The organism is Candidatus Pelagibacter ubique HIMB140 (genome assembly GCF_025558165.1).
Taxonomy (GTDB): Bacteria; Pseudomonadota; Alphaproteobacteria; order Pelagibacterales; family Pelagibacteraceae; genus Pelagibacter; species Pelagibacter ubique_T.
Genome location: NZ_LAMZ01000001.1, coordinates 977,670 through 1,035,340, shown reverse-complemented (window position 1 = coordinate 1,035,340; position 57,671 = coordinate 977,670). Strand labels below are relative to the sequence as shown.

At 29.0% G+C, this 57,671-nt stretch carries 50 protein-coding genes and 3 tRNA genes (2 of these 53 cut by a window edge); 20 read left to right on the top strand and 33 right to left on the bottom strand.

The window, feature by feature from the left end; genetic code table 11:
- The 4 genes in view from dapD to VP90_RS05560 are tightly spaced (at most 31 nt apart) and all read left to right on the top strand, a layout consistent with a single transcriptional unit that may run on beyond the window.
- Window positions 1-659, top strand: the 3' portion of a protein-coding gene (gene dapD, locus VP90_RS05575) for a 2,3,4,5-tetrahydropyridine-2,6-dicarboxylate N-succinyltransferase (RefSeq protein ID WP_262590136.1). 169 nt of this gene lie to the left of the window's left edge; only the last 659 of its 828 coding nucleotides appear in the window; its start codon lies beyond the left edge, outside the window; its stop codon occupies window positions 657-659.
- A 1-nt stretch (window position 660) separates the two neighbouring features.
- Window positions 661-1,818 (top strand): succinyl-diaminopimelate desuccinylase, encoded by a 1,158-nt coding sequence (gene dapE, locus VP90_RS05570; protein ID WP_262590135.1) that lies wholly within the window; start codon window positions 661-663, stop codon window positions 1,816-1,818.
- Window positions 1,815-2,744 carry a histone deacetylase family protein gene (locus VP90_RS05565; RefSeq protein ID WP_262590134.1) on the top strand — a complete coding sequence of 310 codons (930 nt, stop codon included), beginning with the start codon at window positions 1,815-1,817 and terminating at the stop codon, window positions 2,742-2,744. The genes dapE and VP90_RS05565 overlap by 4 nt, the downstream gene beginning before the upstream one ends.
- A 31-nt stretch (window positions 2,745-2,775) precedes the next feature.
- The gene (locus tag VP90_RS05560) at window positions 2,776-3,267 is read left to right on the top strand and encodes an SET domain-containing protein (RefSeq protein WP_262590133.1); all 492 of its coding nucleotides are present in this window, start codon (window positions 2,776-2,778) and stop codon (window positions 3,265-3,267) included.
- On the opposite strand, the gene truA is transcribed toward VP90_RS05560, so the two are convergent.
- The 5 genes from truA to VP90_RS05535 are packed head-to-tail and all read right to left on the bottom strand — an operon-like array spanning window position 3,247 to window position 7,368.
- Window positions 3,247-3,987, bottom strand: coding sequence for a tRNA pseudouridine(38-40) synthase TruA (gene truA, locus VP90_RS05555; protein WP_262590132.1), 741 nt, complete (start codon window positions 3,985-3,987; stop codon window positions 3,247-3,249). The genes VP90_RS05560 and truA overlap by 21 nt on opposite strands.
- Window positions 3,988-4,908 (bottom strand): methionyl-tRNA formyltransferase, encoded by a 921-nt coding sequence (gene fmt / locus VP90_RS05550; RefSeq protein WP_262590131.1) that lies wholly within the window; start codon window positions 4,906-4,908, stop codon window positions 3,988-3,990. It abuts the gene before it with no gap.
- Between the two features lie 2 nt (window positions 4,909-4,910).
- Window positions 4,911-5,429, bottom strand: coding sequence for a peptide deformylase (gene def / locus VP90_RS05545; RefSeq protein WP_262590130.1), 519 nt, complete (start codon window positions 5,427-5,429; stop codon window positions 4,911-4,913).
- Window positions 5,430-5,453: 24 nt separating this feature from the next.
- A complete protein-coding gene (locus VP90_RS05540) occupies window positions 5,454-7,211 on the bottom strand; it encodes a hypothetical protein (protein ID WP_262590129.1) in 1,758 nt (585 codons plus the stop codon).
- Window positions 7,186-7,368, bottom strand: coding sequence for a hypothetical protein (locus tag VP90_RS05535; RefSeq protein ID WP_262590128.1), 183 nt, complete (start codon window positions 7,366-7,368; stop codon window positions 7,186-7,188). Before VP90_RS05535 ends, VP90_RS05540 begins: the two co-directional genes overlap by 26 nt.
- A 57-nt stretch (window positions 7,369-7,425) precedes the next feature.
- On the opposite strand from VP90_RS05535, the gene VP90_RS05530 reads away from it, so the two are divergent.
- Both VP90_RS05530 and aroB read left to right on the top strand, forming a co-directional pair.
- Window positions 7,426-7,938, top strand: a complete 513-nt coding sequence (locus VP90_RS05530; RefSeq protein WP_262590127.1) for a shikimate kinase — start codon at window positions 7,426-7,428, stop codon at window positions 7,936-7,938.
- A complete protein-coding gene (aroB, locus tag VP90_RS05525) occupies window positions 7,925-9,028 on the top strand; it encodes a 3-dehydroquinate synthase (protein ID WP_262590126.1) in 1,104 nt (367 codons plus the stop codon). The genes VP90_RS05530 and aroB overlap by 14 nt, the downstream gene beginning before the upstream one ends.
- On the opposite strand, the gene VP90_RS05520 is transcribed toward aroB, so the two are convergent.
- Window positions 9,020-9,280 (bottom strand): BolA family protein, encoded by a 261-nt coding sequence (locus VP90_RS05520; RefSeq protein WP_262590125.1) that lies wholly within the window; start codon window positions 9,278-9,280, stop codon window positions 9,020-9,022. The two genes, aroB and VP90_RS05520, sit on opposite strands and share 9 nt — an antisense overlap.
- Window positions 9,281-9,297: 17 nt before the next feature.
- Between VP90_RS05520 and VP90_RS05515 the strand changes: the two genes are divergently transcribed.
- Genes VP90_RS05515 through VP90_RS05505 form a run of 3 tightly spaced genes read left to right on the top strand, consistent with a single transcriptional unit; the run spans window position 9,298 to window position 12,589 of the window.
- Window positions 9,298-9,831, top strand: a complete 534-nt coding sequence (locus VP90_RS05515; RefSeq protein ID WP_262590124.1) for a J domain-containing protein — start codon at window positions 9,298-9,300, stop codon at window positions 9,829-9,831.
- On the top strand, window positions 9,815-10,789 hold the full coding sequence (cobS, locus tag VP90_RS05510; protein ID WP_262590123.1) for a cobaltochelatase subunit CobS: 975 nt from the start codon (window positions 9,815-9,817) through the stop codon (window positions 10,787-10,789). The genes VP90_RS05515 and cobS overlap by 17 nt, the downstream gene beginning before the upstream one ends.
- The gene (locus tag VP90_RS05505) at window positions 10,790-12,589 is read left to right on the top strand and encodes a cobaltochelatase CobT-related protein (protein WP_262590122.1); all 1,800 of its coding nucleotides are present in this window, start codon (window positions 10,790-10,792) and stop codon (window positions 12,587-12,589) included. It abuts the gene before it with no gap.
- Here VP90_RS05505 and VP90_RS05500 read toward each other — a convergent pair.
- The 14 genes from VP90_RS05500 to VP90_RS05435 all read right to left on the bottom strand — a co-directional run bounded on the left by VP90_RS05500 (window position 12,586) and on the right by VP90_RS05435 (window position 28,258).
- Entirely contained in the window at window positions 12,586-13,866 is a 1,281-nt protein-coding gene (locus VP90_RS05500) for an ActS/PrrB/RegB family redox-sensitive histidine kinase (RefSeq protein WP_262590121.1), read from the bottom strand. The two genes, VP90_RS05505 and VP90_RS05500, sit on opposite strands and share 4 nt — an antisense overlap.
- 2 nt (window positions 13,867-13,868) lie before the next feature.
- Complete coding sequence (locus tag VP90_RS05495) at window positions 13,869-15,932, bottom strand: DNA gyrase subunit B (RefSeq protein ID WP_075505929.1); 2,064 nt, start codon at window positions 15,930-15,932, stop codon at window positions 13,869-13,871.
- 114 nt (window positions 15,933-16,046) lie between these two features.
- Window positions 16,047-16,136, bottom strand: a tRNA-Ser gene (locus VP90_RS05490).
- A 6-nt stretch (window positions 16,137-16,142) separates the two neighbouring features.
- Window positions 16,143-16,919 carry an FkbM family methyltransferase gene (locus VP90_RS05485; RefSeq protein ID WP_262590120.1) on the bottom strand — a complete coding sequence of 259 codons (777 nt, stop codon included), beginning with the start codon at window positions 16,917-16,919 and terminating at the stop codon, window positions 16,143-16,145.
- Between the two features lies 1 nt (window position 16,920).
- Window positions 16,921-17,847 (bottom strand): glycosyltransferase, encoded by a 927-nt coding sequence (locus tag VP90_RS05480; protein WP_262590119.1) that lies wholly within the window; start codon window positions 17,845-17,847, stop codon window positions 16,921-16,923.
- Window positions 17,834-18,685, bottom strand: a complete 852-nt coding sequence (locus tag VP90_RS05475) for an NAD-dependent epimerase/dehydratase family protein (RefSeq protein ID WP_262590118.1) — start codon at window positions 18,683-18,685, stop codon at window positions 17,834-17,836. Before VP90_RS05475 ends, VP90_RS05480 begins: the two co-directional genes overlap by 14 nt.
- A gap of 9 nt (window positions 18,686-18,694) precedes the next feature.
- Window positions 18,695-20,503: a translation elongation factor 4 gene (gene lepA, locus VP90_RS05470; RefSeq protein WP_425321969.1), complete on the bottom strand. Its 1,809-nt coding sequence runs from the start codon at window positions 20,501-20,503 to the stop codon at window positions 18,695-18,697.
- A 5-nt stretch (window positions 20,504-20,508) separates the two neighbouring features.
- Window positions 20,509-22,917 (bottom strand): phenylalanine--tRNA ligase subunit beta, encoded by a 2,409-nt coding sequence (pheT, locus tag VP90_RS05465; RefSeq protein WP_262590117.1) that lies wholly within the window; start codon window positions 22,915-22,917, stop codon window positions 20,509-20,511.
- Window positions 22,914-23,981 (bottom strand): phenylalanine--tRNA ligase subunit alpha, encoded by a 1,068-nt coding sequence (gene pheS / locus VP90_RS05460; protein ID WP_262590116.1) that lies wholly within the window; start codon window positions 23,979-23,981, stop codon window positions 22,914-22,916. The genes pheT and pheS overlap by 4 nt, the downstream gene beginning before the upstream one ends.
- Before the next feature lie 40 nt (window positions 23,982-24,021).
- Complete coding sequence (gene rplT / locus VP90_RS05455; protein ID WP_262590115.1) at window positions 24,022-24,378, bottom strand: 50S ribosomal protein L20; 357 nt, start codon at window positions 24,376-24,378, stop codon at window positions 24,022-24,024.
- Window positions 24,379-24,380: 2 nt separating this feature from the next.
- Window positions 24,381-24,587, bottom strand: a complete 207-nt coding sequence (rpmI, locus tag VP90_RS05450; RefSeq protein ID WP_023854436.1) for a 50S ribosomal protein L35 — start codon at window positions 24,585-24,587, stop codon at window positions 24,381-24,383.
- A gap of 53 nt (window positions 24,588-24,640) precedes the next feature.
- Window positions 24,641-25,186, bottom strand: a complete 546-nt coding sequence (gene infC, locus VP90_RS05445) for a translation initiation factor IF-3 (RefSeq protein ID WP_075505925.1) — start codon at window positions 25,184-25,186, stop codon at window positions 24,641-24,643.
- On the bottom strand, window positions 25,187-27,103 hold the full coding sequence (thrS, locus tag VP90_RS05440; protein ID WP_262590114.1) for a threonine--tRNA ligase: 1,917 nt from the start codon (window positions 27,101-27,103) through the stop codon (window positions 25,187-25,189). It lies immediately after the preceding gene.
- Window positions 27,104-28,258, bottom strand: a complete 1,155-nt coding sequence (locus VP90_RS05435; RefSeq protein ID WP_262590113.1) for a glycosyltransferase family 4 protein — start codon at window positions 28,256-28,258, stop codon at window positions 27,104-27,106.
- A gap of 42 nt (window positions 28,259-28,300) precedes the next feature.
- Between VP90_RS05435 and VP90_RS05430 the strand changes: the two genes are divergently transcribed.
- Window positions 28,301-29,047, top strand: a complete 747-nt coding sequence (locus VP90_RS05430) for an alpha/beta hydrolase (protein WP_262590112.1) — start codon at window positions 28,301-28,303, stop codon at window positions 29,045-29,047.
- On the opposite strand, the gene gltB is transcribed toward VP90_RS05430, so the two are convergent.
- Window positions 29,040-33,545, bottom strand: coding sequence for a glutamate synthase large subunit (gltB, locus tag VP90_RS05425; RefSeq protein ID WP_262590111.1), 4,506 nt, complete (start codon window positions 33,543-33,545; stop codon window positions 29,040-29,042). The two genes, VP90_RS05430 and gltB, sit on opposite strands and share 8 nt — an antisense overlap.
- Window positions 33,545-34,984 (bottom strand): NAD(P)-dependent oxidoreductase, encoded by a 1,440-nt coding sequence (locus tag VP90_RS05420; RefSeq protein ID WP_075506061.1) that lies wholly within the window; start codon window positions 34,982-34,984, stop codon window positions 33,545-33,547. Before VP90_RS05420 ends, gltB begins: the two co-directional genes overlap by 1 nt.
- Window positions 34,985-35,166: 182 nt before the next feature.
- On the opposite strand from VP90_RS05420, the gene VP90_RS05415 reads away from it, so the two are divergent.
- A complete protein-coding gene (locus VP90_RS05415; protein WP_262590110.1) occupies window positions 35,167-35,931 on the top strand; it encodes an undecaprenyl-diphosphate phosphatase in 765 nt (254 codons plus the stop codon).
- On the opposite strand, the gene VP90_RS05410 is transcribed toward VP90_RS05415, so the two are convergent.
- Genes VP90_RS05410 through aceE form a run of 3 tightly spaced genes read right to left on the bottom strand, consistent with a single transcriptional unit; the run spans window position 35,928 to window position 41,131 of the window.
- Window positions 35,928-36,821, bottom strand: coding sequence for a DMT family transporter (locus tag VP90_RS05410; protein WP_262590109.1), 894 nt, complete (start codon window positions 36,819-36,821; stop codon window positions 35,928-35,930). The two genes, VP90_RS05415 and VP90_RS05410, sit on opposite strands and share 4 nt — an antisense overlap.
- A gap of 6 nt (window positions 36,822-36,827) precedes the next feature.
- On the bottom strand, window positions 36,828-38,090 hold the full coding sequence (locus tag VP90_RS05405; protein WP_262590108.1) for a 2-oxo acid dehydrogenase subunit E2: 1,263 nt from the start codon (window positions 38,088-38,090) through the stop codon (window positions 36,828-36,830).
- Window positions 38,090-41,131, bottom strand: a complete 3,042-nt coding sequence (gene aceE, locus VP90_RS05400; RefSeq protein ID WP_262590107.1) for a pyruvate dehydrogenase (acetyl-transferring), homodimeric type — start codon at window positions 41,129-41,131, stop codon at window positions 38,090-38,092. Before aceE ends, VP90_RS05405 begins: the two co-directional genes overlap by 1 nt.
- 147 nt (window positions 41,132-41,278) lie before the next feature.
- Between aceE and VP90_RS05395 the strand changes: the two genes are divergently transcribed.
- Window positions 41,279-41,355: transfer RNA gene (locus VP90_RS05395), tRNA-Arg, on the top strand.
- A gap of 116 nt (window positions 41,356-41,471) precedes the next feature.
- Window positions 41,472-41,897, top strand: coding sequence for a PaaI family thioesterase (locus VP90_RS05390; protein WP_262590106.1), 426 nt, complete (start codon window positions 41,472-41,474; stop codon window positions 41,895-41,897).
- 1 nt (window position 41,898) lies between these two features.
- Here VP90_RS05390 and VP90_RS05385 read toward each other — a convergent pair whose 3' ends face one another.
- The 4 genes from VP90_RS05385 to VP90_RS05370 form a co-directional block, all read right to left on the bottom strand.
- The gene (locus tag VP90_RS05385; RefSeq protein WP_262590105.1) at window positions 41,899-44,220 is read right to left on the bottom strand and encodes a TRAP transporter permease; all 2,322 of its coding nucleotides are present in this window, start codon (window positions 44,218-44,220) and stop codon (window positions 41,899-41,901) included.
- Between the two features lie 72 nt (window positions 44,221-44,292).
- Complete coding sequence (locus tag VP90_RS05380; RefSeq protein ID WP_262590104.1) at window positions 44,293-45,297, bottom strand: TAXI family TRAP transporter solute-binding subunit; 1,005 nt, start codon at window positions 45,295-45,297, stop codon at window positions 44,293-44,295.
- 84 nt (window positions 45,298-45,381) lie between these two features.
- Window positions 45,382-46,608 (bottom strand): pyridoxal phosphate-dependent aminotransferase, encoded by a 1,227-nt coding sequence (locus tag VP90_RS05375; protein ID WP_262590103.1) that lies wholly within the window; start codon window positions 46,606-46,608, stop codon window positions 45,382-45,384.
- Window positions 46,609-48,570: an acetoacetate--CoA ligase gene (locus tag VP90_RS05370; protein WP_262590102.1), complete on the bottom strand. Its 1,962-nt coding sequence runs from the start codon at window positions 48,568-48,570 to the stop codon at window positions 46,609-46,611.
- A 174-nt stretch (window positions 48,571-48,744) separates the two neighbouring features.
- Here VP90_RS05370 and VP90_RS05365 point away from each other — a divergent pair, with 174 nt between their 5' ends.
- Genes VP90_RS05365 through VP90_RS05350 form a run of 4 tightly spaced genes read left to right on the top strand, consistent with a single transcriptional unit; the run spans window position 48,745 to window position 52,828 of the window.
- Window positions 48,745-51,222, top strand: coding sequence for a helicase-related protein (locus tag VP90_RS05365; RefSeq protein ID WP_262590101.1), 2,478 nt, complete (start codon window positions 48,745-48,747; stop codon window positions 51,220-51,222).
- A gap of 4 nt (window positions 51,223-51,226) precedes the next feature.
- A complete protein-coding gene (locus VP90_RS05360; RefSeq protein WP_262590100.1) occupies window positions 51,227-51,643 on the top strand; it encodes a TerB family tellurite resistance protein in 417 nt (138 codons plus the stop codon).
- Window positions 51,640-51,966: a ferredoxin FdxA gene (gene fdxA, locus VP90_RS05355; RefSeq protein WP_075484280.1), complete on the top strand. Its 327-nt coding sequence runs from the start codon at window positions 51,640-51,642 to the stop codon at window positions 51,964-51,966. The genes VP90_RS05360 and fdxA overlap by 4 nt, the downstream gene beginning before the upstream one ends.
- A complete protein-coding gene (locus VP90_RS05350; protein ID WP_262590099.1) occupies window positions 51,908-52,828 on the top strand; it encodes a CarD family transcriptional regulator in 921 nt (306 codons plus the stop codon). Before fdxA ends, VP90_RS05350 begins: the two co-directional genes overlap by 59 nt.
- Before the next feature lie 359 nt (window positions 52,829-53,187).
- On the opposite strand, the gene VP90_RS05345 is transcribed toward VP90_RS05350, so the two are convergent.
- The gene (locus VP90_RS05345) at window positions 53,188-54,885 is read right to left on the bottom strand and encodes an AMP-dependent synthetase/ligase (protein WP_262590098.1); all 1,698 of its coding nucleotides are present in this window, start codon (window positions 54,883-54,885) and stop codon (window positions 53,188-53,190) included.
- A gap of 6 nt (window positions 54,886-54,891) precedes the next feature.
- Window positions 54,892-54,976 (bottom strand) — tRNA-Leu (locus VP90_RS05340).
- Window positions 54,977-55,033: 57 nt separating this feature from the next.
- Here VP90_RS05340 and VP90_RS05335 point away from each other — a divergent pair.
- Genes VP90_RS05335 through VP90_RS05325 form a run of 3 tightly spaced genes read left to right on the top strand, consistent with a single transcriptional unit; the run spans window position 55,034 to window position 56,631 of the window.
- Window positions 55,034-55,639 (top strand): YqaA family protein, encoded by a 606-nt coding sequence (locus VP90_RS05335; RefSeq protein ID WP_262590097.1) that lies wholly within the window; start codon window positions 55,034-55,036, stop codon window positions 55,637-55,639.
- Window positions 55,632-56,114 carry a disulfide bond formation protein B gene (locus tag VP90_RS05330; protein ID WP_262590096.1) on the top strand — a complete coding sequence of 161 codons (483 nt, stop codon included), beginning with the start codon at window positions 55,632-55,634 and terminating at the stop codon, window positions 56,112-56,114. The genes VP90_RS05335 and VP90_RS05330 overlap by 8 nt, the downstream gene beginning before the upstream one ends.
- Window positions 56,098-56,631 carry a demethoxyubiquinone hydroxylase family protein gene (locus VP90_RS05325; protein WP_262590095.1) on the top strand — a complete coding sequence of 178 codons (534 nt, stop codon included), beginning with the start codon at window positions 56,098-56,100 and terminating at the stop codon, window positions 56,629-56,631. Before VP90_RS05330 ends, VP90_RS05325 begins: the two co-directional genes overlap by 17 nt.
- Here the strand turns inward: VP90_RS05325 and VP90_RS05320 are convergent.
- Both VP90_RS05320 and VP90_RS05315 read right to left on the bottom strand, forming a co-directional pair.
- Window positions 56,628-57,197 carry an HNH endonuclease gene (locus tag VP90_RS05320; protein WP_262590094.1) on the bottom strand — a complete coding sequence of 190 codons (570 nt, stop codon included), beginning with the start codon at window positions 57,195-57,197 and terminating at the stop codon, window positions 56,628-56,630. The two genes, VP90_RS05325 and VP90_RS05320, sit on opposite strands and share 4 nt — an antisense overlap.
- 47 nt (window positions 57,198-57,244) lie before the next feature.
- Window positions 57,245-57,671 carry the 3' portion of an alpha/beta hydrolase gene (locus VP90_RS05315; RefSeq protein WP_262590093.1) on the bottom strand. Its footprint extends 224 nt past the window's final position, so only the last 427 of its 651 coding nucleotides appear in the window; its start codon lies off the right edge, out of view; its stop codon occupies window positions 57,245-57,247.

Genomic DNA, 57,671 nt, shown 5'->3' with positions numbered 1-57,671 from the left:
TTAAAAAAGCAATTATGCTAAGTTTTAGAATTCATGGAATGGAAACTTTAGATGGTCCCTACTCAGCTTGGAGAGATAAAGCTCATTTGTTAAAAGGAAAAACAGCCGGATGGTCAAACGCTGATTTTGAAAAAGCAGGTTTTAGAATGGTACCAAATACTGCAATGAGAAAAGGATCATATGTTGCTAAAAATGTTGTTCTAATGCCAAGTTATGTAAATATTGGTGCTTACATAGATGAAGGAACAATGATGGATACATTTAGTCGTGCAGGTAGTTGCTGTCAGATTGGAAAAAATTGTCATATTTCAGCAGGAACTGGTATTGGTGGAGTTTTAGAACCAGCACAAGCGCTTCCGACTATTATTGAAAATAATGTTTTTGTAGGTGCTATGTCAGAAGTTGTGGAAGGGGTAATAGTTGGTGAAGGTTCAGTATTAAGTATGGGTATGTATATTGGCCAATCAACTAAAATCGTTAATAGAAAAACTGGTGAAGTAACTCACGGTAAAATACCTCCTTACTCAGTTGTTGTTCCTGGATCATTACCAGACAAAAATAATCCTGCTGCACCCTCGTTATATTGTGCAGTAATCATCAAACAAGTTGATGAAAAAACAAGATCTAAAACATCAGTAAACGATCTTTTAAGAGATTAAAATGCAAACCATTAATGAAATACAATTAGCCAAAGAGCTAATTCGTTACCCATCTATAACACCAATAGATGCTGGAGTAATGAAATTCTTAGAAAAACAATTAAGAAAACTTGGTTTCAAAACTAAAATATTAGAGTTTAAAGAAAAAAACACTAAACCAGTAAAAAATCTTTATGCAAGACTTGGAACCAAAGGTCCAAATTTTTGCTACGCTGGTCACTTAGATGTTGTACCTGCTGGAAACTTAAAAGATTGGACAGTAAATCCTTTCAGACCCTCAATTCAAAAAGGACATTTAATTGGAAGAGGAGCAAATGATATGAAAAGCTCTATTGCAGCCTTTGTTTCTGCTGTCAGTATTTTTGTTAAAAATAATAAAAAATTTGATGGATCTATAAGCTTACTAATTACAGGTGATGAAGAAGGAATTGCTATTAACGGTACAAAAAAAGTTGTTGAATACTTAAAAAAAAGAAAAGAGAAAATTAATTTTTGTTTAGTTGGAGAACCAACTAATCCAAATAAATTGGGAGAAATGATTAAAATTGGTCGAAGGGGAAGTATGACCGGCAGACTTTCAGTCATAGGTGTTCAAGGTCATGTTGCTTATCCTCATAGAGCTAACAATCCATCAACTACTCTTGTTCAAATATTGAAAGAATTGAAGGAAATTAAATTTGATAAAGGAACAAAAGATTTTCAGCCAACAAACCTAGAAGTTACAAAAATAAATATTGATAATACTGCTGATAACGTAATTCCAGGTTTAGCTAATGCAACTTTTAACATTAGGTTTAACAACAAACATTCATCGAATTCAATTAAAAAAAAAATAAATAAAATATTGAAGAAAATTTGTAATAAAAATAAGTCAAATTACAAAATTGAATATAGTGTATCTGGTGAAGCTTTTTTAACTAAACCAAATCAAACTACATATATGATACAAGATATAATTAAAAAGATTACTAAAATTAAGCCTGAACTCTCAACAACAGGAGGCACATCTGATGCAAGATTTATTAAAAAAATTGCTCCCTGTTTAGAATTTGGTTTGGTTGGAAAAACAATGCATAAAGTAGATGAGGCAGTTTCTTTAGGTGATTTAAAAAAATTAACTTTAATTTATTCAAATATTTTAAAGAATTATTTTAAGTGAAAACAGCTTTAATTACTTCTGATACATACAAAAATCATAATACTGGAGATGGACATCCTGAAAAAATAGATAGGGTTACAGCTGTTATTGATAACTTTAAAAAATTAGATAACAAAAATTTAAAATGGAAAAAGCCTTCAAAATTTGAAAAATCAATATTAATAAAAACTCATTCTTCTGAATATATTGACCATGTCGATCGATCATACCCTCAAAATGGATTTAATTTTTTAGATGGAGATACAGTTGTCTCCCCTGGTAGCAAAGAAGCAACAATGGACGCTGTTGGATCAATTATAACAGCGATTGATGGTGTGGAGGAAAAAGAATTTAAAAATGCTTTTTGCGCAGTAAGACCACCAGGTCATCACGCAGAAAAAGAGAAAGCAATGGGCTTTTGTATTTACAACAATGTTGCGGTTGGAGCTAATTATTTAATTGAAAAATATGGTTATAAAAAAATAGCTATAATTGATTTTGATGTCCATCATGGAAATGGGACACAAGATATTTTTTTCAACAATGAAAAAGTTTTATATATTTCCACTCATCAATTTCCATATTATCCAGGTTCAGGTTCGGAAAAAGAGATTGGAAAATTTAATAATATTTTAAATATTCCACTTGAAGCTGGAACAAGTGCTAGAGAATATTTAAATGCATATGAACTAGTATTAAAAAAATTAAAAGAATTTAAACCAGAATTTCTATTGTTTTCTGCAGGTTTTGATGCACATATTGATGATCCTTTAGCACAATTAAAACTTAATGCTGAAGATTATTATACAATTACAAAAAGAACTTTAGAAATTTCAAAATCATTTTGTAGAGGTAATGTAGTATCTATACTAGAAGGTGGATATGACTTAAAAGCACTACAAGATAGTACTCAAAGACATGTTGATGCTTTAATAGAATTTAATTGATAATTCCCAATAAAAAACTAAATAAAACTCAATGAAATTATATAAAATTAAAAAATCTGATATCGATAAAAAAGGTAGAGGACTTTATGCTACTAAAGATATCAAAGAAGGTACAAAGATAATCGATTACGTTGGTAAACTAATTACAAAAAAACAAACTGAAGAGTCTGATAAATATGACAATAGTAAACCAATCTATTTATTTACTATCAATAAAAGATATGACCTTGATGGAGATTTTCCATGGAATACTGCAGGATTAATTAATCATTCTTGTGACAATAATTGTGATTATGATGGTAAAGGTTTAAAAATTTGGGTTAAAGCTATTAAAGATATCAAAAAAGGTGAAGAATTTACCTGTGATTATGGTTTTGGTTATGATGAAAATTACAAACAATTTCCATGTAAGTGTAAGTCAAAAAATTGTTGTGGGTACATTGTAAGAGCAGAGTCTAGATGGCGAATAAATAAAAAATTTGCCATGAGTAATAAAAAAAATCTAATAAAAAACTCTAGATAAAAACAATCCTGTAGGTGGTGCTGGAGGAGCACACAGTGACCTTTTTTTAGACTTTAGAGCTTTGTCAAATTTTTTTAAATCCCATTTCTTTTCACCTAAATATTTTAAACAACCAACCATAGATCGTACTTGTTGTTGAAGAAAAGATTGAGATTTAAACTGAATTTCTATTTTATCATTTAAAGATTTTAATTTTACAAAATCCATCGTTCTAATTGGACTCTTAGCGTTGCAACTTGAAGCCCTAAATGTTGAGAAATCTTTAGTACCAACTAATTTTTTTGCCCCTAATTTCATCAAATCTAAATCTAATTTTTTTCTTACATGCCAAACTTGATTTTTTTCAATCACAGGTGAACTTGTTCTATTTAAAATGAAATATTTATAAACTCTCTTTTTTGCAGAAAATCTTGAATGAAAGTTACTAGTTCTTTTTCTTATTTTAAGAATTGTAATATTTTCATTTTTTAAAAAGTGATTAATTGAGTTAATAAATTTATCTAAGTTCAATAATTTATTTTTTAAATCAAAATGTGATGACTGCTCGATAGCATGAACACCAGCATCTGTCCTACCCGATCCGACTATAGTAATATTTTCTTTTAATAACTTTCTAATTTTGTCTTGAAGTATTCCTTGAATGGTTTTATTTTTTTTTTGAATTTGCCAACCTTTGTAATTTGTGCCTAAATATTCTATCAAAAGCTGATATCTAAACATTTATATATTTGAACCTTTTTTTATCTGTGAACCTTGAATAAATTCACCAATATTTTGAGGTCTTTTCCCTTGCCTCTGAATTTCCTTAATAATTATCGATTGATTATTACCACAAGCAATTTCAAGATTATCACTCAATACTAATCCTGGATTTCCTTGAGCTCTTCCAATTTGAGCTTTTAAGATTTTATATCTTTCTCCATTAAACATAAAAAATGCTCCTGGTGATGGATATAAACCGTTTATCTTACCAATAATTTTTTCAGCATTTTCATCCCAATTAATTTGACCTTCGGTTTTTTGAATTTTAGATGCATAGGTTGCATTCGAATGATCTTGTTCAATAAAATTTGCTTTACCATCTAAAATATCATCTACGTTATCTAAAATTTTTTCTGCTGCTAAGTTAGAAAGCTTTTCGCTAATTTCTAACGCATTCAAATTTTCATTAAGTTGAATTTTATAATTATTACAAACTGGTCCTGTATCTAATTTTTCAGCAATCCTCATTATACTTATTCCAGTTTCTTGATCTAAATTCATAATTGATCTTTGAATTGGTGCGGCACCTCTCCATTTAGGCAGTAATGATGCATGTATATTTATAAAACCTATTTTAGTTAAACTTAGAAATTTTTTAGGAATAATTTGTCCATAAGCAACAACTATTGCTAAGTCAGCATCTAAAGAGTTTAAAAAATTATACTCCTCTTCATTATTTAAAACTGGTGGCGTTCTATATTCTAAATTTAAAGTTTCAGAAATACCTTGTATTGGAGACTTATTAATTTTTTGTCCTCTTTTTGATTTTTGAGGTGGCTGTGTATACACACAAGAAATATTATATCCATTTTGATATAGAGATTTTAAAATTGGTACAGCGAACATGGGCGTACCCATAAAAACTAACTTTTTTGACATTTTTAAACTTCAGCAGTATTTGATTTTAATTTTGAAAGTTTCTTTATGATCATTGATTTTTTTAGTTTTGAAAGATAGTCGATAAACAATATACCTTCCAAGTGATCCATTTCATGCTGTATGCATGTTGCAAGCAATCCATCTGCCTTTAGTATTTGTTTCTTTCCATTGTAATCCAAATATTCTACCTCGCATTTACTCGGTCGATCTATTTCAGCAAATTGATTTGGTACAGATAAACATCCTTCTTCATAAGTTGCCTTAAGCGGATCTTTATTTTTTATTACAGGATTTACAAAGTATCTGGGCTCTTTTTTGTTTTCATCCTTGCTTATATCCATCACTATAATTCTTTTTGGTATACCAATCTGAATTGCTGCAAGACCAATACCATTAGCATCATACATTGTATCGAGCATATCATTCATTAATTTTTGCTCTTCACTTCCAACGGCTTCTACAGGTTTTGATACTTGTCGAAGTAATTTGTTTGGTTCAGTAATAATCGTTCTTATCGCCATAAAATTTGCATGTTATTATAATTTTTATACTTTTAAAGGAAGAACTTTTAGTAATAGTTTATTTCTTATTAAATCCGCATTTATTTGATTTAGTGTATTCGAAATTAAATAAAGTCTTTTTTCATCAATATTTTCTATTTTGTTATTACCTATTATCTCAATTAAAGACAATAAAACTGTTCCAACTTCATTTGCCTCTATCAAGTCCACTAAACTTTTATCTAGCTCATAAGGCTTTTGTGAAAATAAACTGTTATACTCGCTAGGTATTTCTACTCCGTCTGATTTCAGACTTTCTATAAAAATTAGATCTTTGGTGGACAAAGTTTCATTACTAAAAATTATTCTATCAAGAAATTTTTTTAAATCTTCTTGTATTTCAGATTTTGAATAATCTCCTCTAAAATAATTTACCCACTTAGATTGATGTAAAATATTATTATTATATTGAATTTTTTTGAACTCTGAATTCTGATTTTTTGAAAAGTTATTGTAAAAACTTAAATAATCTGAGGGAATATTATCTACTTCAATTTCGTTCAAAAAGTTATTTAGCTCTATATCAAAAGCTAATCCAATGTTGTTGTCCTCAAATAGCTGCTTCAACAATTGTAAAAATTCCAATTTCAATTCTGGTTCACTCGTTAAAAGTGCTCTTTGATAAATTAATGCTCTTGCTTCTAACGGAGACAACAACTTGTAAGTATCAGTTGCACTTAACAATTGATCAATATTAAATTGAAATTTTTTATAATATTCAAATAAGTCTTTTTCTGAGAAAATTTTATAATTTGCAGCTTTCTCAATAATTAAGATTTTATCTTGATCATTTATGTCAACATTACTTAGATCTGGTAGTAAATTTGAATTTGATAAATATTTCCAAATTAATTGAGGCGTATTTTCATTGGGCTCAAATGAAAATTCTGGATTTGTTCTATGAGCTAAGTGAAACTCAAATACTGAACTTTCAGAAATTTCTTTGGATGCTTCCTCAATATAACCAAAAAGGTAATTCATTTTATTTTCAAAATATTCATCTTGAAAACCTAACTCTTTTTTAAGATCTAGAATTAATTGAGCTTCTTCATTTTTTCCATAATTAACCAAACAATATAAATTTAATTTAGATAAATATTCATCTTCAACTGGTTCTTCAATTTTTGTAAAAAATTCACAGGTCTTTTTTATATCTTGGCCTGATAAATAGTTGTCTAATAAATGTCTGGTTAGTTTGGGATGAGAATTTACAATTTGATTATTAATCAAAAATTCTTCAATGAGTTCTAAATTAGAATTTTTAATTAACCAATCAGATTTAAATTTTAAAAATTCATTTTCAGTAATATTTTGATTAGGATAATGAGCGTTAGTTAATAATGAGACTTCCATAATTTCTAATGCATCATTAGAAAGATTAATTTTCTCTAAACTGTTAAATAAATTTTTTAACTTTTGACCATCAGAATTCGTCCACATATCAATAGTCAAACCATGTTCTGCAGGATCATATAATCCTACTATTTTGATATCTTTTGATATTAAATTTTCATCTAATTCTATCGAGCCAGTATTTTTATCTGACTGCATATTAAAAACACTTATTTGATCATTATTATTTTCACCTTCGGTGATAACTGCTTCCTCAACAGTTTCATTTTCTTTTTTTTCAAGATTCCATATATCGATTGGATTATCTTCTGCGTGAATAGGATTTAAAATAATTAGAAAGCTTAAAAAAATAAAAAAGAATTTTTTACTTAACAATTTTAAAATTTTCATTTGGAATAATTTTTTCAATTTCCTTTTTAGGAGCAGGAAAATCAATTGAATTGAGAATTAAAACAACGCCAAGAACAATTACTAATCCAAAAATAGATTTAATAACTAGTCCGATTATACTTTTTTTACCTGAACTTGTATTTTTGTTGAATTGCATATAACTTTAGTTAATTTCAAATTAAGACATATTTGTGTTTTTTCAATATTTAAACTTATGAAATCAAAAAAAAATCTAGTTTTTCTAGGTATGATGGGATCTGGTAAGAGTTCTATAGGCTCTATAGTAGCAAAAAAATTTAAATTAAATTTTGTAGATGTAGATAAAGAAATAGAGAAAAATTTAAATACAACAATTCGAAAAATATTCGAAACAAAAGGAGAAGAATATTTTAGAAAAATTGAGGAAAAAACTACACTTAAAAAATTAAAACTTAGTTCTACAGTTGTCTCTCTTGGGGGAGGTGCTTTTGCAAATAAAAATATTAGAAATGAAGTTTTAAAAAATCATTATTCATTTTGGTTAAATTGGAATGAAAAAATTTTAGTTGAAAGAATTAAAAATAGCAAAAAAAGACCTTTAACAATTAATGCTACAGATAATGATTTAATTGATTTAATTAAAAAACGAACTAACATTTATTCTAAAGCCTTATATGAAATCAAATGTGATAATCTTACAAAAAATGAAATAGTAGGTAAAATTAAAGAAATTTATGAAACCAATTAAATTAAAAATTGAAACAAAAACACAAAAATATCCAATAATAATTGGATCAAATTTAATTACTAACCTATCAAAAATAATTAAGAGTAATTCTTTAACATTCAATCAATGTCTTCTTGTAGTTGATAAAAATGTACCAAAAAAATTTATCACTAAAATAAAAAATTCATTAAAAAAAAAGAAAATACATATATGTTTTTTTAATGCCAATGAGACCAATAAAAACTTTAGTATTATTAATAAGATCTTAGAAATTTTATTAAATAAAAACTTTTCTAGAGATGACTGTATAATATCAATAGGTGGGGGTATTACAGGTGATGTAAGTGGTTTTGCATCTAGTATCTTTAAAAGAGGTATGAAATTTATAAATATACCAACAACACTTTTGTCCCAAGTTGACTCTTCGATTGGTGGCAAAACTGGCATAAATTCACATTACGGAAAAAACCTAATTGGTAGTTTTTATCAACCAAACTTAGTTATATCAGATGTTGATTTTCTTAAATCGCTGCCAAAAAGAGAGATTGTTTGTGGATATGGTGAAATTTTAAAACATTCTCTGATAAGAGATAAAAATTTCTTTAAATTTTTAAATAAGAATGTGAATAAAATTACTAAACTGAGCTCTCCATTTATTGAAAAAGCAATTTATGAAAGCTGTAAAATTAAAAAAAATGTGGTTGAAAAAGACGAGAAAGAAAAAAATTTAAGAAAAATTTTAAATTTTGGACATACATTTGGCCATGCTTATGAAGCAAGCTTAAATTACAATAAGAGATTAAATCACGGTGAAGCAGTAATCCTAGGTATAAAAACAGCATTGAGTTTTAGTTTAAATTTAAAAATACTTAAAGAAAGTGATTACAACCTAATATTAAATCATATCAATAATTTAAATCTAGCAATATCTGTTAATAAATTTTTTACAAAAAAAGATATAAATAAAATATTATTTTTCATGACAAAGGATAAAAAAAATAAATCCCAAAAAATTAATTTAGTGCTTTTAAAAAAAATTGGATCTCCACAAATTAATATTGAATATCCAAAAGAAAGATTGAAAAAATTTTTTAATGATTACTTAAGATAGTTGAATTTGAATTGAGTGAATAGTGTCTTTTAATTCTTTATCTAATACTTTATAAATTTTTTTATTACTTTCAATTCTGTTCATGTTTTTTAACTCATCAGAAACTATATTGAGCTTTAAATGATATTTGCCTTCTTGATTGCCTTTGTGATTTTTATGAAGAAAAGATTTATCTTCTATATCTATACTTTGAATATTTATTTGATCTGATAATTTTTTTTTTATAATTGCAATTAATTCATTTATATCCATATAGTAATTATTATATCATGAAAAATATTTGTGACTGGAATAATTGTAATGAAATTGGTGAATACAGAGCACCAATTGAGAAGGATAATAGCAGGAAATATAGAATGCTTTGTCTAGAACATGTCAAAGAATTTAACAAAAACTGGAATTATTTTTCTGGGATGAGTGATAATCAAGTAATCAATTTTTTAAAGTCAGATATGACTTGGCACAAACCTACTCAAAATTTTAGTTCTTCAGATAATTTTTTTAAAGTCCTATGGAACACAACATTAAAAGATGAATTTGATAAAGATAAATTCAATGGAGACTATAATCATATGCGTCAATTTAAATTTGATCATAAAGATATTAAAGCATTTGGAATATTGGGAATATCTGTGGGTTTAAAGTGGCAAAAAATACAAGAAAAATTCAAAGTGCTTGTTAAAAAATTTCACCCTGATATGAATGCCGGAAATAAAAAATACGAGGAAAAATTAAAACTGATAACTTTAGCTTACACACAGCTAAAAAACACTTATAGGGAAAAAATTGACTCCAAACCTTAACATTCAACCTGACATAAAAGTTTCTTTAAAACAATCTTTTGGAATAGATTCTGAAATGGAAGTGGATGCCTTTTCAAAAAAAAGTGAATATGTGCCTGAAATAGATAAAAACTATAAATTTGATAGAGATACTACACTTGCAATCATTTCAGGATTTGCGTTCAATAAAAGAGTATTGGTACAAGGATATCATGGTACTGGAAAATCAACACACATAGAGCAAATAGCTGCAAGACTAAACTGGCCGTGTATTCGAGTAAATTTAGACAGTCATGTTAGTCGAATAGATTTAATAGGTAAGGATGCAATTGTACTTAAAGATGGAAAACAAGTGACACAGTTTAATGAGGGTATTCTACCATGGTCAATTCAAAATCCAGTTGCTTTAGTATTTGATGAGTATGATGCTGGAAGACCTGATGTTATGTTCGTTATTCAAAGAGTTTTGGAGGCTGAAGGAAATTTCACGCTACTAGATAAAAACAAAGTAATAAGTCAAAATAAGTATTTCAGATTGTTTGCTACATCTAATACAGTTGGGCTTGGTGATACTACTGGACTTTATCACGGAACACAGCAAATTAACCAAGGTCAAATGGATAGATGGAATATTGTAACAACATTAAACTATCTAAGCCTAGATAGAGAAATGGATATAGTTTTATCAAAGAATAAAAATTTAAATAATGCTAAGGGAAAAGAAAAAGTTGCTAATATGATTAAAGTAGCATCCTTAACTAGAAAAGGTTTTATTGCTGGAGATATATCTACTGTAATGAGTCCAAGAACAGTCCTTCATTGGGCTGAAAATTCTGAAATTTTTAAGGATACCGGATATGCATTTAGAGTAACCTTTTTAAATAAGTGCGATGATATTGAGAAAAATACAATCGCGGAATATTATCAAAGATGTTTTGGTGAAGAATTGCCTGAGTCTTTGATCAATATTCAAATTTAAATGAGCAATAAAGAAACAAATTTAAAAGAAAAATTTAGAATTGCTTTATCTTCAACAGCAAAAGTAATCGCAGACGATATTGATATAAACAACAAATCTTCTGAAGATAAAAAAACGAAAGATATTTCATCTTTTGAAATAAATGATCTAACCAGTCCAAGTGATTTTATAAAATTAAGGGCTGAAACAGACTCTACAGCACTTAAAAAAAGGTTTTCTAATGAAAAAATTTACAAAAAAAATTTACCTTCAAACACTTCATCCAGATCTTTATATAATATAGCTGAAAAGATTAGATATGAAGCCCTAGGAGGCAAAATGTTAAAAGGAATTCAAAAAAATTTTTCTGAAAACTATTCACAAATAATTAATCGTAAAAGAAAAGATCAGCTTAAAACAAAAGAAGATGTTCCTGTTGCTGAAGCATTTGAGCTATATATGCTTAAAAATTTTCATAATATAGACCTAAATCCTTTAACGTCTAGAATGCTTAATTTCTGGGAAAAAGATTTTGAGCAATCAATTAAGAAGCATAAAGAGTTTTTATTAAATAATTTAGAAAATCAAAATACATACAGTTCTAAATTTTCTGAAATACTTGAAGAAATGGATATTTTTCAAAGCGATGAGGAAGACCAAGAAGAGGAAGAAAATCAAGATCAAGGTCAAGACAATCCCTCAAATGATGACCAAAATAAAGATAATGAAGATAGCAAAGATGAAAATGATGAACATCAAACAGAGGCATCTGTTGATGCTGATTATAGTATAGACGAGTTTAATTTGGATGAGCAATTATCTGATGTTGAGTCTGATGAACAAAACTCTGAGCAAGTAATTCAAAAAAAAATTGATAATGTACATATAGATTATAAAATATTTACTACACAATACGACGAAGTGGTTAAAGCTGAAAATCTAGAAAATGCAGATGAAGCTAATAAACTTAGGAAAAATTTAGATCAGCAGTTAATTGGTTTCCAAGATGTAATTACCAAGTTAGCTAATAAACTTCAAAGACAATTACTAGCAAAACAGAATAGAGCTTGGGAATTTGATTTAGAAGAAGGCTTACTTGATAGTTCAAAGTTACCAAGAATAATAATGGATCCATATAACTCTTTGTCATTTAAAAAAGAAAAGGATTTAGATTTTAAAGATACAGTTGTAACTTTACTTATTGATAATTCTGGTTCTATGAGAGGAAGACCAATAACGATTGCTGCTATTTGTGCAGATATTTTGTCAAGGACACTTGAAAGATGTTCGGTCAAAGTAGAGATTTTAGGATTTACTACAAAAAACTGGAAAGGTGGACAGAGTAGAGAATTTTGGACTAAAAATTCAAAACCAAAAACGCCTGGAAGACTTAACGATCTAAGACATATAATTTATAAAGGTGCAGATACACATTGGAGACAAGCAAAAAATAATTTAGGCCTGATGTTAAAAGAGGGTTTGTTAAAAGAAAATATTGATGGCGAAGCTATATCTTGGGCATACAACCGTATTAAAAAAAGAAAAGAAGAAAGAAAAATTTTAATGGTAATTTCTGATGGAGCTCCAGTTGATGACTCAACACTTTCAGTAAATTCAGGTGATTTTTTAGAAAAACATTTGAAGAAGATGGTCAAATTTATTGAGAATAAATCTGATATTGAAATTTTAGCGATTGGTATTGGACATGATGTTTCAAGATATTACAACAGAGCTATAAAAATTACTGATGTAAATGAGTTAGGAGATGTAATGATATCTCAACTTAGCTCTTTGTTCGAAACAAAGAAAAAATTTCATTAAATATTAAATAAATCTGTATTTCTCCATTTGATTATTACTTCTGCGCCTGATCTTGTTTTAGAGTTTCTACATATTACAGAAGCAAAATTTTTTTCTAACAGTGTTTTTCCTATAAACAAACCTAAACCCAGTCCTGTTTTTGATTTATCTTGAGGATTATTTGATTTTAAATATGGCTCTCCTATTTTTGATAAAATATCTTTTGGATAACCTGGACCATCATCCTCAATACTTATTTCAGTAAATTCACTATCACTCTTTAAATTTATGAAAATATTTTTATCAGAAAATTTATTAGCATTACCTATAAAATTTCTTAGTCCATAAACAATTTCTATAGATTTAACTATTTTTTTCGAATTAGAGTCTTGATCAAAATTAAAAATAAATTTCTTTGTACTTATCTCTTTAAATGAATTTAAAATTTCATTTAAGTAATCTCTAATTGTAATATCTACATCAATAAACTCATCCTCTTCGTCTGGATTTAAAGTTAATTTTTTTAGTATTTCATTACATCTTTCAACCTGACTAGATAATAAATTAATATCTTTTTCTACGTCTTTATTGCCTTCAAATTGTTTTAGTAATTCTTGAGTAATTATTTTTATGGTTGAAAGAGGTGTTCCTAATGAATGAGCAGCTGCTGCCGCTTGACCGCCCAAGGACAATAGTTCATGTTCTTTGGCCATTACTTCTTCCATTTTCGTAAGAGCTTCTTTTCTTAACCTAGATTGAGTTCCAAATGTCATTGCAAAATAATTTAAAAAAACAAGAGCAATAATCAAAGCAATCGGAATAGAGTAATAATAATAAGGGCTTACATGAAAATGATCTCCAAGTGGAGAAGGTAATTCTGTTGAATAAAAAGTTAAAAATATAATTGATAAAGCTGTTAACAATACAAGCATAGTATTTGTTCTAAAACTTAAATTAGATGATGAAAATACACTTGGAATAATTATAAAGATAACAAATGGATTAAGAATTCCACCTGATAAGTAAAGTAAAATAGCTAATTGCAAAATATCAATAACTAAAAAAATGAAAGCTGATCTGTCGGATAATTGAGTTTTTTTATAAATAAAAATTAAGTAAAAATTACTTATGATGCCAATGATTATAATTAGATTAGAAGTTATAAAGTCAAATTTAAAATCTAATACAAAGTATACAAAATTAACTGCAATTAACTGTCCAATTATACCAATCCATCTTAAGGTAATATAAGTAGATTTTTTGAATGAGTGGTATTTTGAAGTTTCAAAAAACTTCATTTTTAAATATCAAGATTTTTTACATTGATAGCATTTGAAACTATGAAATCTTTTCTTAACGCAACATCACTTCCCATTAGTGTATGTATAAGACTTTGATCTTTTTTAAGATCTTTAGAGTACTGCACTTGAAGCAAATTTCTAGTTTCAGGATCTAAAGTTGTATTCCACAACTCTTCTGGATTCATTTCACCAAGACCCTTGAACCTTTGTATATTCATTTTTGATTTTTCTAAATCTAATGCATTTGAATAATCTTTTGAGCCTCTTTTCAATTTCTTTAATTCCTTGTTATTATTTACGATATAATCCTCTAATTCTTTTTCATCTTTAATATAAATCCCTTTTGAACCTTTATTAATTTTAAACAATGGTGGTTGGGCTAAATAAACATGTCCATTTTCAATTAATTTATTAAATGGTTTGTTATTAAAAAAAGTTAACAACAATGCTCTTATGTGAGAACCATCAACATCAGCATCGGTCATTATAATTATTTTACCGTATCTTAAATCTTTTAAATCTATTTCCTGAGATTTAGGATCAAGTCCCAGTGCATTAATTAATGTTACTATCTCATTTGAAGATATCATTTTTGCAAGAGCTTTTGTTCTTAGATCTGAACCATTACCATTGCCATTGCCATTTTTTTTTAAATTTATGTCCTCTACATAAGTGTTTAAAATTTTACCTCTTAAAGGCAAAACCGCTTGATTTGCTCTATTTCTTCCTTGTTTAGCGGAACCACCTGCTGAGTCTCCCTCAACTATAAATAATTCCGTACCTTCTTGTTTTCCTATTTGACAATCAGCTAATTTTCCTGGTAATCCACTTAACTCAAGGGCTCCTTTTCTTCTTACATTTTCTCTCGCTTTTCTTGCAACATCTCTAGCCATAGCTGCTTGAATAACTTTAGCCAAAACTATTTTGGCAATTGATGGATTTTGATCAAACCAAATTGATAATTTTTCATTTACCAAAGTTTCAACAATCATTCTTACCTCAGACGAAACTAGCTTATCTTTGGTTTGTGAAGAAAACTTAGGATCAGGGATTTTAGTTGAAAGCACACACGTTAAGCCCTCTTTAATATCATCTCCTGAAATAGCTAATTTATTCTTTTTTAATAAATTATTTTCATTAGCATATTTATTTACGACTCTTGTAAGAGCACTTCTAAAACCTAATAAATGTGTTCCGCCATCTTTTTGATAAATATTATTTGTGTATGGAAATATATCTTCTGTATAACCAGCATTCCATTTTAATGAACACTCTATTTCAATGTTATTCTTTTTGCCTTCAATGTAAATTGGTTTTCGAAATAAATCATTACCATTTTTATTTTGTAGTTTTTCTCTTTTCTCATCTAAAAAATCTACAAACTCTAAAACACCACCATCATATTTAAATTCAGATATTTTTTCTTTTTTTTGACTAGCATCAGTAAAAATTATTTTAATACCTTTGTTTAAGAAAGCTAACTCTCTCATTCTTTTAATTAAAATATTTGCACTAAATTTAATTGATGAGAATATATCTTTCGAAGGTAAAAATGTTATTTGAGTACCTGTATTTTTAGATTTACCAACTACCTTTAGAGGTGATTTTGCTTCACCATTTTTAAACTCTATAAAATGTTTTTTTCCATCTCTATTAATTTCTAATTCTAATTTTTCTGACAATGCATTAACAACTGAAACACCAACTCCATGTAGTCCACCGGAAACTTTATATGAGTCATGATCAAACTTACCACCAGCATGAAGTTGAGTCATAATTACCTCAGCTGCAGATTTTTTTTCCCCTTTATGCATGTCGACAGGGATACCTCTTCCATCATCATTTACAGTAACTGTTCCATCAGAATTAATTTTTACATTAATATTTTTACAATGACCTGCTAACGCCTCGTCTATCGAGTTGTCTACAACCTCATAAACCATATGATGTAAACCTGTGCCATCATCAGTATCTCCTATATACATCCCTGGTCTTTTTCTGACTGCTTCAAGACCTTTTAAAACTTTAATTGAATCTGCTTGATATGTATTTTTACTTGTCATTTTTTAAATTTTGGAAAGAAAAAATTATAACATTTTTTTGAAAAATTGCTGATTTATCTTAATAATTTAACAGTTAAATACTCAAATTATTGTTGAAAAACGTGGCATATTTAATGGTGGAGAGAATGGGATTCGAACCCATGAAAGAATTGCTCCTTTACACGCTTTCCAAGCGTGCGCCTTCAACCACTCGGCCACCTCTCCAGATCCTTAAAAATCATACCAGCTTTTATCAATGTAAATATCGGGCTTATCTTTTAAAATTTTTTTATCTAAAAAATGAGGTATTTCAGCAAATTCGTTTATCTCGCTTTTTACTCTTCTCTTATTTATGAATGTCATTTCAATAATATCTGGAACTTTAATGCTTTTTAAATATTTTACTTTACCGCCATTATTAACATGGGTATGGCACACTATAAAATTTTGAAGAATTTTATTTATTATTTTATTAAATAAATTATTAAAAAAATTAGACCTTAACTCTCTTAAGTGATGAAATTCTATAATTAAAATTCTTGCTTTGCTCAATTTATCTTCACTTATTGCTATTAAATTCTCATACTCCTGACCTTCTATATCGATTTTTAAAATAAAATCTTCTGATTTATCTATAAAATTATTAATTGTAATTGCATTATCTTCCTCAAATCCACTGATTTTTTTATTTATAAATTTTAGTTTATTTGGAATTATAACATCCTCGTTTATTATTGGGTCTATCATTGTACTAATAATATTATATTTTTCTAAAAGTTGTTTTTCAAATTCACACGTGTGACCAACACCTGCGGTAAAACAATATTTAATTCCATTTAAATCATTCGGTAATAAATATCCTCCATCACCATCTTCCCCTAATCTTATTAGTTGATATTCTGTTTTATATGGTAAGAGTTTTTTTAATATTTTTTTTATATCTTCTTCTTTAGATACACGTTCTGAGTACAAGCCAATGGAATTAAGAATTATTTCTCTTAAGTTCATTTTAAACTTTATGCTTAACTCTAAAATAAGAACCTTTATTAAAAATGAATGCGTAACATGCAGATATTTTAATAAAATTTATTTTTGATTTATTTATTCTAAATATTATCAAATTTAAAATTAACTTTATAAAACTTATAAAAATTGTTAAAAAAATTTTTTTTATAATTATTGATTTTATTGTAAATTTATTTTCAAAATATAATGATGACCAAGTAAAGTGCCATATTCTGCTTATATTCATTGTTTCTTTTATAGTATCAAAATGTGAACTCCAACCCTTATGGTCTACTATGGCATTTTTTATTTTAATAATGCTATATCCTTCTAAATATAAACGTAGGCATATGTCAATATCTTCTAAATAAACATATATATTATCATCCCACCCTCCTATTTTCTTTAAAGCTTCTACTTTAATCAACATTGTGGTTGCGTTTACAGCATCAACACAAAAATCACCATCAGGTATTTTTTTAGGTGTTTTTTTAATCTTTTTATAAAAAAATTCTTTTTTATTTTTTGAATATCTAAGATCGTAATGATCAAAGTCACTAAAGGAACCGTTATCATAAACTATAGGCGCCACCATACCAGCGTTAGGATATTTATTAAATCCATCTAACAAATTTTCTAAACATTTTTCTCTAAGAACAACATCAGGTTGACTGAGTAATACATAAGGCGTCTTAATCTTCTTGAGTGCAAAATTAAATGTTTTGCCAAGCCCAACATCTCCAATGTTAAAATATTGACAATTTTTGAAATTTTTCAATTTCATTTTTAAATCATCGTTATAGCTATTATCAATAATCAATATTTTTATATTATTTGGAAAACTTTTTAGATTATCAAAAATTTTTTGGTCTGGAAAAAAAGTTGGAATTACAACTGTACATAAATTTGTATCTATATTACTTTTTAACATAATAATTTATAATTTTATTAATACCTGAATCTAAAGAATATTTTGGTTTCCAATATTTTTTTAAAAACATATTAGGATTATTTCTTTTATCTTTCTGAACTGTATCTTTAATTTTTGACGCGTAAATCTTAATATTTATATTTTTATTTTTTAAGATTTTTTTAATTATCTTAGCAATTTCTTTAATACTAGTATATTTTCCAGTTGTTAAATCGATTGATTTTTTTAATTTTCTTATTTTATTATAATTTAAGTAAATTTTTTCAAGACCTTCACAACAATCTTCTGCGAAAAGAAAATCTCTTTTCTCCTTACCGCTTGTTAACATATTTATTTTTTTTTGTTTCAAAGCCATTAAAATAAAATCAGTAATTACATGAGATTTTTGGAGGTTTTTTTCGATACCATATACGTTCCAAAACTTAACTGATAAACCCCCTAAAGCTTCTGAATATTTCTCGCCAATATTTTTTAATAGTCCATATGGTGAATAAACCATGTTTGACATTTGACTGCTGGCAAATAAAAAAGGTTTGTTATACTTTTTTATTAGTGAAAATGTGTTTTCCATTAATTTTGTATTATTTGAGATAAATTCAAAAGTATTTTGATATTTTTTTAAATATCTAGATCCTCCCACATCAAAGGCTAAAAAGAATATGAAATCAGATCTTTTAATTTTTTGTATTAAAACTTTGTTATTACTAATCCTTAAATCTTCTTCTTTAGATCTTTCTAAATCAAACTCTAGAACTTTATATTTTTTTTTATTTAAATATTCTTTTAAATGATTTCCTATTTGGCCAGACGATCCTAATATCAGTATATTTTTTTTCATATCTTTAAACTAAATATCTTTAGTTATTTTAAGAACTCCTATAAATGCCTCCTGAGGAATTTCTACTCTTCCGAATTGTTTTGATCTAGCTTTACCTTTTTTTTGTTTTTCTAACAACTTTCTTTTTCTGTCTGTTGCTCCACCACCATGAATTTTTGTCAAAACATCTTTTTTGAAACCTTTAATTGTCTCTCTTGCAATAATTTTTCCTCCTATCGCAGCTTGAACAGGAATCATAAAATTATGTCTTGGAATTAAATCTTTTAATTTTTCGCAAACCTCTCTCCCAGTTTTTTGAGCAAAATCTTTATGTATCATCATAGCTAAAGCATCAACAGGCTCACTATTCACTAAAATTCCAAGTTTTACTAAATCACCTTCCCTGTGCTCAATTATTTCATAATCAAAACTTGCATAACCACTAGTCATTGATTTAAGTCTATCATTAAAATCAAATACAACTTCATTTAAAGGAAGTTCGTAGTTTACTACTGCTCTGTTCCCAGAATAGCTAAGGTTAGTTTGTACTCCTCTTTTATCCTGACATATTTTAATTATTGAACCTAAGTACTGATCTGGAGTAATAATAGTTGCCTTAATCCAAGGTTCTTCAATATATTTTATTAATGTTGGATCTGGTAAACTTGATGGATTTTGTAAATCCATAGTATCACCATTATTCAAATGTACTTTATAAACTACACCAGGTGTTGTTGTTAATAAATTAACATCAAACTCTCTTTCAAGACGTTCTGTTACAATTTCTAGATGAAGCAAACCTAAAAAACCACATCTAAATCCTAATCCTAAAGCTGAAGATGACTCTGGTTCAAAAGAAAAGCTCGCATCATTTAATTGTAACTTGGCCAAACCATCTTTTAATTTTTGAAACTCTGAGCTATCTACTGGAAATAATCCGCAAAACACTACAGGTTTGCTTGGTTTAAAACCTGGCAAAGCTTGTTTTAATGGTTTTGTTGCGTCACAAATTGTATCTCCAACTTTTGTTTCTGATAACACTTTTATTCCTGTTGTAATGAACCCTATTTCTCCTGTTTTTAATTCAGTAATATCAACTGGCTTTGGTGTAAAAACTCCAACTTTTTCAACGATATATTCTTGATTTGTAGACATCATTTTAATCTTCATATGTTTCGAGAGTTTTCCATCTATAACTCTAACTAGTATGACAACACCTAAATAAGTGTCGTACCAACTATCTACTAGTAAACATTTTAAATCTGACGAACTTTCTCCTTTTGGTGCTGGTAAAGTCGTTATAATTTGCTCTAAAATGTCTCCTATTCCCTCTCCAGTTTTTCCTGAACACGAAATAGCATTCTCAGTATCTATCCCAATTACTTCCTCGATTTGCTTTTTTGTCCTTTCCAAGTCAGAAGCTGGTAAATCCACTTTATTTAATACTGGGACAATTTCATGATTAGTATCTAATGCTTGGTAAACATTTGCTAAAGTTTGAGCCTCAACTCCTTGTGTACTATCCACGATCAAAATAGACCCTTCACACGCATACAATGATCTACTTACCTCATAGCTAAAGTCTACATGGCCTGGCGTATCTATAATATTTAAAATATATTCTTTTCCATCTTTCGCTTTATAATTTAGCTTTACTGTTTGAGCTTTAATTGTGATACCTCTTTCTCGTTCAATATCCATTGAGTCTAAAACTTGAGCTTTCATCTCTCTTTCAGTCAGACCACCACAACTATGAATTATTCTATCTGCAATAGTAGATTTTCCATGATCAATGTGCGCAATAATTGCAAAATTTCTTATATTATCGATTGTACTCATTGGCTTTAGGATCGAATTTTAGCGCCAGTTTTATTTTCTACTGTTTCTATAATTGACTTATTTATTTGATCTAAGTCCACTTCTTTAAGAGTTTTTTCTTGAGATTGAATTGTAACACTGATCGCAATTGATTTTTGGTTTTCAGGAATATTATCACCCTCATAAACATCAAAAACTTTAATGTTAGAAATCAAATTTTTATCAACATTTGATACAACATTTACCAAATCTTGAACTTTAATTTTCTTATCAACTATAAAAGCAAAATCTCGTTCTGACTTTTGATAATCTGAAACAGAATATTTTGTTTTTTGATCTTTTAATGATTTTTTTGGTAATTTTAAATTATCAAGAAATATTTCAAAACCTACTAAAGACTCGGTTTTCATATCTATTTGCTTAAGGATATTTGGATGAATTTCACCAAAATATGCAGCCACACTTTCTTTACCTCTGTTCAAAAATAATCTTCCTGATTTACCTGGATGATAATAATCAGGTGTTTCATTATCAATAAAAAATTTTTCTGCATCGTAACCTGCTTCAACTAAAGTTTGGACTACATCTTTTTTAATATCAAAAACGTCGACATTTCTCTCTTTTTCTAACCAAGAAAGACGAGATTTTTTTCCAGCAGATAAACCACAGACTACTATATTTTGTTCACCAGGTTGTTTTCCAAAAAATGTTGGTCCTATTTCAAAAATAGATAAATCTTTGAATCCTCTATCTATATTTTTGCTCATATACATAATTAAATTTGAAAATATTGAATTTCTTAAAACTCCTAATTCTGAACTTATAGGATTCACAATTTTTAATTCATCATTTTGTCCTTTGAAATGATCATTATATTTTGCATCTGTGAAAGACCAAGTAATTGCTTCCAAATAACCTTTTGAAGCAACAGATCTTTGAAGGAAATGAAACAATTTTTGAGTTTGTGTTAAAGTGGATTTTTTTCTCTCTTTGATAGGTTCTTCTATCTTTATTTTATCATAACCAACTATTCTTACTAATTCCTCAACAACATCTATTTCCTGAGTAATATCTGGTCTCCACGATGGGATACTTAGTTTAAAAACTTTTTTATTTTTTTTACATGTAAAACCTAAGTTATCTAAAATTTTTAACATATCTTTTGTTAAAATTTTAAAACCTGCAACTTTTTCAAACGAATTTGGATCAAATTTAATTATTTGATTTTTAAAAGTACTGATTTTTTGAATATCTAGCTTACTAATTTCGCCACCACAAATTTCTTTAATTAAAAAAGCTGCTTTATTTAAACCTTCTTCAATTGATAATTGGTCTATTCCTCTTTCAAATCTAAATTTTGCATCTGTATCAATATTTAATTCTTTTGCTGTTTTTCTGATTGATCTTGGATCAAAATAAGCTGATTCGATTAAAACATTTTGTGTATCCATTTCTGTTCCAGATCTTGTGCCTCCGATGATGCCACCAAGTCCTAACACACCTTTATCATCACTAATTACACACATATCATCTTCAAGTTTATAGGTTTTGTTATCTAAAGCTGTGAACTCTTCACCAGATTTTGAGTTTCTAACAATTATACCTTTTTCAATTTTATCAGCATCATATGCGTGTAATGGACGATTAATATCAATCATTACATAATTTGTAATATCAACAATTGCTGAAATAGGTTTTTGACCTATAGAAATTAATTTATCCTTTAACCACTTTGGACTTTCAGTATTTTTTACATTTGTTACTAAACAGCTTCCAAAAGAAAAACATCCTTGGTTTTTTTCGTTTGTAATTTTTACTTTAATTGTTTGAGATTTTTTCGATTTTATTTTTTGTTCCTTAATCTGTTTTAATTTACCAAATCCTGAAGCTGCTAAATCTCTAGCTATCCCTCTAACACCAAGACAGTCTGGTCTGTTGGGTGTAATTGATAAATCAATCAAATTAGAACTAGATTGATTAAAAAAACTTTTTCCGATACTATTGTTGTATTTCGAAGACGAAAGCTCAGTAATTCCATCACTTTCTTCAGATAAATTGAGCTCTGATTCAGAACAAAGCATACCATAAGATGTAACATCTCTAATTTTTGCTATAACTAATTTAGTTTTATTTTTTGGAATAATCGCACCAGGAGGAGCATAAACAGTGATTAAACCTTCTCTGGCATTCGGTGCACCACATACGACCTTCTTAATTTCTTTTTCACCCACATCAACATCACAAACTTTTAAACGGTCTGCATTAGGATGTTTTTCAGTTTTTAAAATTTTTGCTACTTTGAATAAATCTAAACCTTCAGATAAATTTTCAACACTTTCAACTTCAAGCCCAATATCAGTTAATTTCTCAAGTAACTTTTCTTCCTTAGCACTTACAGATAAGTGATCTTTTAACCAATTAAATGTTATCTTCATCGACTTAGACCTCTATAATTTGTGGGTACATCAAGTGGATCAAATCCAAAGTGATTTAACCATCTATAATCGCAGTCAAAGAAAGCTCTTAAATCATTAATACCGTATTTTAGCATAGCTAACCTATCTATACCTATGCCAAATGCATATCCTTGGTATTTAGCAGGATCAACTTTGACATTTTTTAAAACGTTTGGATGAACCATTCCACATCCTAAAATTTCAAGCCACTGATCCCCTTCTCCTATAACAATTTTACCATCTTTAATTTCGTAACCAATATCTACTTCTGCAGATGGTTCTGTAAAAGGGAAATGACTTGGTCTAAATCTCATTTTGATTTTTTCCACTTCAAAGAACTCTTTAATAAAATAATTTAAACATCCCTTTAAATGACCCATGTTAATATCTTTATCTATATGAAGGCCCTCAACCTGATGGAACATTGGCGCATGTGTTTGATCACTATCTGATCTATATGTTCTACCTGGAGCAATAATTTTAAACGGTGGCTTGTCTTTTAACATAGTTCTAATTTGAACTGGTGAAGTATGCGTTCTTAATAGAACTTCCTTATTTTCGTCTAAATAAAAAGTATCGTGCATATCACGAGCTGGATGATTATCTGGAGTATTTAGTGCAGTAAAATTATTATATTCATTTTCTACATCTGGTCCTTCTTCAACACTAAAACCTATTTCTGAAAATATAGATGAAATTTCATCTATAGTTTGAGATACAGGATGAATTTTTCCTCTAACAAAAGGTCTTCCAGGTAAAGTTATATCAACTTTTTCTTTTTCAAGTTTTTGATTAACTTCTTTTGTTTCTATTTCTTTAATCTTTTCTGAAATTAAAGATTGCAGTTCATCTTTTATTTTATTCAAGTCTGCTGCAAAAGTTTTTCTGTCAGACTCTGGTATTGATCCTACAGTTTTGAATAAAGATGAAATTTGACCATTTTTTCCAAATAACTCTGTTTTGATTGAATTGATTTCATCTAAACTTAGCTCTTTCTTGAGCTTTGATAAAAATTGATCTCTAATATTTTTTATGTCTGACATATTAGTAGATTATTTCCTTAAGAAATAAAAACAATAGAGATTAATTTAAAGCGGATTGAGCTTTTTGTACAATTGTTTTAAATGCTTCTGGACTATCGTAGGCAATTTCAGCTAAAATTTTTCTATCTATTGTAACACCACATTTACTTAAACCATTAATAAATTTTGAATAAGTTATACCCTCTGCTCTTACACCGGCATTAATTCTCTGTATCCATAATGATTTGAAATCTCTTTTTTTATTTCTTCTATCTCTATAAGCATACTGCATGGATTTCTCCATAGCTTGTTTAGCAACTCTGATAGTATTTTTTCTTCTGCCCCACTGACCTTTTACGGCTTTCAAAACTTTCTTATGTTTTGCTTTACTTGTTACGCCTCTTTTAACTCTTGCCATTGTTACCCTCTTAAACTGTAAGGCATGTATGATTTAACAATTTTGCCATCTTGTTTAGACAAAGTTGTAGTGCCTCTTAATTTTCTAATTTGTGAATTCGTTCGTTTAATCATACCGTGTCTTTTACCTGCTTGAGCAGATATAACTTTACCCTTAGCTGATATTTTAAATCTTTTTTTTGCAGAGCTTTTTGTTTTTAATTTTGGCATAATTCTGCGGACTTATACAAAGAATGTTTAAATTTTACAACCTCTATTAAGGCTTATAAAGGTTGAATTACCATAATCATTTGCTTCCCATCAAATTTGGGTTGCAACTCTACTCTACCAATATCCTTCATATCCTCTTTAATTTTACCCATCAGTTCATTGCCTAAATGAGAGTGTTGGAGCTCTCGCCCTTTAAATCTGATAGTAAATTTAACTTTATCTCCTTTAGAGATAAATTTTTTTGCATTTTTGACCTTAAATTCGTAATCATGAGTTTCTGTTACAGGTCTCATTTTAATTTCTTTTAATGAAATTATTTTTTGTTTCTTTTTTGCAAGATTTGCTTTTTTTTGAGCATCATATTTGTACTTACCCATATCCATGATTTTACATACTGGTGGGTTAGCATTGGGTGCGATTTCAATTAAATCTAATCCTTGGTTTTTTGCCATTGATATAGCTTCGTTAGTACTGATCACTCCAAGATTTTCACCATCACTTGCAATTACTTGAACATCTGGTGAAGATATTCGGTTATTAGATCTTGGACCTCTATCCTTTGTTCTTCTTTGAAAGTAATTTTGTTTGAAATCTGCCACTTAGTTTGATGATGCTTTATTTAAAGCAGAGAAAGTTTTTAAAAATGAATCTATATCCATATTTTCTTGTTTATTAGAGTCTAACCTTCTAATCGTTACTGAATTGGAGTCAACTTCTTTTTTACCACAAATTAATAAAAGAGGTATTTTTGCTAAAGAATGATCTCTAATTTTATAGTTTAAATTATTATTTTTAATATCAACTGCAGAACTTATGCCCGCATCTTTAATTTTTTTAGATACTTCTATTGCATAATCATTAAATTCTTCTGAAATTGGAATTACCATTGTTTGTAAAGGTGAAATCCAAAAAGGAAATTTACCAGCATAATTTTCAATCAATATTCCTATAAATCTTTCTAGAGAACCAAATAGAGCTCTATGAAGCATAACAGGAACTTTTTTTGTTCCGTCCTTATCAACATATGATGCATCTAATCTTCCAGGTAAATTTAAATCAACTTGTAAAGTTCCACATTGCCAATCTCTTCCGATAGCATCTCTTAAAACAAATTCAATTTTTGGCCCATAGAAGGCACCTTCACCTTTATTAATACTATATTCTAACTTAGAAGCTTTAACTGCTTCAAGAAGTGAAGCTTCTGCCTTATCCCAAACCTCATCATCTCCAACTCTAACCTCCGGTCGATCAGCATATTTTAAAATCACATTTTCAAAACCAAGATCTTTATAAATATCTAATATTAAATTTGTTACATTTAAACACTCACTCGTAATTTGATCTTCTGCACAAAAAATATGCGCATCATCTTGTGTAAAAGCTCTTACTCTAAGCAAACCATGTAAAGCACCTGATGGTTCGTAACGATGAACCTTACCAAATTCTGTGATACGTAATGGAAGATCTCTATAACTTTTCAATCCTTGATTAAATACTTGTATATGACCTGGACAATTCATTGGTTTTATCGCAAAGACTTTTTCATCAGGAGTTTCTGATGTGTACATATTTTCTCCATACTTTTCCCAGTGACCAGATTTTTCCCACAATTGTCGGTCTAAAATTTCAGGTGTATTTACCTCTTTGTATCCAGCAGCATCCTGTCTGCTTCTCATATAATTAATTAATTTTTGAAATAATGCCCACCCTCTCTCATGCCAAAAAACTGAGCCTGGACTTTCTTCTCTAAAATGAAACAAGTCCATTTCTTTTCCTAATTTTCTATGATCTCTTTTTTCTGCTTCTTCTATTCTTTTTAGATGCTCATCTAAATCTTTTTGAGAAGCCCAGCTTGTACCATAAATTCTTTGAAGCATTTCATTGTTTGAATCACCCCTCCAATAAGCTCCTGAAACTTTCATTAATTTAAAGTATTTACCTATTTTACCTGTTGAAGAAAGATGAGGTCCTCTACAAAGATCATGCCAATCTCCATGAAAATAAATTGAAACATCCTCATTCTCTGGTATTGCCTCAATTAACTCGGCTTTATAGATTTCACCTTTTTTTTTAAAATGATCTATGGCTTTATTTCTATCCCAAACTTCTCTTTTAGTAATCTCGTCTCGATCAACAATTTCTTTCATTTTATTTTCAATCTTTGCTAAATCATCTTCTGTAAACGGATCTTTTCTAGCAAAATCATAATAAAATCCGTTTTCAATTACAGGGCCAATCGTAACTTGTGTTCCTGGAAACAATTCTTGTACTGCCATTGCTAATATGTGAGCAGTATCATGTCTAATGGTTTCTAGACCCTCAGGATTTTTAGATGTAAAAATTTTTACTGAACAGTCTTTCTCAATTAGATGTTCTAAGTCTTTTAACTCACCATCTACACTTATCACCATTGCTTGTTTAGCTAATGATTTGCTAATTTTTTCTGCTACTTCTAATCCAGTAACTTTATTTGGGAAATCAATATTATTTCCATCAGGTAATGTAATTATAGGCATTTAATTTATTAATCTTTTATACTCTGAATAAGTAGAAAAGCACATTTTTTCAACATTAAATTTTTGAACTATATTTTTTCTTCCTTCAACACCAATTAATTTTAATTGAGTTTCGTCAATTGTCAGTGTTTTTAAAATTTTCTGACTTAAAGACTTTGCATCACCCGCTTTAAATAAATAGCCTGTTTTTTCATCAATGACAGTCTCATTAGAGCCACCAATATTACTCGCAATAATTGGTTTCTCCATAGATTGGGCCTCTACAGAAACTCTACCAAAAGCTTCTGGTTCAATAGAAGCTGAAACAATTATATCAGACACTTTGTAAGCTAACGCCATATCTTTGCAGTGATCGATAAATCTTAGCTGTTTAGTTAACCTATATTGTTCTGAAAGTCTTATTAGTTTTTTTTTATACAAGTCTCTTCCCTGATCACTTCCAAGGATAACAGCATAAAATGCCTCATAACCTAATTCAATATTTGCCAGATTAATTGCTTCAATAAATACCTCTTGTCCCTTCCAGGTAGTTAATCTACCAGGCAAAAGTATAATCTTTTTATCTTTTTCTATTTCCCATTGTTTTAATAATTTTTTTTCTTCAGTTTCAAGTTTTGTAGTTGGATCAAAATAATCAACATTAATTCCCCTAAATACTACTAATAATTTTTTTTTTTGATTTAAATAATTTGAATAATTTTCTTTGATGTGTGAAAAAATAAAATTTGATCCTGCAATAATTAAATCAGATCGAACCATTACTGAATTATATAATTTTTTCAAATTACTTTTAAAATTATAAGTTCCATGAAATGTAGTTACAAACTTTCTGCTTGTTATCTTGGAGGCTATTAAACAAGACCATGCAGGCGCTCTACTTCTGGCGTGTATGATCGAAATATTATTAATTAAAATAATAAAAGTTAAAATTATTGCATTAATTAAAATTAATATTGGATTTTTACTCTGAACTGGAAGTCTAAAAACTTTTACTTTATTTTTATCTACAAATTTAAGTAACTCACCACCACTAGTAACTATAAATGACTTACAACCGTTTTCTGGCAAATAGTGAGCAATATCATAACAGCCGGTCTCTGCACCACCATATCCAAGTTTTGGTATTACTTGCAAAACTTTTAAATTAGATGACATTTGATATGATTATATATTAATTAGCAATTCTTATAAACGATTATGGCAAATTTCAGATTCCACAAAATTTCAAAGACTAAGAAAATTAGACATATTTGTAAAATTTATAAAAATTCTCCATTCATAGTTTTCTTACATGGATTTATGTCAGATCTTGAGGGAAAAAAGCCAGAAGCTTTTTTAAAATTTGCAAGAAAAAATAAAATAAGTTTTCTTGCTTTAGAATATTCAGGTCATGGAAAATCTACAGGTAAATTCATAAATGGAAATATTTCAAAATGGACTAAAGAAACTTCTATATTGATAAATAAATATATAAAAAATAATAATTTTTATGTCATTGGTTCAAGTATGGGCGCTTGGATTGCTTTAAGACAATTCAAAATATTTAAAAAACAAATTATGGGATTTTTGGGAATTGGCTCGGCACCTGAGTTTTTAGAAAATTTGATGTGGAAAAAATTCTCCAAAAAAATAAAGCAAGAAACAATCCAAAAAGGTATATATCACCTAAAACATGGGAATTATGAGTATCCAATCACTTATCAGCTTATAAAAGATGGAAGAAAAAATAGAGTTTTAAATAAAAAAATAAATTCAAAAATTAATGTTACTATGGTGCATGGTGAGTATGATGAAGCTGTACCAGTAAGTTATTCTAGAAAAGTTTTAAAACTATTTCCAAAAGCAAAAAAGAAATTGATCATTGTAAAAAAAGGTGACCATAGCTTATCAAATAAGAAATGGCTTAATATAATCTTAAATGAATTAAAATTATTAATTAACTAACTTCTTTTATAACTTTTTTTAAGCTGATAGGGTTTTTCAGTTTATCTAACATTTCTTTAGGACAAACCTGAATGAAATTATTAATTTCATTATCATAATTTTCAATTATTTCTTTAGATAACAAAGATCCTGTCTCTTCATGGTGTTCTTTGATTAAATTTTTTAAACTTTCTTTCCAATAATCTGTTTCAACATTCTGCCAAACTACTGACTCTGGGTTTACTTTTTTTTCAAATTCTTTTGATTTGTCATAGATAAATGCCATACCACCTGTCATACCAGCAGCAAAGTTATCTCCAACATCTCCTAGAATTACTACAGTTCCACCAGTCATATACTCACATCCATTCGAGTCACATCCCTCAATAACTGTAACTGCACCTGAATTTCTTACAGAGAATCTTTCACCAGCTTGACCGGCTGCAAAAAGTTTTCCAGATGTTGCTCCGTATAGAACTGTATTTCCTAAGATAGTATTTTCATTTGAAACTAAGTTACTTTCCTCTGGTAGTCTTATAGAAATTGTAGCTCCTGAAAGACCTTTGCCGACATAATCATTTGCATCACCTTTTAATACTAACTTCAAACCTTTGGATGAAAAGGCTCCAAAAGATTGACCAGCTGATCCTTTAAAGTTTAATACTAAAAAATTATCATCAAGTTTTTCATAACCATATTTTTTATATAAATGATGAGAAATTCTTGTCCCAACTGCTCTATGTGTATTTTTAATTAAATATTCTTTTTCAATTTTTTCAGAATTATCTAAAGCCTTTTCAATCTCCGGCCATATTTCTTGGTCTAGAGTATCTGGCACTGAATTAATTTCTTGGTTTTCACAATATCTAGTATTGTTCCCAGTATCTGCCTGAACAAATAAAGGATTTAAATCTAAATCATCTAAATTATCTGAACCCTTGCTAACTTGTCTAAGTAAGTCAGTTCTACCAATAATATCATTTAATGATTTAAAACCTAATCTAGCTAAAATTTCTCTAACCTCAGTAGCTATAAACATAAATAGATTAACAACCTTATCTGGTGTTCCTGTAAATTTTTCTCTTAATTTTTCATCTTGAGTACAAACACCAACAGGGCATGTATTTGAATGACATTGTCTTACCATTATGCATCCCATAGCAACTAAAGCAGTTGTTGCAACACCATACTCTTCAGCTCCCATCATAGCTGCTATAACTACATCTCTACCTGTTTTAATTCCTCCATCAGTTCTAAGTGTAACTGTATGTCTAAGATTATTTAATGTTAAAACTTGATTAGCTTCTGTTAATCCCATCTCCCACGGGATACCTACGTATTTTACACTTGTTTGCGGTGTAGCTCCAGTTCCTCCGTTATGTCCTGAAATTAATATTATGTCTGCTTTTGCTTTGGCAACTCCTGCAGCAATAGTCCCAACTCCTGAGGATGCAACTAATTTTACTCCAATTCTTGCTTTTGGATTAATCTGTTTTAAATCATAAATAAGCTGCGCAAGATCTTCGATTGAATAAATATCGTGGTGTGGTGGAGGAGAAATTAGCGTTACTCCAGGTGTTGAGTGTCTTAACTTTGCTATTTCATCAGTAACTTTGAAACCTGGAAGTTGTCCACCTTCTCCTGGCTTTGCACCTTGTGCAATTTTTATTTCAATCTCATTGCAATTATTTAAATAATTAACTGTTACACCAAACCTTGCTGAAGCTATTTGCTTTACTCTTGAGTTTGCACTATCTCCGTTATCTAACACTTTAAATCTTTTTTCATCTTCACCGCCTTCACCACTACAAGAAGCTCCTTTAATTCTATTCATACCTGTAGCTAAAGTTTCATGCGCCTCTTTAGACAAAGCGCCATGAGACATACTCCCGCTTCCAAATCTTTTTAAAATATTTTCTATTGGTTCTACTTCTGAAATATCTATTGATCCCTTCAATTTTTTTTCTCTAAAATCAATTAAGTCTCTTAAATTTATTGGTGGTAAATTATAAATACCTTGTGCATATCTTTTATAGGCGTCATAAGAATTAGAACCAACTGCACTTTGAAGTAAGTGTATAAGTTTCCCTTGATATTGGTGTGTTTCTCCATTTTTTCTATATCTATAAATACCTCCAATAGGAAGAATTGTATCAGTGCTTTCAAATGCTTCTTTATGAATTGCTCTTATTTTTTTTTCGATTCCAGTAAGTCCAATACCAGAAATTTTAGACACAACTCCTGGAAAATAATCTGAAACAATAGTTCTGCTTAATCCAACAGTCTCAAAATTGCATCCACCTCTGTAAGAACTTAAAACAGAGATACCCATCTTAGACATAATTTTTAATAAACCTGCATTGACAGATTTAATGTATCTTTCAACACATTCTTCAAAACTAAACTTTCCAAATAATTTTTTTTCAAATCTTTGATATAAACTGTCGAAAGCCAAATAAGGATTTACTGTTGTTGCTCCAACACCAATTAAAGTTGCAAAAGAGTGTGTATCTAATGCTTCTCCAGATTGGACATTGATTGACACATAGCCTCTTAATTTTTTCTCAATTAAAAAAGAGTTAATTGCGCCAACTGCAAGCAGCATTGGAATTGGAAGTTTTGAAATTGATAAATCTTTATCGCTAAGAATTAATTGTGTAACACCCTGTCTAACAGCAATTTCTGCATCTTTTTGAATTTTTTTGATAGCTTCGTACAAACTGTTACTTTCTTCAAAAGTACAATCAATTATTGTTGAATTATTTCCAAAAAAATTGATGAATTTTTCAAACTGAGAATTAGATAAAATTGGGCTATTAAGAACATAAATATTCTGTTTTGTTAAATTATCAAAATCTAGAATATTGCCTAGATTTCCAAATCTTGTTTTTAAACTCATCACTTTGTTTTCTCTTAAAGAGTCTATTGGTGGATTTGTAACTTGGCTAAAATTTTGTCTAAAAAAATGATACAGAGGTCTATATTTATCTGATAGCACAGCTAAAGGGGTATCATCACCCATAGACCCTGTGGCCTCTTTTGCATCCTCAGCCATAGGGTGTAAAATTAATTCAAGATCCTCTAAGCTAATTCCAAAAGTATACTGTCTTCTTCTTAGATCATCCCCTGAAAAAGAATTTTTTTCATCCTCAATCGTTAGCTTGTCATCTAAATCAATAATTTGTGAATTAAAATGTTTGTACTCTTTTGCTAAGTAATCCTTAATTTGTTTATTAGTAAATACTTTACCTTTTTCAATTCTTACTCCTATAATTTCTCCAGGACCTAATCTTCCTTTTGATAAAATTCTTTTTTCATTTAGCTCGATCATCCCAGTTTCTGAGCCTGCAAACAATAACTTATCCTTTGTGATTGCATATCTTAGAGGTCTTAATCCATTTCTATCGTTTGCTGCAATAACCCACTCATTGTCAGTTCCAGCTATAGCGGCAGGTCCATCCCAAGGTTCCATTGTGCTATTTAAAAAATTGAATAATTGCTGATGATCTTTTGGTAAAGTCTTATTCTTCTTAGACCATGCATCAGGAACTAACATTAATTTAGCTAATGGTGCAGGTTGACCTGAAATGTTTAATAATTCAAAAACATTATCTAAAGCCGCAGAATCTGAGGCTCCTTGTTGAATAACTGGCTTAAGATTTTCTATATCATCAAATAATGGACTATTCATTTCTTGTTCATGAACTTTCATCCAATTTTTGTTTCCTCTATAAGTATTAATTTCTCCATTGTGTGCAATTGCTCTGAATGGTTGAGCAAGATTCCAACTTGGAGCTGTGTTGGTTGAAAACCGCTGATGAAATATTGCGTATCTTGATACAAACCTTTCATCATTTAAATCTAGATAAAATTCTGAAATTGCTTCGGCTAAGAACATACCTTTGTAAATAATTGACTTTGAACTTAAGGAACAAATATAAAAATTATTTAATGATTTTTTGAAAGCTTCGTTTTCGATTTTTCTTCTTGTCTCATAAATTTTTCTCTCCAAATCTTTATTTGTAAGTTCTTTATTATGAGGTTTGAAAAGTACCTGAATAATTTCAGGCATAGTTTGAAAAGCTTTTTCACCTAAAACCTTTGGATTAACAGGAACTTGTCTCCATCCATAAATATTAAAATCATTTTTCGTTAGTTCGCTTTCAACAATTGTTTTACAGCTCTCTTGTGCTGCATAGTCATTACGTGGAAGAAAAATCATTCCTACGCAGATTTCAGAATTATCGTGCGTGTGTCCTGTAACTTCAATTTTCTCAATAAAAAAATCTTTTGGAATTTCTACGTGAATTCCAGCTCCATCTCCTGTTTTCCCATCAGCATCTACCGCACCTCTATGCCAAACAGCTTTTAAAGCTTCAATTCCATATTCAACTACATTCCTGGATTTTTTTCCCTCAGTAGAAGCTATTAAACCTACTCCACACGCATCATGCTCCATATCCTCAGAATAGACATTGTTTTTCTTAAGTAGATCAAAATTTTTTTTATAAGTTTTCATTAAGCAACTTTTTTCTCATTTTTGGATTTTGTTTCTAAATAATTTTTTATGGAATCTGCTGCGTCTCTACCATCTTTAATTGCCCAAACAACTAATGAAGCTCCTCTAACTATATCCCCAGCAGCAAAAACGCCACTTAGATTAGTTTCCATAGTATCAAAATCAGTTTTTATTGTTCCCCATTTTGTAACTTGAAGTTCATTGCTATCGAATAAATTAGGTAAATCCTCTGGATCAAATCCAAGAGCTTTAATAACCATATCTGCTTTTATTTCATAACTTGATCCTTCTTGTACTTCGGGTTTTCTTCTGCCAGTTTCATCTGGTTCACCTAACTTTATTTGATCTACAAGTAAATTTTCTACCTTATTAGTTCCTTTAAATTCTTTAGGACTAGATAGCCATACAAATTCAACACCTTCCTCTTCAGCATTTGCAACTTCTCTTGCTGAACCAGGCATATTTTCTTTATCTCTTCTGTATAAGCATTTTACTGATTTTGCTTTTTGTCTTACTGAAGTTCTCACACAATCCATTGCGGTATCACCTCCACCAATTACAACAACATCTTTTCCCTCTGCATTTAGAATTCCCTTATCAAATAATTCAACCTCATCGCCCAATCCTTTTTTATTTGATGCTGTAAGAAAATCCATTGCTGGAAAAATATTGTCTAAATCATTACCTGGTAAATTAACTTCTCTAGCTTTGTAAACTCCTGTTGCAATTAATACTGCATCATGTTTTTTTCTTAATTGCTCTAAGCTTGCATCCTTGCCAACTTCGAAATTTTGTATGAATTCTATTCCACCATCTCTTAAAAGCTTTGTTCGTCTTTCAACTATTTCTTTTTCTAATTTAAAATTTGGAATTCCATATATTAATAATCCTCCAGCTCTATCATAACGATCATAAACTGTAATTTTATACCCATTTTTTCTTAACTGTTCTGCTGCCGCTAATCCAGCAGGACCAGCTCCTATAATTCCAACACTTTGATTTTTTTCGTTTGTAACTTCAATTGGTTTAACCCAACCTTGTTCCCAGGCGTTATCTGTTATATATTTTTCAACGGAACCAATTGTAACTGTTCCGTGACCAGACTGTTCAATTACACAATTTCCCTCACACAATCTATCTTGCGGACAGATTCTTCCACAAACCTCGGGCATATTATTAGTGCTTTGTGAAAGCTCGTATGCTTCTTTTAATCTTCCCTCGGCAGTTAACTTTAGCCAGTCTGGAATATTGTTACTTAAAGGACAATGAACCTGACAGAAAGGAACTCCACACTGAGAACATCTACTTGATTGTTCTTTAGCTTTTTCGTTGATATATTCGTCATATATCTCGTTAAAATCCTTTTTTCTTTGATCAACTTCCCTTTTAGGTGGAGTTTGCTGACCTATTTTTACAAATTTTAACATTTTATCAGTCATAAAAAATATAATTTTCGGCAAATTATATAATGATTTTATTAAATAAAGCATTAAATAGGTCATATTTATTGACCTTTAATCTTTCATTTTTGTTATAAATAAACAGGTTTCTAATAAATGCATAGCTAATATGATCAAATCGTATTGTTTGAAATATAAGCTTAATAAGCTACGAAGAAATTATGTTTCAGAATATTATAGAAGTTTTAATCCTTTCAGCAATTCAAGGGATCTCAGAATTTCTTCCAATAAGTTCTTCTGCACATTTAATTTTAGTTTCAAGTTTGTATGAATTTAAATCTAGCTCATTACTAATTGATATTAGCCTTCATCTAGGATCTCTTTTTGCAATAGTTTATTTTTTCAAAGAAGAGTTATTAAACATTAATAAAAATAAAAGACTAATAAGTTTAATTATTATTGGATCTGTTCCATTAATTATCTTTGGATATATTTTATACACTACAGGGCTAATTTATAGTTTACGAAACATTGAAACTATTGCATGGACAACTTTAATATTTGCAATTGTTTTATACATTTCTGACAAAAGTCGTTTTGATAAAAAAATTTCTACAAATTTAAATATTCAATCAATTTTATTTATAGGAGCAATGCAAATTTTATCATTGATACCTGGAGTAAGCAGAGCAGGCGTTACAATAACAGCTGCGAGGATTTTAAAGTTTAATAGAGTGGATTCGAGTAAAATATCTTTTTTACTATCTATACCAGCATTAGCTGGTGCAAGTGTACTTAGTTTAAAAGATATTTTTAATCAACCAACAGAATTTAATTATTTGGTAATAATTGCAATTATATCTTCTTTTATTCTTTCTTTCTTAACAGTTAAATATTTTTTAATTTTTATAAATAAGTTTTCTATGAATGCATTTGTAATTTATAGAATAATAATTGCTTTAGTATTGTTTAGTTTAATTTATTAAATTTTTTCTCTTTTTATAAGTGGGAGTAATTGTGATAATAAAACTCCACACAAAATAAAAAAACATCCAAGTATATTATTTATATCTAATACTTGATTTAAAATAAACCATGCAGCTACAGTTGCAAATACACCCTCAAGGGAAAAAATAATTGCTGCTGGTGCAGGTGTAATATTTTTTTGTGCATAAATCTGTAATACAAATGCAAATCCTCCAGATAATATTCCAGCATATAATATAGAATACATTTCCATTAGAATGTTGTTCCAAACAAATTCTTCATAAAGAATTCCAATGAAAAAAGACAAAATAGCTACGATTAAAGTTTGAATTGCTCCAATTGTAAGTGGAAGATTGTATTTAGAAATAATAATTCCAGTAAATATAATATGTGTGCTCCAAAATAAAGCTCCTAGTACAACCAAGGTATCTCCCAACCTAACAGTTGCATCGTAAAAATTTGTTAATAAATATCCTCCAATTAAACATAAAATTACTGAAGGCCATACACTCCAATGTATTGATTTTTTTCCAAACAAATAAATTATGATAGGCACCATAGGTACATAAAAGATCGTAAAAAAGGCTGCATTTGCAACATCTGTATAGAGCAAAGCAACCTGTTGTAATGCAGAACCTAAAAATAAGGACAATCCTATTAAAGACACATAAATTACAAATGTTTTTTTATCTGTTTTTAATTCTGGTTTAAAATTTTTTAATTCAAATAAAATTACGAGTGGGGTAATAGCTAAAAAACCAACAAAAAATCTAACAGCATTAAATGTAAAAGGACCAATATTGTCCATGCCAGTATCTTGAGCAATAAAAGTTGTGCCCCATATAAAAGTGCATAACAAAGCACTTAATAGGGAAATAGGCTTAGACATTTTTGATTATACAGCTAGCTTATAAGCAAAATTTTTGCCTAAGTTTTCTTTAAGATCATTGTTAAATCTTGCTGCCTCAGCTCCATCAATAATTCTATGATCATAAGACAAAGAAATCGGTAGCATTGTTCTAGTTTGAAACTTTCCATTTATATAAATTTGTTTTTTCTCTGATCTACCTACTCCTAAAATTGCTACTTCAGGATAATTTATTATTGGTGTAAAAAATGATCCACCTATTCCACCCAAACTAGTAATAGTCATTGAACCACCAAACAATTCTTTTTTATCTATTTTTAAATTTCTACAAAGCTCACTTACCTCTCTCAACTCTCTACTAATATGAGAAATTTTTTTATTATTAGCATTTCTAATTTTTGGAACCATTAGTCCATTTGGAGTGTCTACAGCTATACCTATATGGTAATATTTTTTCATTGTCATTTTACCTGTTTCAATTTCATCAATTGAAGAATTAAAACTTGGAAATTTTTTTAACGAAGCAACTAAAGCTTTTACAATAAATGCTAAAGGAGTAATTTTAATTTTTTCTCCCGTATAAATATCAGTCAAAGAATTTCTGAAGTTTTCCATTTCTGTAATATCAGCCTCATCATGATTTGTAACATGAGGTATAGTGGTCCATGAATTTGTTAAATACTTTGATGATAATTTTTTTACTCTTGGTATATCTTTGATCTCTATTTGACCAAAATCTGAATGCTCAAATTCATTTTTGATTTTGCTTGGTTTTTTTTCCTCAACAACCTCAGTGTTATTGTTTGATCTTAATGCTACAAATTTTTTGATATCTTCTTCAACAACTCTTCCATCTCTCTCACTTCCTAAAACTTTATTTATATCTACACCGAGTTCTCTAGCAAATTTTCTAGCTTTTGGGCTTGCTGATGAAATGTTAGATACATTTTTTAAAACTTTAGTTTCTTGTTGAACTTCAGGTTTTATTACTTCAATTTTTTTAAATTCTTTTTCTATTATTGGCTTCTGTTCAACTTTTTGATTTATCTGTGATGACTTTTCTAAAGTTAAAATTAAATCTCCTTCAGATACTTTATCTCCAACTTTTATATTTAAGTTAGAAATTTTACCTTCAAAACTAGATGGTATTTCTACGCTAGACTTATCACTTTCTATTGTAATTAAAGGGTCATTTTTTTTTATTGATTGGCCTTTTTTTACCAATACTTCAATAACCTCAACATCTTTAAAATCTCCTATATTTGGTACCTTAATTTCAATATCTGACATTATAATTTTGTTGGCATAGGTTTATCGCCATCAATTTTGTATTTTTTCATAGCATCTTTTGCATATTTTGAAGCTATCAATTGTTCTTTTGCTAAAATGCTTAATCCATAAGCTACTAAATGTTCTTTATCTACCTCAAAGAATTTTCTTAAATTTTTTCTAGTATCACTTCTTCCAAAACCATCTGCACCTAGAGAATAAAAGCTCTTATTGTTTGTGTAAGGTCTTATTTGATCAGAGTTCATTCTCATATAATCAGATGCTGCCATAATTGGTCCTTCAGTACTTCCAAGACATTGCTCTACATATGATTTTTTAGGAGTTTTGTCGGGATTTAGAAGGTTGTATCTTTCAACTTCCATCCCATCTTTTCTTAACTCATTAAAACTTGTAACACTCCATATTTCACTATCAATTTGATAGTCGTTTTGTAAAATTTCAGCTGCTGACATCATCTCTCTTAATATCGTGCCTGAGCCTAAAAGTTGAAGTTTTGTTTTTTTATATTTGTTAAATTCCTTTATCTTATACATTCCTTTAAGAATTCCCTCTTCACAATTTTTATCCTTAGGCATTTCAGGATGTGAATAATTTTCGTTCATTGTTGTAATATAATAAAAAACATTTTCTTTCTTCTCATGCATTCTTCTTAGACCCTCTCTAAAAATAGTTGCTAATTCATAGTGAAATGTAGGATCATAAGTTACACAATTAGGAATTGTTGATGCAATCAAATGACTATGTCCATCTTGATGTTGTAATCCTTCACCTGCTAATGTTGTCCTTCCAGCTGTTGCACCAACTAAAAAACCTCTAGCTTGGCTATCACCAGCAGCCCAAGCTAAATCTCCAATTCTTTGAAATCCAAACATAGAATAAAAAATGTATATTGGAATCATTTCAATATCATGATTTGTATAAGCAGTTGCAGCTGCTATCCAAGAAGACATCGCTCCTGCCTCATTAATTCCTTCCTCAAGCACCTGTCCACTTTTATCTTCTCTATAAGAACTTAGTTGCGCAGCATCCTCGGGCTCATATTTCTGTCCTTCATGAGCATATATTCCAATTTTTTGAAAAAATCCTTCCATACCAAATGTTCTTGCTTCATCTGGGATAATTGGAACTAATCTAGGTGAAATATTTTTATCTCTTAACAAATTAGTTAACATTCTGACCAGCGCCATTGTGGTAGACATTTCTTTTTCACCAGTTGAAACTTTCATAAAATCAAAAATATCTTTTGATGGTGCTTTAATAGGTTTTGCAAAGGTTGATCTCTCTGGCAAATAGCCTCCTAGTTTAAGCCTTCTTTCTTTTATGTATCTAATCTCTGGAGATTTCTCATCAGGCCTAAAGTATTCTATGTTTCTAACTTGTTCATCAGTTAGGGGAACATCAAAACGATCTCTATAATACATAAGATCATCCACATCTAATTTTTTAGTTTGGTGAGTAGTGTTTACACTTTCACCAGTTTTTCCCATTCCATATCCCTTAATTGTTTTTGCAATAATAACTGTTGGACTTCCTTGGTTTTTAATTGCTTTATCATAAGCTGCGTATACCTTATGGGGATCGTGCCCTCCTCGATTTAATCTCCAAATATCTTTATCTGACATAGATGAAACCATCTCCAAAGTATCTGGATTTTTTCCAAAAAACTTTTCTCGTACATATGCACCATCTCTTGCTTTCATAGCTTGGTATTCACCATCTACAGTTTCATTCATAATTTTTACTAATTGACCAGTTTTGTCATTAGCTAATAATGAGTCCCAATATGAACCCCAAATAACTTTTATTACATTCCATCCAGCGCCTCTAAAGCTACCTTCAAGTTCTTGTATAATTTTTCCATTTCCTCTTACAGGTCCATCAAGTCTTTGGAGATTACAATTAATTACAAAAATTAAATTATCTAGTTTTTCTCTAGCTGCTAATCCAATTGCACCCATGGATTCTGGTTCATCCATTTCACCATCTCCTAAAAAAGCCCAGACCTTTCGTCCCTCATCTTTAATCAATCCTCTATTGATTAAATATTTCATGTATCTTGCTTGATAAATTGCAAGCATTGGTCCTAACCCCATCGAAACAGTTGGAAATTGCCAAAAATTTGGCATTAGCCAAGGGTGAGGGTATGAAGATAATCCTCCAGGTTTTACTTCCTGTCTAAAACTATCTAATTGTTTCTCAGTTAATCTTCCCTCTAAAAATGCTCTAGCATACATTCCAGGTGCACTGTGTCCTTGGAAATATACTAGATCACCTCCAAATTTATTGTTTTTTGCTCTCCAAAAATGATTCATTCCAACATCATATAAAGTTGCAGCAGATGCAAAGGTTCCTATGTGTCCACCTAATTCTGGAAATTTTTTGTTAGCTCTTACTACCATTGCAGCTGCATTCCATCTGATCAGAGATCTTATTCTTCTCTCAATATTTTGGTCTCCATTTGATTTTATTTCAGCCTCAGGAGGAATGGTATTTATATACGGAGTATTTTGGGTGTAAGGAATATTTGCTCCTTCACGATAGGCTTTGTTAATTAATTCCTTAATTAAAAAATGAGCTCTTTGATTTCCATCTTTTGAAATTACTGCAGATAAAGACTCTAGCCAATCTTGAGTTTCTGAAGGATCTGTGTCTAATCCATTTGTAACTTGAATTATAGATTGTTTTTTTTCTTTAGCTGGCTCAGGAACATTCACCAGCTCCTCTTTATTTACAGCCATAGCTTCCTCAGCTTGTTTAATAATATTTTCTGTATCTTTAGGAAGATTGCTTTCTGGGAGACTTTTGGTTGAATTGCTTAAACTTAAAAGTAAATCACCTTTTGAAACTTTGTCACCTACTTTGACATTAATAGTATCAATTTTTCCTGAAATAGTTGATGGAATTTCAACACTAGATTTATCACTTTCAATTGTGACTATTGGATCATTTTCCTTGATTGTGTCTCCTGGCTTTACAAGTAATTCTATTACCTCAACATTCTCAAAATCACCAATGTCAGGAACAAGTAGTTTTTCGCTCATTATTAAAAAGGCTTATACACTCAAATAAAATATATTTTTATGTTATTTTATCACATTAATTAATCTTTTTATGCAAAGCTGTGTTTTAATTGAACAAAATTTGTTAATAAGACCATAAAATACAGTATCTTTAATAAAATTAATATTGGACCGCTGGCCAAATTGGATAAGGCGCTCGGCTACGAACCGGGAGATTCCAGATTCGAGTTCTGGGCGGTCCACCAAAAAGGATAAAAATGATTGATTGGTTATTAAAAGCTTCTTTGCAAAAATCAGTAATTTACTTTTTTATAATTATTACATTGTTATTATTGCTATTAACAATTGTATTGTAAATTTTATGAGTAATGAGTTTGAACAAATAAGTTTAACCCAAGGGTTCATGAAACATAATGGAGGTGTTTTGTTTAGAAACATCTCTGAAACTGAATATGAATTTAAATCTACTATAAATGAAAATCACTTAAATGCTGCAGGAATAACTCATGGAGGCTATCTATCAGCATTAATAGATGCTGGTGCTGGAACCGCAGCTCACAGATCTGCTGGTAATGCTCCATGTGTAACTATTTCGTTAGATATTAAATTTATTGGTGCCTCAAAAGTTGGTGATGAAGTTATTGGGCACACAAAAATATTAAAAAAAACAAATACATTAATATTTTTATTTTGTGAGCTAAAATGTAACAATAAAATTATAACATCAGCAACTGGAGTTTGGAAAATTTTAAAAGTTAAACCTTCAAACTTAGGTCCAGGTGGTTAATTCATTCCTTTCTTCTGATATTAAAATATCCACAAGTAACTAATAAAATTAAAGCAATTGGATAAACTATATTTTTCGATGGTCTATCAGAATTTTCAATTTTGAATTCACTGATATAATCTCCCATTTCAAAACCATTTTTTTTTGCTTCTCCATTCCATTTTAAATTATCAACTATTATTTTTTCATCCTGCTCTAATAAAGTAATCCCATAATCCTCTAGAGTAAAATGATCCTCAAATGTATTTTTCGATATTACAAAAAGTTTATATCTTTCTCCATATAAACTAGGTCTTGTTATTTTAATTTGAATTTCTTTTTCTGAATCTAATTTTAATGAATTTATTTTACTAATTTCTTCATAATTATATTTTGGATAAAATTTATTTAAAACAAAATCTGGAGACAACAAAGAAATAGCAATAATTAAAAAAATAATAATCTCATACCATTTGAGCTTATTTATAAACCAACCTTGAGTTGCTGATGTAAAAACTAAAATTCCAATTAGTGAAGTTATAATAACAATAAGCCCATGCCAGATATTCTCAATACCAATAAGTAAAAGTTCATGATTAAACAAAAAAACTATTGGTAATATTCCTGTTCTTAAACTATACCAAAAGGCTTGAACACCAGTTCTCAATGGATCTCCTCCAGATATTCCCGCAGCTGCATAAGAAGCTAAACCTACTGGTGGCGTTACATCTGCCATCAATCCAAAATAAAAAACAAATAAATGGACTGCAATCAATGGAAAAATAAATCCAGATGCATTACCAACATCAACTAAAACAGTTGCCATCAAAGATGCAACAACAACATAATTTGCAGTGGTTGGTAAACCCATTCCTAACAATAAACACAAAATTATAGTTAAAAATAATAGTATTGTGACATTATCTTTAGCAATAGATTCGATAACAATAATTAAGTTTGTACTTAAGCCTGTTGAGCCAACTGCACCTACTATGATACCAGCTGTAGCAATTGCAATTCCAACTGCAACCATATTTAATGCTCCTTTTTCAAAACCAACGATTGTTTGATTAAACCATTCTTTAAAAGAGTCTTTAGAATAATTATTTTTAATTATTAAGTTGATTAGATTGACTAAAATTAAAGTAATTGTTGCATAAAAAATTGAATACGAGGCAGTAAACCTTAAATAAACAAGAGTATAAATTAAAACAAAAATAGGAATTAAAAAGTGAATTCCAGATAAAAATGTTTTTTTCAAATTTGGAACGTCCGCATCGTCCATTCCTTTAAGATTTAATTTTAAAGCTTCTAGGTGAGATATATAAAATAGAGCAATATAGGAAATAATTGCAGGTAAAAAAGCATGTTTAACTATTTCAAAATAAGTAACCCCAATAAAACTTGCCATTACAAATGCTGCAGCACCCATTACAGGCGGCATTATTTGTCCATTTACAGATGATGAAACCTCAATTGCACCTGCCTTTTCTTTAGAGAAACCTGTTTTTTTCATTATTGGAATAGTAAATGTTCCGGTAGTTACGGTATTAGCAATTGATGATCCTGAAATTAAGCCAGTCATTCCTGAACCTAGAATTGCGGCTTTGGCTGGTCCACCTCTCATTTTACCAACCATCGCAAAAGCTAAATCTAAAAAATATTTACCACCCCCTGCCGTTTCAAGTAAGGCACCAAATAAAACGAACAGAAAAATAAAATCTACGGAAACCCCAATAGGGATTCCAAATATTGCCTCTTGATCCAACCATTGAAATCCTACCAATCTATTTAAAGACAAGCCTCCATGAGATATTATTTCTGGTGCATACCTTCCAAAATATGAAAATAATAAAAAACAAGTTGCAATTATTACCAAAGGTAATCCAATTGCTCTTCTTGTGGCCTCTAAAAGAATTAAAATACCACATCCTCCTAAAATTAATTCTACTGGAAAATTAAATGTATCAGTGATTTTCAAACTTAAAAGGACACCACCCCTCTCTACTAGTTGATCATAAAAAAAATAAATATAGAGACAAGAAAAAGCACCTACAAAACTTATAATAATATCAAAAAATGAAATTTTTTTTCCTTTTGCTACTGGGTAAATTAAAAATGCTAAAGTTAATGCAAATCCTAAATGTATTGCTCTAGCAGGCAAACCTTTGAACATTCCAAAATTCAACATAAATGGGAATGGTGACGCATACCAAAGTTGAAATAAGGACCAAATGATAGCTATTGCGGATACTACTTTTAAATGAAATCCAGTAATGTTTCTAGTTGGTGATAAATCCTCGCTTATTTTATTTTTTATATTGGCGCTAATTGAATCACTCATAAGAAATATTCATACCATAAAAAAAAGGCCCGGTAAAAATTACCAGGCCTTTTAAAAAGTAAAAAACTTAGATTACATTAATCCAGCTTCTTTATAATATTTAATTGCACCAGGATGTAGTGGAGCAGATAAACCATCTTTAATCATGTTTTTCTTTTCCAAAAATCCAAATGCTGGATGTTGTTTTTTGAAATCATCGAAGTTTTCAAAAACTGCTTTTGTAACTAAGTACACTAATTCTTCAGAAACATCGGCCGAAGTTACCACAGTTGCTTTAACACCAAATGTAGTAGCATCTTTTTTCTGTTTTGTATAAGTACCTTTAGGAATTACAGCCTGCGCATAATAATCAGCACCATCAATTAAGCCTTGAACTTCTGGTCCAGTCAAATTGATTGGAGATGCTTTAGCGGCACAAGTTGCTGCTTGTTCCATTGCACCATTTGGAAATCCAACCGAATAACCAAATGCATCAATTTTACCATCACATAAAGCTTTCACTTGCTCTGAAGAAGTTAACTCTGTTGTTGATTTAAAGAAACTATTATCAACACCCATAGCTTTCATTAGCTCTTCCATAGTTCCTCTCTGACCAGAACCAGGGTTACCAATGTTTACTACTTTACCTTCTAAGTCTGCAAAATCTTTAATTCTTGCTTTTTTTCTAGCCCAAATTTGAAAAGGTTCGTTGTGAACTGAAAACACAGCTCTCAAATCACTAAACTGTTTTCCTTCCCATTTGCTTGAACCATTTACTGCGTGATATTGCCAGTCAGATTGAGCTACACCAAATTGAAATTCTCCAGCTGCTATTTGTCCAATATTGTAGTTTGAACCACCTGTCGATGGAGCAGTACATCTATACGCTTTAGCTGTACCTTTTTTTCTACCGTGCTCAGCACTAATTGCTGATTTATGAAGCATTTTACATATAGCGTTACCTGTTTGGAAATATACTCCAGTAGGTCCACCAGTTCCTATCGTGAAGAACTCAGCTGATTTAGCAACTGTAGTTAAGGACAGTGATGCAAATAAAATCAGTAAAGCACTTGATAGGGATGTGATTATTTTTTTCATTATTTTTCCCTCTCTGTAATTGTATGTCGTTATTTTTTATAAATTAATCATACCAAAAAATTATAATAGATGTATAGGCTGATTTTAAAGATTTTCTGACCATTTTTTTAAATTATCAACACCTTCTACAACCTTTGGTGCCAACTTTTCGATTATATTAAAATCAATAGATTGATCTTCCTTAATACTATTCATGAATTTTTCTCCATCAAAATCAGTAAAGCTTAATCTTGCAAGCATTTTACTTTCATTAAATCCAAAATCTGATCCAGGTAATAATGCAACACCTGTTTCTTTTAAAATATTTTCACACATTTCTGATGAAGTTTTAAATTTAGAATTTAAAAATTCAGGCATTAAATAGAAACCTCCTTGAGGTTCATTAATTAAAATTTTGTTTGATTTTAAATTTTGATAAACATAATTGCCGACAGCCTTTAAAATATTTCTAGATTTATTAATGTATTTACTATGATTGTTTTCATATGCTTTTATTGCAGCATATTGGATAGGCGCACTTACTGCTGAAAAGGTTTCGCTGGCTAAAACATTAATCATGTTTTTTATGTCATTTAAGCTCTCTGGAACAATAAAATATCCCAATCTCCAACCACCAGCTCCACACCATTTGCTTAGACCGGTGCTGATAATTGTTTTTTCAGGACAAAAATTTGAAATAGACTTATAATTTTTTGTAAAAGTCAGTTCTGAATATATCTCATCAGATAAAATTATAAGATTATTTTTATTTGCAACATTAGAAATCTCTTCCAAATTTTCACAAACTTGTCCTGAAGGATTATTGGGGGAATTTAAAAATAATAAATAATTTTTATTTTTATCTTTTAATATTACTTCCTCTATTTCTTGAGCTGTAGGGAACCAATTATTTTCTCTTTTTGTTTGTAAAATTTGAATTTTGTTTCTTCCTAATATTGCTTGTGGCGCGTAAGAAACCCAACTAGGTGCAGGCAATATAATTTCACCATCGAATATTACATGAAGTAAAAACATCAACTCTTTAGAGCCTGGTCCTATGATGACATTTTCAGAATTATATTCATAATTTTTTTTCTTTGATGTGTATTTTGCAACAGATTGTCTTAGTTCTGAAAGACCTTGCATGGGCAAATATTTGTTTTGATACGCATTATTTTTAAGCTCCTCTACTACGTCTTGTGGAACTTTAAAGGGTGATTGTCCAAAACCAAATTTAAATATTTTTTTTCCTTCATCTTCAAGTTTTTTTGAAGCTTCATTAATTGCTAGCGTAGAAGATGGTTTTAAATCTTTAACTATATTTTTTAACATTTAATAACTTAACTGTTTCAAATTTTTGTATTGTTTTAATACTTCAGGGTTTGCCAAAGCTTCTTTATTTTTAACAACACTTCCTTCTATAGTGCTTTTAACTGCAAGCTCAACAATTTTACCACTTTTGGTTCTTGGAATATCTTTTACAACAATTACTTTGCTAGGGACATGTCTTGGTGATGCATTTATTCTTATTTGAGTTTTTATTCTATTAAGTAAAGAATCATTAAGTATGTATTCATTACTCATTACAACGAAAAGAATTATTCTTATATCATTATCCCAAGATTGACCAACTACTAGTGCTTCTTTAATTTCTTTAAACTTTTCAACCTCAGAATATATTTCAGCAGTACCAAGTCTTACACCTCCTGGATTAAGGGTAGTGTCAGATCTTCCATGTATAATAAAACCATCGGTATTTCTTCTTTCAGCATAATCCCCATGATGCCAAGTATTTCTATATCTATTGAAGTAAGCTTTTTTAAATTTTACGTCATTTTTATCATTCCAAAATTTAAGAGGCATTGATGGAAATGGATTTTTACAAACTAATTCACCTTTAGAATTTTTTAAAGATTTGCCGCTATCATTAAAGACATCAACATCTAAACCTAAACCAGAATTTTGTATTTCACCAATATTTACTGGTTGATATATATTTCCTAAAACAAAACACGATACAATATCTGTACCACCTGAAATAGATGAGAGATGAACTTTCTTTTTAATATTTTTGTAAACATATTTAAAACCTTCACTTGATAAAGGAGAACCTGTTGAACATATTGTTTTTAGTTTTTGAAGTTTATATTTAAATTTAAGATTAGGTTCTAATTTTCTTAGAGCATCAATATATTTAGCACTAATTCCAAATAGAGTAATTTTTTCTCTATGTGCTATTTTTAAAAGTAAATCACTTGATTTATACATTGGAGAACCATCAAAAAGTACTATTGATGCCTTTGAAGCTAACGAGCTTACTAACCAATTCCACATCATCCAACCACAAGTGGTAAAATAAAACACATTATCATTTTCTTTTATATCGCAATGTAATTGGTGTTCTTTCTTATGCTGAAGAAGAACTCCACCAGTTCTGTGGCAAATACATTTTGGTTTTCCAGTTGTTCCACTTGAATATAAAATAGTCAACTCACTTTCAAAATCATACTTTTTAAAATTTATTTTTTCAGATTGATTATGAATAATCTCACGCCATTTAATTGTATTTATTTTCTTATATTTACTTTTATTAGTGACATATTTTTTTCCAGGATAATTAACAATCACAACATTTTTAATTGATGGAATAGATTTTAAAATTTCAGATAATCTCTCTAATACATTAATTTTTTTCCCGTTGTAAAAATACTGGTCTGTAATGAACAAAACTTTTGGATTAATTTGAGAAAATCTTTCAACAACACCTTTAATACCAAAATCAGGGCTGCATGATGACCAAATGCTTCCTAAAGTACTCGCTGCTATAAACGCCTCAACTGTCTCGATAGTATTAGGCATATAAGCTGCAACTCTGTCTCCTTTTTTAATTTTAATTTCCTTTAAAAACTTTACAATTTTGCCTGTACTTAAATTTAATTCTCTCCAAGATTTTTCTTCTCTAAAGCCATTTTCGCTTATAAAAGTGATTGCCTTATCATCATTATTTTTTGACAATAAATTCTCACCAAAATTTAACTTACTTCCAGGTAAAAATAAATTTTTATAAAATATTTTAGATTTTTTAATTTTTTTTTTACTTTTCAATCCTTTAATTTCTGAAAATTCCCAAAAATAATTCCAAAACTCAGGAGAATTTTTAACAGACCAATTTAAAAAAGTTTTGTAATTTAAATTAAATTTTTTTTTGATTTTATTTGAAATAAATTTCTCAAAAGCATAAAGATTTGAATTTTTTTTCTCTTTTAAAGATGCTTCCCAAAGTTTATTGGTCATTTTTATTTTATTAAATTACTATTATAGAATTAATCTCAATTATGATATTCTCATTAATATTAATATAAAAATGAGAACTTTTTACCCTCCGATTCGGTCATGTTTTAGTCTATTTTTGTTCTTTAGCACTAACAATATCTGGTAGGTAAAAAAAATTATACACCAAAGATAGAAATGCCTAAAAATAAAATTACAGCTGTTCTTGGTCCAACAAACACAGGTAAAACTCATCTTGCAATTGACACAATGCTATCTTTTGACAGCGGAATGATTGGGTTCCCATTAAGATTATTAGCAAGAGAGGTTTACGATAAAGTAATAAAAAAAATTACTATAGACAAAGTTGCTTTAATTACTGGTGAAGAAAAAATAATTCCTACAAACGCAAAATATTATTTATGCACAGTCGAATCAATGCCTATTGAAAAACATTTAGAATTTGTAGGCATAGATGAAATCCAAATGTGTGCAGATCATGAAAGAGGTCACATATTCACAGATAGATTATTAAATTTAAGAGGTGAAAAACTTACGATGCTAATGGGTTCTAGTACTATTAAAAACATCATATCTAAATTAAACGAGGATTTAGAATTTATTAATAGAGATAGATTGTCAAAACTCACTTATGCCGGACATAAAAAGATATCAAGGATAAATAGAAAAACTGCAATTATAGCTTTTTCAGCGGAGGAAGTTTATGCAATAGCAGAATTAATAAGAAGACAAAAGGGTGGGGCAGCTATAGTTATGGGTTCATTAAGTCCTAAAACGAGAAATGCTCAAGTAGAACTTTACCAATCTGGAGATGTCGATTTTTTAGTAGCCACTGACGCTATTGGAATGGGAATAAATATGGATCTAGATTATGTATATTTTTCAAATCTTAAAAAATTTGATGGAAAAAAATTAAGAAAATTAAATTTATCTGAAATAGGTCAAATAGCGGGAAGAGCCGGAAGATATTTAAATGATGGTGGTTTTGGAATAACTGGTGATTGTAAAGAAATTTCACCTGAAGAAGTAGAATTAATTGAAGGACATAAATTTGAAGAAATAAGAACTTTATTCTGGAGAAATTCTGATCTTAATTTCAATAACCCAAATTCACTAATTAAAAGTCTTGAAGAAAGACCCCAGATGGAATGGTTAAGAAAAGTTCACGAATGTGAGGATGAAAGAGCGCTAAAATATTTTATAAAAGATGAAAAAAATAATCTAGAATTTAACGAAAGAACTCTCAAATTATTATGGGAATGTTGTCAGATACCTGATTTTGTTAAAAAAACTTACGGCAATCATTATGAAGTGATCAGAAATGTTTTTAAATTTTTAAACAGTGAAAAAGGTCTAATTTCAGAAGATTACATGAGATTACAGCTCATGAAACTTGATAAATTAGAGGGAAATGTAGATTCTTTATCAAATAGAATTGCAAATGTAAGAACTTGGTCTTATGTTTCAAATAAAAATAATTGGGTAGAAAATCAAAATTATTGGATAGAAAAAACAAAACATTTAGAAGATAGACTTTCTGACAGACTTCATGAAGAACTTACCAAGACTTTTATCGACAAAAGAGCAAGTATACTTGCAAGAGGTTTAAAACAAGACATGGAATTCAAAACTGAAATATTACAGAACAATGACGTTAAAATAGATGATCAGTTTATTGGTAAAATCAAAGGTTTGAAATTAGAATTAGATTTAAAAAAAGGCTCTCTTGAAACTGATATCAAGTCATTAAAAAAAGCTGCTAGACAATCAATTGGACCTGAGTTTGATAAAAGAATTCAATCAATTATAGATACGGGATTAATAGATTTAAAAGAGGATTTTAAAATATATTGGAATGAATTTCCAATTGCTAGACTGTTACCAGGAAATGATTATTTAAGTCCTAATTTTACTTTAGTTGTTGATGACATTATTGAACAAAATCCAAAACAAAAACTAAATGATTTTATTCAAAAATGGCTAAACTCTAAAATAAGCGATGTCTTGAAAAGTTTAATAGATTTAAAAAACATTAAAGAAGATAAGTCTTCAATTAAGGCTTTAGCTTATCAGCTTTATGAAAATAATGGTGTTTTAAAAAGAGAACAGGTTTCTGATTATTTAAAAAATCTTGAACAAATAGATAGAAAAGTACTTAGAGAATTGGGTGTAAAATTTGGAAGATACCATGTATTCCTTTATCAGCTTATCAAACCAGATGCTGTATCTTTAAGAACCTTATTGTGGAAAAATTTTCATCAAAAATTCTATAATTTAAAACCACCAACTTTTGGATTAAATTTTTTAGAAGATAAAGATTCTAAAAATAAAAACTTTATGCTTCTCTGTGGATTTGAAAAATTTGATAATCTTTTTGTAAGAATAGATATTCTTGAAAGACTCTTTGTACAAATTATTAATGCTACTTCAAAAGAAAATAATGAAATAAAAATGATACCTGAAATGTTAAATCTTTTAGGGTGCAGCAAAGAGAACTTTAAAAAATTATTACAAAAAATGAGTTATAAAACTTATGAGAAAGAACAAGATATGTTTTTTAAATATAATCCTGTTAAAAAATTTAAAAAGATACAGAACAAAAAAGTTTCAAATGAAAATCCATTTAAAGTTCTTAAAAATCTCAAGTTAGGTTAATTTTATGTTTTTTAAAAAGACAGATAAAAAAGAAGAGAATAATTTTATAGTAAAAGTTTGTGCTTTATTAATCCATGCTGCAAAAATAGATGAAAATTATACTGATAAAGAAGAGCAAATAATTAAAAAAACACTTCTAGGGTTGGGCCTTGAAAGTGAAAAAATCACAAAAACTATACAAGATGCAAAAATTATTGAGGAAAATTCAAATCAAATTTTAGACTTCACAAGAGAAATTAAAAATTTACCTGAAAAAGATAAAATTAAAATAGTGGAAGCTCTTTGGTCAATTATTTATTCCAATGAGGATGCAGATATGTATGAAACAAATCTTATGAGAAGATTAGCGGGACTTTTATATATTGACAGTAAAACTATGGGGGATATTAAGCATAGATTAAAAGAGGAAAGTAAAGAGTGACTTATATTGTAAACGATAATTGTATTAAGTGTAAGCTTACTGATTGTGTAGACGTTTGTCCGGTTGATTGTTTTTATGAAGGTAAAAATATGCTTGTAATTAAACCGGATGAGTGTATAGATTGTGGCGTTTGTGAGCCAGAGTGCCCCGTTGATGCTATAAAAGCAGATACAGAACCTGGAAGCGAAAAATGGTTAGAGATCAATAAAAAATATTCAGAAATCTGGCCAAACATAAGTGAGAAAAAAGATCCCCCTGCGGATCATGAAAAATTTAAAAATGAGCAAAATAAGTACGAAAAGTATTTTAAAGAAAATCTTTAAAGGCAAATCAGATAAAGAAATGACAAAAAAAGTTAAAAAGAAAAAAGTAACTAAAGTTAAAAAAGTTGTAAAAACCAAAACAAAAAAAGTCAAAAAAGTTGTAGTAAAAAAAGCTAAAAAAGTATTAAAAAAAATTCCAAATAAATCCCCTAAAATAAAAAAAGTTTCAAAAACTTCTGAAACGTCAGATGAACCGAAAGTAGATAATTTAAGAATATCAAAAACTAATGAAGTTAAACCTGAGATAAAAAAAGTTAAAAAACAAGAAACCGAAAAAAGAGAATTTAAAATTAAAGACTATGTTGTTTATCCAAAACATGGTGTTGGTCAGATTACAGAATTTAAAAAAATAAATATCGGTGGTATTGATGTTGAAACATACGTTATCAAATTTGAAAAAGATAAAGCTAATGGTATGGTACCCGTTAACAAACAGTCTCACCTAAGGCCTTTAGCAACAATTAATCAAGTAAACAAATGTATTTCTATATTAAAAAGTAAGCCAAAAATCAAAAGATCAATGTGGAGTAGAAGAGCACAAGAATATGAGGGAAAAATTTCATCAGGTAAAATTTATGAATTAGCTGAAGTTGTAAGAGATCTAAACAAAGGTGATGATCTTATGGTTGATCAATCTTATAGTGAAAGACAACTTTTTGAAAAAGCTTATGAAAGAATGCAATCAGAATTTCAGATAATTTTAAATTTATCGCCAGAAGATACTCAAAAAAAATTAGATAAAGCATTAAAGAGAAATGTTGGTGGACAAACACAAGCTATTAGCGCTACTCCTAAAACTCCAACTGCCGATTTACCTGTCGAAGAACCTATTTCTGAAACTGACGAACCTTTAGACGAGTAAAAAAAAACGCCTCTCACACAAAAAGTTATGAGAAGCGTTTTTTGTAAAGAATACTAAGTTATTATTTTCTTCTTTTCTTAGCCTTTTTAGCTTTTTTCTTAGCTTTTTTCTTAGCTTTTTTCTTAGTTTTCTTTGCCGCTTTTTTTCTTTTCTTAGGCATCTTTAGCTCCCTTTTTAGTTTAACGAATCAAATTGATTCGTTGTTAACTTATTTTTATTTTTTTATACAACTTATGTCAAATCATTAATTAAAAGCGAATTTTAAAAAAATTATTTTTTATTTTTTATTTTTTATAAAAAATTTTTTTATTAATTTAGTTAATGTTTATGCGGTAAATAAACTCTTAATTTAAAGAAACTTAATAAAGTTTTTCTATTTCACTTTTATACTTTTCAATAATTTTATACCTTTTTAACTTTAAAGTTGTTGTCATTAATCCATTTTCAATTGTAAATTGTTCTTTAATTACAAAAAACTTTTTAATTTTTTCTATCTTAGATAAGTTTTTATTTATTATTTCTATTTCTTTTGAAATATTTTCATCCGATACATTACTTTCATTATTATTTAAAACTAAAATAGCTATTAAATATGGTTTATTATCTCCATAAACTAATGCTTGCTCTACAAATTCAATCTTAAGTAAATCATTTTCAATTTTCACAGGAGAAATATTGTCACCACCTGGTGTAATTAAAATATCTTTTTTTCTATCAGTGATTTTTAAATATCCATTTTCAAAATGTCCTATATCTCCAGTATATAACCAGCCATCCTTTAAAACTTTTTCTGTCTCTTCCTTTTTATTCCAATAGCCTAACATAACATTTTCACCTTTAACCAAAATTTCACCATCATCAGCAATTTTCACTTCATTACCACTAAAAGCAGGACCTACTGTATCTATCCTTATATCTTTTATTGGGTTGCAACTTACTACTGGAGAAGTTTCAGTTAACCCATATCCTTGCAAAGTCGGTAAACCTATCGAATTTAAAAAAACACCCACTTCTTTATCTAACGCACCTCCTCCAGAAATGAATGCTTTTAGAGAACCTCCAAATTGAGCTTTTATTTTTTTTCTAACTATTTTTTCGCAAATTGTATTTTGCACTTTTTCAAAAAAAGTAAGTTTTTGATTTGTTAGTACTTTTTCCCCAAGATAAAGCATTTTATTTATTAAAGATTTTTTAAAACCAGTAGCTTTATTAAAAGTCGAATTAATTTTTTGATACAGATTCTGATAAAATCTTGGAACAGCTGTCATAATATCTGGACTACATTCTCCCATATTTTTAATTAACTTATCTATACTTTCTGCATAGTAAACTTCGGCTCCTATTGCTATTTGGACAAACTGAACGGTGTGTTCATAAGAATGAGATAATGGTAACCAAGTTAGGAATTTAGGTTTGTAAGATATTATCTCTTTTAAAAGTGAAATTGAACCTTCACAATTATTTAAAATCCCCCCATGACTAAGCATTACTCCCTTGGGGTTACCTTGGGTTCCTGATGTATAAATAATACATGCTACATCTTTTCTTGAAATTTCTAATTTTAAAAAATCTATCTCTTCACAGTCGTTCCTCAAAAAAATGTCTTTAACGCATATAGTATCAGATTGACTGTCAATTTGATCAAAGGTGATAACTTTTTTTATAAATGGCTTTATAGAAATTATATTTTTAATTTTATTATATTGAACTTGATCTGAGACAATTATTACTGATGGATTACAATCATCAATTAAATATTCATAATCTCTTTCGGTATAAGTGGTATAGGCTGGCACGGTAATTCCACCTGCTAACATTATCGCTAAATCAGATATCATCCATTCAGGTCTATTTTCTGAAATTAATAAACATCTATCTTTTTTTTGAATTAAAGATTTAAGCTCATTGCTTAATTTTATAATATTCAAATAAGTATCTCTCCAAGAAAATTTATCTTTTGGATTTTTTAAGGATTTTAGAAAAATTTGATCTGCTTTTTCTTTTGTATACTGATTATAAAATAATTCTAAAAGATTATTATAATTTTTTATATTCATAAACTTTGGTGGGCGAAGAGAGAATCGAACTCTCACTTCTTGCGAAACACGATTTTGAGTCGTGCGCGTCTACCAGTTCCGCCATTCGCCCGTTATATTAAATTATAATTAAATAGTATAAGAACTAAAATTATATTAAAACTAAAAAATGTTTCAAAGTCTTTATAAATATTGTTTAAATTTAGCTGCTCACAAAAGTTCAAAATTATACTTAGGAATTGTTTCTTTCACTGAAAGTTCATTTTTTCCTATACCTCCAGATGTAATGATTATTCCTATGGTGATTGCTAAAAAAAAAGAATATTTTAAAATATTTTTAATCGCATCTATATTTTCAGTTTTAGGCGGAGTTTTTGGATATTTACTAGGTTATTTGTTTTATGATTTAGCTATTCATGTAATTGAATTTTATGGTTATGAAAATAAAGTAGAAAATTTGAAGACAAGTTTGTCTCAAGGATCAGGTTTTTTTGCCTGGCTAAGTATTCTTTTTCTAGCAGGATTTACTCCTCTTCCCTATAAAGCATTCACTATCGCTAGCGGTGTTGTTGGTTTTAGTTTACCTGTATTTATTGTTGTAAGTTTAATCTCGAGAAGTCTTAGATTTTTTATTGTTGCTTATTTATCTTATAAATTTGGTGACTTATTTACTGAATTCATGGAGAAGCATGGTTCAAAATGGTTCACTATAATTGGAATTTTAATAGTTATAGTATTAGGAATTATATTTTTAATTTTTAAATTTAATGCTTAATAACAAATCATTGTTTCTTAACCTAATTTTATTAGTCAGTTTCCTTGCTTTAATGTCAGCGTTCTTTATTGAATATATTTTGGGTCATCAACCATGCAATCTTTGTATCTTAGAGAGAATTCCATATGTAATTGCAATAGTAATTATACTCTTGAATTATAAATTTTATCAGTTTGAAAAAATATTTTTGGTTTTATTGGTAATAGTTTTTTTAACAGCTACTATCTTATCAGTTTATCATTTTGGTATTGAACAAGGATTTATTGAAGAGTCTTTAGTTTGTGACCTAAAAAATGGCTCTGAGGCAACTTCCAAAGAAGAAATTTTAAAACAATTGCAAGAACAAAAAGTGAGCTGCAAAGATGTAACATTTAAAATTTTTGGATTATCACTTACAACGTATAATATTGTAATTTCTATTCTAATTACAATCAATGCATTAAAAATTTATTTAAACTATGCCAAAAGTAAGTAAAAAAAAAATTGAAGAATTTATAAGGGTAGATCATGCTGGTGAGCGTGGAGCAGTTAAAATATATGAAGGTCAATTATTAGCTTTAAATACATTTGTCAAAGATGAAAATTTGAAAAAAATCATAGAAGATATGAAAATTCATGAAAAAGAACATAGTGAATTTTTTGAAAATGAAATTAAAAAAAGAAACATTGCTCCTACAAAACTTTTACCACTGTGGGATTTACTAGGTGTTGGTTTAGGATTTGGTTCTACTTTATTAGGGAAAAAAGCAGCCATGCTATGCACAGCATCTGTAGAAGAAGTAATTGATGAACACTACTTAAATCAAATTAATCAATTAGATGAAGATGAAAAATTTCTCAAAAACAAAATTACAAAATTTAGAGAAGATGAGCTTAACCATAAAGATATCGCTTATGAAAAGGGAGCAACTAAAAAGGGACCTTATAGTATTTTAGATAAAATAATTAAAACTGGTTCTAAAATTGCAATTAATATTTCTGAAAAAATTTAAGTTTCTAATTCAACATCCCAATACAAATAATCCATCCAACTTTTGTGTAAAAAGTTAGGAGGAAAGTTCTTACCATTTTTATGCAAATCTTCTGTTGAAGGTCTAAATGGATATTGATTTAATTTCATTCCTGAGTGTTTTAATAATTTTCCACCTTTTTTTACATTACAAGCTGAACAAGCTGTAACAACATTGTCCCAATTTGTTTCTCCACCTTTAGACCTTGGAAGCAAATGATCAAAAGTAAGTTCCTCATTACTTCCACAATATTGACAAGAGAATTTATCTCTTAAAAAAACGTTAAATCTAGTAAAACTTGGTTTCGTTTGAGGAACAATATAGTCTTTTAAAGCTATAACACTTGGTAGTTTCATATTAAATGAAGGGCTTCTGATAGTTCTATCGTAATGACTTACAATTATAACTCTATCAAGAAAAACTGATTTCACAGTGTCTTGCCATGACCATAATGATAGTGGGTAATAGCTTAGAGGTCTGTAATCAGCATTAAGAACTAATGCAGGACATTTTTCTAATGATACATCTTGTTCAATAAAGTTGTTCACATTAAAACATTAACTTAGTTTAGCATCATAATCAATATGATCAGATGTTAAATTTTTTTTAAAATATAATTTAATGCTGTACTTGATGCCTCGATAGGAATGTGATGATCACAATTTTTTATTAATAACGTTTCAACAGGAATATTATTTCGAATTAAAAAATCTTTAGCTTCAAGTAAATGTGTTGATGGAACAATTTGGTCAACATCACCATGTATTAGTAATGTATCTGTGCTATTTTTGATTCTATCTTTCAAATTAATTTGATCTATTATTTTCCCTGAAAATCCTACGACACATAAAAATTTTTCATTTGAAGTAAGACCAACATTCAAAGACATCATGCAGCCCTGACTAAAGCCTGATAAACAAATTTGTTGATTTAATAAGTTGTATTCAGTTTTAACTTCCTCAATAAATTTTTTAATAACATTTTCAGCTTTAATTGACTCTTCAAGAATATAAGATGGATCC

Excerpts from the sequence above, each read along its gene's own strand:
- dapE (WP_262590135.1), top strand. The coding sequence starts at position 661 with ATGCAAACCATTAATGAAATACAATTAGCCAAAGAGCTAATTCGTTAC.
- VP90_RS05560 (WP_262590133.1), top strand. The coding sequence starts at position 2,776 with ATGAAATTATATAAAATTAAAAAATCTGATATCGATAAAAAAGGTAGA.
- truA (WP_262590132.1), bottom strand. The coding sequence starts at position 3,987 with ATGTTTAGATATCAGCTTTTGATAGAATATTTAGGCACAAATTACAAA.
- fmt (WP_262590131.1), bottom strand. The coding sequence starts at position 4,908 with ATGTCAAAAAAGTTAGTTTTTATGGGTACGCCCATGTTCGCTGTACCA.
- def (WP_262590130.1), bottom strand. The coding sequence starts at position 5,429 with ATGGCGATAAGAACGATTATTACTGAACCAAACAAATTACTTCGACAA.
- VP90_RS05540 (WP_262590129.1), bottom strand. The coding sequence starts at position 7,211 with ATGAAAATTTTAAAATTGTTAAGTAAAAAATTCTTTTTTATTTTTTTA.
- VP90_RS05535 (WP_262590128.1), bottom strand. The coding sequence starts at position 7,368 with ATGCAATTCAACAAAAATACAAGTTCAGGTAAAAAAAGTATAATCGGA.
- VP90_RS05530 (WP_262590127.1), top strand. The coding sequence starts at position 7,426 with ATGAAATCAAAAAAAAATCTAGTTTTTCTAGGTATGATGGGATCTGGT.
- aroB (WP_262590126.1), top strand. The coding sequence starts at position 7,925 with ATGAAACCAATTAAATTAAAAATTGAAACAAAAACACAAAAATATCCA.
- VP90_RS05520 (WP_262590125.1), bottom strand. The coding sequence starts at position 9,280 with ATGGATATAAATGAATTAATTGCAATTATAAAAAAAAAATTATCAGAT.
- VP90_RS05515 (WP_262590124.1), top strand. The coding sequence starts at position 9,298 with ATGAAAAATATTTGTGACTGGAATAATTGTAATGAAATTGGTGAATAC.
- VP90_RS05505 (WP_262590122.1), top strand. The coding sequence starts at position 10,790 with ATGAGCAATAAAGAAACAAATTTAAAAGAAAAATTTAGAATTGCTTTA.
- VP90_RS05500 (WP_262590121.1), bottom strand. The coding sequence starts at position 13,866 with ATGAAGTTTTTTGAAACTTCAAAATACCACTCATTCAAAAAATCTACT.
- VP90_RS05495 (WP_075505929.1), bottom strand. The coding sequence starts at position 15,932 with ATGACAAGTAAAAATACATATCAAGCAGATTCAATTAAAGTTTTAAAA.
- VP90_RS05485 (WP_262590120.1), bottom strand. The coding sequence starts at position 16,919 with ATGAACTTAAGAGAAATAATTCTTAATTCCATTGGCTTGTACTCAGAA.
- VP90_RS05480 (WP_262590119.1), bottom strand. The coding sequence starts at position 17,847 with ATGTTAAAAAGTAATATAGATACAAATTTATGTACAGTTGTAATTCCA.
- VP90_RS05475 (WP_262590118.1), bottom strand. The coding sequence starts at position 18,685 with ATGAAAAAAAATATACTGATATTAGGATCGTCTGGCCAAATAGGAAAT.
- lepA (WP_425321969.1), bottom strand. The coding sequence starts at position 20,503 with ATGAGTACAATCGATAATATAAGAAATTTTGCAATTATTGCGCACATT.
- pheT (WP_262590117.1), bottom strand. The coding sequence starts at position 22,917 with ATGAAGATAACATTTAATTGGTTAAAAGATCACTTATCTGTAAGTGCT.
- pheS (WP_262590116.1), bottom strand. The coding sequence starts at position 23,981 with ATGTCAGACATAAAAAATATTAGAGATCAATTTTTATCAAAGCTCAAG.
- rplT (WP_262590115.1), bottom strand. The coding sequence starts at position 24,378 with ATGGCAAGAGTTAAAAGAGGCGTAACAAGTAAAGCAAAACATAAGAAA.
- rpmI (WP_023854436.1), bottom strand. The coding sequence starts at position 24,587 with ATGCCAAAATTAAAAACAAAAAGCTCTGCAAAAAAAAGATTTAAAATA.
- thrS (WP_262590114.1), bottom strand. The coding sequence starts at position 27,103 with ATGCCTATAATTACATTACCTGATGGAAATAATATTGATTTCCCAAAT.
- VP90_RS05435 (WP_262590113.1), bottom strand. The coding sequence starts at position 28,258 with ATGTCATCTAATTTAAAAGTTTTGCAAGTAATACCAAAACTTGGATAT.
- VP90_RS05430 (WP_262590112.1), top strand. The coding sequence starts at position 28,301 with ATGGCAAATTTCAGATTCCACAAAATTTCAAAGACTAAGAAAATTAGA.
- gltB (WP_262590111.1), bottom strand. The coding sequence starts at position 33,545 with ATGAAAACTTATAAAAAAAATTTTGATCTACTTAAGAAAAACAATGTC.
- VP90_RS05420 (WP_075506061.1), bottom strand. The coding sequence starts at position 34,984 with ATGACTGATAAAATGTTAAAATTTGTAAAAATAGGTCAGCAAACTCCA.
- VP90_RS05415 (WP_262590110.1), top strand. The coding sequence starts at position 35,167 with ATGTTTCAGAATATTATAGAAGTTTTAATCCTTTCAGCAATTCAAGGG.
- VP90_RS05410 (WP_262590109.1), bottom strand. The coding sequence starts at position 36,821 with ATGTCTAAGCCTATTTCCCTATTAAGTGCTTTGTTATGCACTTTTATA.
- VP90_RS05405 (WP_262590108.1), bottom strand. The coding sequence starts at position 38,090 with ATGTCAGATATTGAAATTAAGGTACCAAATATAGGAGATTTTAAAGAT.
- aceE (WP_262590107.1), bottom strand. The coding sequence starts at position 41,131 with ATGAGCGAAAAACTACTTGTTCCTGACATTGGTGATTTTGAGAATGTT.
- VP90_RS05390 (WP_262590106.1), top strand. The coding sequence starts at position 41,472 with ATGAGTAATGAGTTTGAACAAATAAGTTTAACCCAAGGGTTCATGAAA.
- VP90_RS05385 (WP_262590105.1), bottom strand. The coding sequence starts at position 44,220 with ATGAGTGATTCAATTAGCGCCAATATAAAAAATAAAATAAGCGAGGAT.
- VP90_RS05380 (WP_262590104.1), bottom strand. The coding sequence starts at position 45,297 with ATGAAAAAAATAATCACATCCCTATCAAGTGCTTTACTGATTTTATTT.
- VP90_RS05375 (WP_262590103.1), bottom strand. The coding sequence starts at position 46,608 with ATGTTAAAAAATATAGTTAAAGATTTAAAACCATCTTCTACGCTAGCA.
- VP90_RS05370 (WP_262590102.1), bottom strand. The coding sequence starts at position 48,570 with ATGACCAATAAACTTTGGGAAGCATCTTTAAAAGAGAAAAAAAATTCA.
- VP90_RS05365 (WP_262590101.1), top strand. The coding sequence starts at position 48,745 with ATGCCTAAAAATAAAATTACAGCTGTTCTTGGTCCAACAAACACAGGT.
- VP90_RS05360 (WP_262590100.1), top strand. The coding sequence starts at position 51,227 with ATGTTTTTTAAAAAGACAGATAAAAAAGAAGAGAATAATTTTATAGTA.
- VP90_RS05350 (WP_262590099.1), top strand. The coding sequence starts at position 51,908 with ATGAAAAATTTAAAAATGAGCAAAATAAGTACGAAAAGTATTTTAAAG.
- VP90_RS05345 (WP_262590098.1), bottom strand. The coding sequence starts at position 54,885 with ATGAATATAAAAAATTATAATAATCTTTTAGAATTATTTTATAATCAG.
- VP90_RS05335 (WP_262590097.1), top strand. The coding sequence starts at position 55,034 with ATGTTTCAAAGTCTTTATAAATATTGTTTAAATTTAGCTGCTCACAAA.
- VP90_RS05330 (WP_262590096.1), top strand. The coding sequence starts at position 55,632 with ATGCTTAATAACAAATCATTGTTTCTTAACCTAATTTTATTAGTCAGT.
- VP90_RS05325 (WP_262590095.1), top strand. The coding sequence starts at position 56,098 with ATGCCAAAAGTAAGTAAAAAAAAAATTGAAGAATTTATAAGGGTAGAT.